Annotated in this window: 51 protein-coding genes (2 of these 51 cut by a window edge); 30 read left to right on the top strand and 21 right to left on the bottom strand. The window is 54.9% G+C overall.

Annotated features, from left to right (window positions below; genetic code table 11):
- The 3 genes in view from FHS72_RS13845 to FHS72_RS13835 are tightly spaced (each overlapping or abutting the next) and all read right to left on the bottom strand, a layout consistent with a single transcriptional unit that may run on beyond the window.
- Positions 1–62, bottom strand: partial view of a gamma-glutamylcyclotransferase family protein gene (locus tag FHS72_RS13845; protein ID WP_183530142.1) — the start only. It extends 454 nt beyond the left edge of the window; only the first 62 of its 516 coding nucleotides appear in the window; its start codon is at positions 60–62; the stop codon falls past the left edge of the window.
- The gene (locus FHS72_RS13840) at positions 59–2,566 is read right to left on the bottom strand and encodes an ABC transporter permease (RefSeq protein ID WP_183530140.1); all 2,508 of its coding nucleotides are present in this window, start codon (positions 2,564–2,566) and stop codon (positions 59–61) included. Before FHS72_RS13840 ends, FHS72_RS13845 begins: the two co-directional genes overlap by 4 nt.
- On the bottom strand, positions 2,563–3,249 hold the full coding sequence (locus FHS72_RS13835) for an ABC transporter ATP-binding protein (protein WP_183530138.1): 687 nt from the start codon (positions 3,247–3,249) through the stop codon (positions 2,563–2,565). The genes FHS72_RS13840 and FHS72_RS13835 overlap by 4 nt, the downstream gene beginning before the upstream one ends.
- Between FHS72_RS13835 and FHS72_RS13830 the strand changes: the two genes are divergently transcribed.
- Positions 3,248–3,934 (top strand): arylesterase, encoded by a 687-nt coding sequence (locus tag FHS72_RS13830; protein WP_183530136.1) that lies wholly within the window; start codon positions 3,248–3,250, stop codon positions 3,932–3,934. The two genes, FHS72_RS13835 and FHS72_RS13830, sit on opposite strands and share 2 nt — an antisense overlap.
- A gap of 47 nt (positions 3,935–3,981) precedes the next feature.
- On the opposite strand, the gene FHS72_RS13825 is transcribed toward FHS72_RS13830, so the two are convergent.
- Both FHS72_RS13825 and FHS72_RS13820 read right to left on the bottom strand, forming a co-directional pair.
- Positions 3,982–4,191 (bottom strand): cold-shock protein, encoded by a 210-nt coding sequence (locus FHS72_RS13825; protein ID WP_183530134.1) that lies wholly within the window; start codon positions 4,189–4,191, stop codon positions 3,982–3,984.
- A 250-nt stretch (positions 4,192–4,441) separates the two neighbouring features.
- The gene (locus FHS72_RS13820; protein WP_106357803.1) at positions 4,442–4,648 is read right to left on the bottom strand and encodes a cold-shock protein; all 207 of its coding nucleotides are present in this window, start codon (positions 4,646–4,648) and stop codon (positions 4,442–4,444) included.
- A gap of 224 nt (positions 4,649–4,872) precedes the next feature.
- Between FHS72_RS13820 and FHS72_RS13815 the strand changes: the two genes are divergently transcribed.
- Complete coding sequence (locus FHS72_RS13815; protein WP_183530132.1) at positions 4,873–5,391, top strand: PhnA domain-containing protein; 519 nt, start codon at positions 4,873–4,875, stop codon at positions 5,389–5,391.
- A 34-nt stretch (positions 5,392–5,425) separates the two neighbouring features.
- Here FHS72_RS13815 and ettA read toward each other — a convergent pair whose 3' ends face one another.
- Both ettA and FHS72_RS13805 read right to left on the bottom strand, forming a co-directional pair.
- Positions 5,426–7,081: an energy-dependent translational throttle protein EttA gene (gene ettA, locus FHS72_RS13810; RefSeq protein WP_183530130.1), complete on the bottom strand. Its 1,656-nt coding sequence runs from the start codon at positions 7,079–7,081 to the stop codon at positions 5,426–5,428.
- Between the two features lie 31 nt (positions 7,082–7,112).
- Positions 7,113–8,951, bottom strand: coding sequence for a putative bifunctional diguanylate cyclase/phosphodiesterase (locus tag FHS72_RS13805; protein WP_183530128.1), 1,839 nt, complete (start codon positions 8,949–8,951; stop codon positions 7,113–7,115).
- A gap of 143 nt (positions 8,952–9,094) precedes the next feature.
- On the opposite strand from FHS72_RS13805, the gene mgrA reads away from it, so the two are divergent.
- From mgrA to dacB, 3 genes are read left to right on the top strand one after another with little or no spacing between them, the layout of a single operon-like run.
- Positions 9,095–10,129, top strand: coding sequence for an L-glyceraldehyde 3-phosphate reductase (gene mgrA / locus FHS72_RS13800; RefSeq protein ID WP_183530125.1), 1,035 nt, complete (start codon positions 9,095–9,097; stop codon positions 10,127–10,129).
- A 25-nt stretch (positions 10,130–10,154) separates the two neighbouring features.
- The gene (locus tag FHS72_RS13795) at positions 10,155–10,754 is read left to right on the top strand and encodes a nicotinate-nucleotide adenylyltransferase (protein ID WP_343042696.1); all 600 of its coding nucleotides are present in this window, start codon (positions 10,155–10,157) and stop codon (positions 10,752–10,754) included.
- 51 nt (positions 10,755–10,805) lie between these two features.
- A complete protein-coding gene (gene dacB, locus FHS72_RS13790; RefSeq protein WP_183530124.1) occupies positions 10,806–12,308 on the top strand; it encodes a D-alanyl-D-alanine carboxypeptidase/D-alanyl-D-alanine endopeptidase in 1,503 nt (500 codons plus the stop codon).
- Here dacB and FHS72_RS13785 read toward each other — a convergent pair.
- On the bottom strand, positions 12,305–12,724 hold the full coding sequence (locus FHS72_RS13785) for a tellurite resistance TerB family protein (protein WP_183530122.1): 420 nt from the start codon (positions 12,722–12,724) through the stop codon (positions 12,305–12,307). The two genes, dacB and FHS72_RS13785, sit on opposite strands and share 4 nt — an antisense overlap.
- Positions 12,725–12,837: 113 nt before the next feature.
- Between FHS72_RS13785 and FHS72_RS13780 the strand changes: the two genes are divergently transcribed.
- The 4 genes from FHS72_RS13780 (at position 12,838) to FHS72_RS13765 (ending at position 17,767) form a co-directional block, all read left to right on the top strand.
- Positions 12,838–14,403, top strand: coding sequence for a lysine--tRNA ligase (locus tag FHS72_RS13780; RefSeq protein WP_183530120.1), 1,566 nt, complete (start codon positions 12,838–12,840; stop codon positions 14,401–14,403).
- A 133-nt stretch (positions 14,404–14,536) separates the two neighbouring features.
- Positions 14,537–14,941, top strand: coding sequence for a DUF4864 domain-containing protein (locus tag FHS72_RS13775; protein WP_246414699.1), 405 nt, complete (start codon positions 14,537–14,539; stop codon positions 14,939–14,941).
- Positions 14,942–15,138: 197 nt separating this feature from the next.
- Positions 15,139–17,427, top strand: a complete 2,289-nt coding sequence (locus tag FHS72_RS13770) for a glycosyl hydrolase family 28-related protein (protein WP_183530118.1) — start codon at positions 15,139–15,141, stop codon at positions 17,425–17,427.
- Positions 17,428–17,548: 121 nt separating this feature from the next.
- The gene (locus tag FHS72_RS13765; RefSeq protein WP_183530116.1) at positions 17,549–17,767 is read left to right on the top strand and encodes a hypothetical protein; all 219 of its coding nucleotides are present in this window, start codon (positions 17,549–17,551) and stop codon (positions 17,765–17,767) included.
- 1 nt (position 17,768) lies between these two features.
- Here the strand turns inward: FHS72_RS13765 and FHS72_RS13760 are convergent, their stop codons facing one another.
- Positions 17,769–18,263, bottom strand: coding sequence for an ElyC/SanA/YdcF family protein (locus FHS72_RS13760; protein WP_183530114.1), 495 nt, complete (start codon positions 18,261–18,263; stop codon positions 17,769–17,771).
- Positions 18,260–18,835, bottom strand: coding sequence for a hemerythrin domain-containing protein (locus tag FHS72_RS13755; protein ID WP_246414696.1), 576 nt, complete (start codon positions 18,833–18,835; stop codon positions 18,260–18,262). The genes FHS72_RS13760 and FHS72_RS13755 overlap by 4 nt, the downstream gene beginning before the upstream one ends.
- A 291-nt stretch (positions 18,836–19,126) precedes the next feature.
- Here FHS72_RS13755 and FHS72_RS13750 point away from each other — a divergent pair, with 291 nt between their 5' ends.
- From FHS72_RS13750 to FHS72_RS13730, 5 genes are all read left to right on the top strand, one after another.
- A complete protein-coding gene (locus FHS72_RS13750; RefSeq protein ID WP_183530112.1) occupies positions 19,127–20,761 on the top strand; it encodes a peptide ABC transporter substrate-binding protein in 1,635 nt (544 codons plus the stop codon).
- 84 nt (positions 20,762–20,845) lie between these two features.
- Positions 20,846–21,769: an oligopeptide ABC transporter permease OppB gene (gene oppB, locus FHS72_RS13745; protein ID WP_183530110.1), complete on the top strand. Its 924-nt coding sequence runs from the start codon at positions 20,846–20,848 to the stop codon at positions 21,767–21,769.
- Between the two features lie 12 nt (positions 21,770–21,781).
- A complete protein-coding gene (locus FHS72_RS13740) occupies positions 21,782–22,708 on the top strand; it encodes an ABC transporter permease subunit (RefSeq protein ID WP_183530108.1) in 927 nt (308 codons plus the stop codon).
- A gap of 2 nt (positions 22,709–22,710) precedes the next feature.
- A complete protein-coding gene (locus FHS72_RS13735) occupies positions 22,711–23,679 on the top strand; it encodes an oligopeptide/dipeptide ABC transporter ATP-binding protein (RefSeq protein ID WP_183530105.1) in 969 nt (322 codons plus the stop codon).
- Positions 23,676–24,683, top strand: coding sequence for an oligopeptide/dipeptide ABC transporter ATP-binding protein (locus FHS72_RS13730; RefSeq protein WP_183530103.1), 1,008 nt, complete (start codon positions 23,676–23,678; stop codon positions 24,681–24,683). The genes FHS72_RS13735 and FHS72_RS13730 overlap by 4 nt, the downstream gene beginning before the upstream one ends.
- Positions 24,684–24,757: 74 nt before the next feature.
- Here FHS72_RS13730 and FHS72_RS13725 read toward each other — a convergent pair whose 3' ends face one another.
- The 3 genes from FHS72_RS13725 to truA all read right to left on the bottom strand — a co-directional run bounded on the left by FHS72_RS13725 (position 24,758) and on the right by truA (position 32,224).
- On the bottom strand, positions 24,758–29,524 hold the full coding sequence (locus FHS72_RS13725; protein ID WP_183530101.1) for a translocation/assembly module TamB domain-containing protein: 4,767 nt from the start codon (positions 29,522–29,524) through the stop codon (positions 24,758–24,760).
- A complete protein-coding gene (locus tag FHS72_RS13720; protein WP_183530099.1) occupies positions 29,521–31,317 on the bottom strand; it encodes an autotransporter assembly complex protein TamA in 1,797 nt (598 codons plus the stop codon). The genes FHS72_RS13725 and FHS72_RS13720 overlap by 4 nt, the downstream gene beginning before the upstream one ends.
- 136 nt (positions 31,318–31,453) lie before the next feature.
- Positions 31,454–32,224 carry a tRNA pseudouridine(38-40) synthase TruA gene (truA, locus tag FHS72_RS13715; protein ID WP_183530097.1) on the bottom strand — a complete coding sequence of 257 codons (771 nt, stop codon included), beginning with the start codon at positions 32,222–32,224 and terminating at the stop codon, positions 31,454–31,456.
- 98 nt (positions 32,225–32,322) lie between these two features.
- Here truA and FHS72_RS13710 point away from each other — a divergent pair, with 98 nt between their 5' ends.
- From FHS72_RS13710 to FHS72_RS13700, 3 genes are read left to right on the top strand one after another with little or no spacing between them, the layout of a single operon-like run.
- A complete protein-coding gene (locus tag FHS72_RS13710; protein WP_183530095.1) occupies positions 32,323–33,735 on the top strand; it encodes a YcjX family GTP-binding protein in 1,413 nt (470 codons plus the stop codon).
- A complete protein-coding gene (locus FHS72_RS13705; RefSeq protein WP_183530093.1) occupies positions 33,732–34,163 on the top strand; it encodes a GNAT family N-acetyltransferase in 432 nt (143 codons plus the stop codon). The genes FHS72_RS13710 and FHS72_RS13705 overlap by 4 nt, the downstream gene beginning before the upstream one ends.
- Positions 34,163–35,164 carry a YcjF family protein gene (locus FHS72_RS13700; protein ID WP_183530091.1) on the top strand — a complete coding sequence of 334 codons (1,002 nt, stop codon included), beginning with the start codon at positions 34,163–34,165 and terminating at the stop codon, positions 35,162–35,164. The genes FHS72_RS13705 and FHS72_RS13700 overlap by 1 nt, the downstream gene beginning before the upstream one ends.
- Here the strand turns inward: FHS72_RS13700 and FHS72_RS13695 are convergent.
- Entirely contained in the window at positions 35,161–36,153 is a 993-nt protein-coding gene (locus FHS72_RS13695) for a DUF2125 domain-containing protein (RefSeq protein ID WP_183530089.1), read from the bottom strand. The genes FHS72_RS13700 and FHS72_RS13695 overlap by 4 nt on opposite strands.
- Positions 36,154–36,217: 64 nt before the next feature.
- Between FHS72_RS13695 and FHS72_RS13690 the strand changes: the two genes are divergently transcribed.
- The 3 genes from FHS72_RS13690 (at position 36,218) to FHS72_RS13680 (ending at position 39,877) form a co-directional block, all read left to right on the top strand.
- On the top strand, positions 36,218–36,748 hold the full coding sequence (locus FHS72_RS13690; RefSeq protein WP_183530087.1) for a gamma-glutamylcyclotransferase: 531 nt from the start codon (positions 36,218–36,220) through the stop codon (positions 36,746–36,748).
- 80 nt (positions 36,749–36,828) lie between these two features.
- Positions 36,829–37,992 (top strand): biopolymer transporter ExbB, encoded by a 1,164-nt coding sequence (locus tag FHS72_RS13685; protein ID WP_183530229.1) that lies wholly within the window; start codon positions 36,829–36,831, stop codon positions 37,990–37,992.
- 1 nt (position 37,993) lies between these two features.
- A complete protein-coding gene (locus tag FHS72_RS13680) occupies positions 37,994–39,877 on the top strand; it encodes a peptidoglycan -binding protein (protein ID WP_183530085.1) in 1,884 nt (627 codons plus the stop codon).
- On the opposite strand, the gene FHS72_RS13675 is transcribed toward FHS72_RS13680, so the two are convergent.
- From FHS72_RS13675 to gloB, 3 genes are all read right to left on the bottom strand, one after another.
- On the bottom strand, positions 39,874–40,824 hold the full coding sequence (locus FHS72_RS13675; RefSeq protein WP_246414694.1) for a M23 family metallopeptidase: 951 nt from the start codon (positions 40,822–40,824) through the stop codon (positions 39,874–39,876). The genes FHS72_RS13680 and FHS72_RS13675 overlap by 4 nt on opposite strands.
- A gap of 13 nt (positions 40,825–40,837) precedes the next feature.
- Positions 40,838–43,159, bottom strand: a complete 2,322-nt coding sequence (gene clpA / locus FHS72_RS13670; protein WP_183530081.1) for an ATP-dependent Clp protease ATP-binding subunit ClpA — start codon at positions 43,157–43,159, stop codon at positions 40,838–40,840.
- Positions 43,160–43,334: 175 nt separating this feature from the next.
- Positions 43,335–44,102 carry a hydroxyacylglutathione hydrolase gene (gene gloB, locus FHS72_RS13665; RefSeq protein WP_183530079.1) on the bottom strand — a complete coding sequence of 256 codons (768 nt, stop codon included), beginning with the start codon at positions 44,100–44,102 and terminating at the stop codon, positions 43,335–43,337.
- Positions 44,103–44,164: 62 nt separating this feature from the next.
- On the opposite strand from gloB, the gene FHS72_RS13660 reads away from it, so the two are divergent.
- Positions 44,165–44,935 (top strand): class I SAM-dependent methyltransferase, encoded by a 771-nt coding sequence (locus FHS72_RS13660; protein ID WP_183530077.1) that lies wholly within the window; start codon positions 44,165–44,167, stop codon positions 44,933–44,935.
- Here the strand turns inward: FHS72_RS13660 and FHS72_RS13655 are convergent.
- Positions 44,932–45,729, bottom strand: coding sequence for a hypothetical protein (locus FHS72_RS13655; protein ID WP_183530075.1), 798 nt, complete (start codon positions 45,727–45,729; stop codon positions 44,932–44,934). The genes FHS72_RS13660 and FHS72_RS13655 overlap by 4 nt on opposite strands.
- 562 nt (positions 45,730–46,291) lie before the next feature.
- Here FHS72_RS13655 and FHS72_RS13650 point away from each other — a divergent pair.
- The 6 genes from FHS72_RS13650 to FHS72_RS13625 all read left to right on the top strand — a co-directional run bounded on the left by FHS72_RS13650 (position 46,292) and on the right by FHS72_RS13625 (position 51,560).
- Complete coding sequence (locus FHS72_RS13650) at positions 46,292–46,852, top strand: F0F1 ATP synthase subunit delta (protein WP_183530073.1); 561 nt, start codon at positions 46,292–46,294, stop codon at positions 46,850–46,852.
- Positions 46,853–48,388, top strand: a complete 1,536-nt coding sequence (gene atpA, locus FHS72_RS13645; protein ID WP_183530071.1) for a F0F1 ATP synthase subunit alpha — start codon at positions 46,853–46,855, stop codon at positions 48,386–48,388.
- A 26-nt stretch (positions 48,389–48,414) separates the two neighbouring features.
- The gene (locus tag FHS72_RS13640) at positions 48,415–49,287 is read left to right on the top strand and encodes a F0F1 ATP synthase subunit gamma (RefSeq protein ID WP_183530069.1); all 873 of its coding nucleotides are present in this window, start codon (positions 48,415–48,417) and stop codon (positions 49,285–49,287) included.
- A gap of 110 nt (positions 49,288–49,397) precedes the next feature.
- A complete protein-coding gene (locus FHS72_RS13635; protein ID WP_183530067.1) occupies positions 49,398–49,667 on the top strand; it encodes a hypothetical protein in 270 nt (89 codons plus the stop codon).
- A gap of 17 nt (positions 49,668–49,684) precedes the next feature.
- Complete coding sequence (gene atpD / locus FHS72_RS13630) at positions 49,685–51,109, top strand: F0F1 ATP synthase subunit beta (protein WP_183530065.1); 1,425 nt, start codon at positions 49,685–49,687, stop codon at positions 51,107–51,109.
- A gap of 25 nt (positions 51,110–51,134) precedes the next feature.
- Positions 51,135–51,560, top strand: a complete 426-nt coding sequence (locus tag FHS72_RS13625) for a F0F1 ATP synthase subunit epsilon (protein ID WP_183530063.1) — start codon at positions 51,135–51,137, stop codon at positions 51,558–51,560.
- Positions 51,561–51,737: 177 nt separating this feature from the next.
- Here the strand turns inward: FHS72_RS13625 and FHS72_RS13620 are convergent, their stop codons facing one another.
- The 3 genes from FHS72_RS13620 to trpA form a co-directional block, all read right to left on the bottom strand.
- Complete coding sequence (locus FHS72_RS13620; protein WP_183530061.1) at positions 51,738–52,151, bottom strand: HIRAN domain-containing protein; 414 nt, start codon at positions 52,149–52,151, stop codon at positions 51,738–51,740.
- Between the two features lie 123 nt (positions 52,152–52,274).
- Positions 52,275–53,504, bottom strand: coding sequence for a tryptophan synthase subunit beta (gene trpB / locus FHS72_RS13615; protein ID WP_183530060.1), 1,230 nt, complete (start codon positions 53,502–53,504; stop codon positions 52,275–52,277).
- 12 nt (positions 53,505–53,516) lie between these two features.
- On the bottom strand, positions 53,517–54,305 hold the full coding sequence (gene trpA / locus FHS72_RS13610; RefSeq protein WP_183530058.1) for a tryptophan synthase subunit alpha: 789 nt from the start codon (positions 54,303–54,305) through the stop codon (positions 53,517–53,519).
- Positions 54,306–54,568: 263 nt separating this feature from the next.
- Here trpA and FHS72_RS13605 point away from each other — a divergent pair, with 263 nt between their 5' ends.
- The 3 genes in view from FHS72_RS13605 to FHS72_RS13595 are tightly spaced (each overlapping or abutting the next) and all read left to right on the top strand, a layout consistent with a single transcriptional unit that may run on beyond the window.
- A complete protein-coding gene (locus FHS72_RS13605; RefSeq protein ID WP_183530056.1) occupies positions 54,569–55,834 on the top strand; it encodes a hydroxymethylglutaryl-CoA reductase in 1,266 nt (421 codons plus the stop codon).
- Complete coding sequence (locus FHS72_RS13600; RefSeq protein ID WP_183530054.1) at positions 55,831–56,745, top strand: UbiA family prenyltransferase; 915 nt, start codon at positions 55,831–55,833, stop codon at positions 56,743–56,745. Before FHS72_RS13605 ends, FHS72_RS13600 begins: the two co-directional genes overlap by 4 nt.
- Positions 56,742–57,542: the 5' portion of a PEP/pyruvate-binding domain-containing protein gene (locus tag FHS72_RS13595; RefSeq protein ID WP_183530052.1), read on the top strand. The gene runs 1,620 nt beyond the window's last position; only the first 801 of its 2,421 coding nucleotides appear in the window; the start codon lies at positions 56,742–56,744; the stop codon falls past the right edge of the window. The genes FHS72_RS13600 and FHS72_RS13595 overlap by 4 nt, the downstream gene beginning before the upstream one ends.

Here is a 57,542-nt window from a genome sequence, read left to right as displayed (position 1 = left end):
ACATAACCGTGCGTTTTAAGGTTAACGAGGCTGCCATACCCGAAAAATTGTGGATCGTTCATTCGCGTGCCCTTAATACTTGTGCCGGTTTTGCTGCTAACGGACGGATCGCAAACACTAATCCCGCCGCGAGTGATGCCATGACACCCCCGCCGATGATCAGCAATGCGTTTGACCAAATCACCGTATAATCGGTTTCCATGATGTAAGTCGACACGGCCCAGCCACCCAAAATCCCCGCGCCGAGGGCAACGCCCCCTGCGGCCAACCCGAGCAAGGCTGCACGCAGGGCGAAACTGAACAAAATCTGCTTGCGCGACGCACCTAATGTTTTCAGCACGGCGGCCTCATACGTCCGCGCGCGTTCACCCGCAGCGGCTGCGCCGATCAGGACCAGAAATCCGGTTAACAAGGTGGCAAGCGCCCCGTATCGGGTGGCCGCTGATATGCCACTTATTAACGTAATGACTTGGGCAATCGCGTCGCGAATACGGATTGCGGTGATGTTTGGATAAGCGGTCGCGAGGTCGCGCAAAATCTGGGCTTCAGCGTTTTCTTCGGCGTAAACCGTTGAAATCCAACTATGTGGGGCGCCGGCCAGTGCGGATTGGTTCATCGCGATGACGAACCCCATGCCTGCGTTTTCAAAGCTGACCTCGCGAAAGCTAGCGATGGTCGCGGTAATATCGCGACCCAAAATGTTAACGACTAACGCGTCACCGATCGACAGGCCCATCTCGCGGGCCTCTTCGTCAGAAAAGCTGATCAGCGGCGGTCCATCGTAATTCGCGGGCCACCATTCACCTTCGGTAATCGTCGTGCCGTCAGGCATAGCGTCCGCATAAGTGACACCGCGATCGCCGCGCACGACCCAATGGCCGTCGGTAAACGTCTCGGCGTTTTGCCCGTTGATTGATGTGATCACGCCGCGCAGCATCGGCGCGGTTTCCAAGTTACTTACCGCCGGATCATCCTGCAGGCGTGTAGTAAAACCGTCTATTTGGTCTGGTTGGATATCGACGAAAAAGTAGGACGGCGCGTTCTTTGGTAGTTGGCTGCTTAGTGAATTGCGCAGGTTCGCATCGATTTGGCCGACGCTTGCCAAGACCGAAAGACCGAGGCCCAGCGACAGGACGACCGCGGTCGCTTCACCGCCCCTTGCGCCGATTGAACCGAGCGCGAGGCGTAGTGACGTGCGGCCACGCGAGGCGCGTCGTAGGCGTCGCGCTATAAAGCGGATAACGACTGAAGCGAGCACAAGTAAGAGCAGGGCGGTCATGATGCCGCCGGTTGTCCAAAGTGTCAGAAAAGCGTTCCCTGAGAATAGGATAGCGAGGCCGACGAGCAATCCGATCAGCGCAATTGTCGTCAGGATGTAGCCGATTTTCGGCAGAGACTTTGTCGCGCCGAATGCATCTCGGAATAGCGTTGCAGCGCGGATATCGTCGGTTTTGGCGAGCGGCCAGAGTGTGAAAATTAGCGCAGCAAGTAAGCCGTAAATTGCGGCTTCGCCCAAGGGGCGGGGATCAAAGGTGAACTCTGCGGGGATCGGCAGATTGGCTTCGATGAGAGGCGCGAAGATGACGGGTAACGCGCCGCCGACGATGATGCCGATTGCGACACCCATAATGGTTAATGCGCCGATCTGTAAAAAGTAGGTTAAAAAGATCGTTTTGCGTGTAGCACCAAGCGTCTTGAGCGTCGCAATGACACCGGTTTTGCCCGCCAAATATGACTGCACTGCGGCTGAAACGCCGACACCGCCGACGGCCAATCCAGCCAATCCCATGAGGATCAGAAACGACCCGATTTGTGCTACGAAACGTTCGGTGCCACCCGCGCCGCGTCTACTATCGCGCCACCGTAAGCCTGCATCGGCAAGCGTTTCTTTTGTCTCATCCTCTACTGTTTGCAGGTCTATTCCGTCTGGTAGATCAAGCCGGTATTGCGTTGAAAACAATGTCCCTTCTGCGATGAGGCCAGAATTTTTAAGCGCATCAATACGAACAATCGTGCGCGGACCTAGCCCAAACCCACCTGACGCATTGTCGGGATATTTGGTGAGGATCGCGCTGAGGTGGAACGTTTCTGTGCCAAGCCGAAACGTGTCGCCAGGCGCCAATCCAAGACGGTCAACAAGCACCTTTTCCATGACCGCGCCATTATCAGCCAAGGCGTCGAACAGGGGCATTTCGGGGGTCAGGATCACCTGTCCGATGAGCGGATAAAAATCATCGACAGCACGGATTTGGGTTAATGCACGGTCTTCGCTTTCCGTGACGGCCATAGACCTGAAATCGACGGTTTCTGATACTGTTTCGGCGATGCTGTTCAGGTAGGTCAACTCATTTTCGCGGGCGAAACGGTAGGTCAGTTCGACCTCTGCATCACCGCCAAGAAGGGCTGCACCTTCGCGGTCGAGCCCCGCTTGGATGCCTGCGCGGACGGTTCCGACGGCTGCGATAGCCGCAACACCAAGTGCGAGGCAGGCGAGAAAAATGCGAAAGCCGTGCAAACCGCCACGCAATTCCCGTCTTGCGAAACGAGCCGCTATCACAAGGCTCATGCGGCTGCCAATGCTGTATCAACGCGGCCATCGCGCAGGCGAATAATCCGGTCGCAGCGTCTGGCAAGGTCTTGCGAATGCGTGACCATGATCAGCGTTGCGCCGTGCCGATCGCGCAATGCGAACAAAAGGTCCATGATCGCTTGGCCATTGGTTTCATCAAGGTTTCCAGTGGGTTCGTCAGCAAGCAAGATGCGCGGGCGTGGCGCGGAGGCACGCGCGAGGGCAACCCGTTGCTGTTCGCCGCCGGACATTTGACTGGGGTAGTGGTTGATGCGGTTGCCCAATCCCACGGCCTCTAACTCGGCGCGCGCCTTGGCGAATGCGTCCTTGTCGCGCGCTAATTCCAACGGGGTCGCTACATTTTCCAACGCCGTCATTGTCGGGATGAGGTGGAAAGATTGGAACACCACCCCCATGTTATCCCTACGAAAGCGGGCGAGTTCGTCTTCGTTCATGGCAGTCAACTCTTGGCCCAAGGCGTGGACCTGTCCCGACGACGCCAACTCTAACCCGCCCATCACCATGAGGAGCGATGATTTGCCCGACCCGCTTGGCCCGACTAACCCGACCGTTTCACCAGAGGCCACGTTCAACACAATGTCGTGCAAGATATCGACAGGGCCAGCGTTCCCCATCAAGGTTAACGAGACGTCGGATAAAGTTAGAACGGGATCAGTCATGGCACGCGCCTTTAACAATGTTTTCACCTTTGGATATGGGGCAGTCGGGGTGGTCCGCAACCTTTGTATGGTCACAGTCCTGACAACTGGTTACGCAGCAGCCGACGAATTGGTGATCGCGGCCTTGGGCGATAGCCTGACGGCAGGATACGGGTTGTCACAAGGTGACGGATTCGTGCCGCAGATGGATGCGTGGCTGGAAGGGCAGGGGATCGAGGTCGACTTGCGCAATGCTGGCGTGTCGGGCGACACAACTGCAGGTGGTTTGTCGCGAGTCGATTGGACGCTGACACCGGATGTCGATGGGATGATTGTCGCGTTGGGTGGGAATGATTACCTGCGCGGGCTTGACCCTGCGGGTAGTCGCGCGAATCTACGTCGGATTTTAGAGGTCGCTGCGAGCAAAGATGTGGATGTGATGCTTGTCGGGCTTCGTGCTGGCAGTAACTACGGCCCGGAATATCAAACGGCGTTTAATGCAATGTATAGCGAGCTTGCGGCGGAGTTTGACGTCCCGCTTTTCCCTGGCTTTTTCCAAGGGTTACAGGCTGTCGCTGGTATGCAAGACGGCGTTTCAGAGTACATGCAACGGGACGGGATTCATCCGAATGCGGACGGCGTGAAGGTGATTGTCGCCGCAATGGGACCGGATGTTTTAACGTTTGCGAAAGGACTCGCAGATTAAAAACGGTGCAGGGCGCCACGACAGCGCACCTGCGTGATTGGCGTCGTTTAGTCAGCGACGGTCAGATTGATCGCATTTTCGCGTCCATCGCGCCCCGATTCGATATCAAAATTGACCTTCTGATCGTCGCGCAGACCAGTCAGCCCAGACCGTTCTACAGCTGAAATATGAACGAAAACGTCTTTTGCGCCGCCATCGGGCGCGATAAATCCGTAACCTTTAGTTGTATTAAACCATTTGACAGTGCCTGAAGCCATGTCGATCTTCCTCTCTTGACCCCGCTCGCGGCATTGCAGCGGACTGGCGCGTCGCGCCAAAAAACGAGGGGCCGGACGCAGAGGAACAGCGGTCGAATTGGGTAACGCGCACGTAAATGTTACGTGGGATTCGTTATAAATCAAGAATTTTAGGGAGAGTTTAGCGAGTCGATGCAATCATGAGCAGACTTCAGCCAATTAGCGATGTGGGGCGCCCGCAGACGCGCGCCCCGATGTCGTAAGCTTGCGCTTATGCGAGTGCGAGGTTGATCGCGGACTCACGGCCATCACGGCCAGCTTCGATGTCGAAAGTAACTTTCTGATCGTCGCGCAGGCCAGTCAGGCCGGAACGCTCAACAGCGGAGATGTGAACGAATACGTCCTTGGAGCCGCCATCAGGAGCGATAAAGCCGAAGCCTTTAGTTGTGTTGAACCATTTCACGGTGCCAGTAGCCATCGTGTTTTCCTTCATGTTTTCAATACCATCCGCGGAGATGCGATGGCGTGGCGTGGTCAGTGCTAGATCGAGGGACTGTAGCCGATAAGAAAACAGTGGGTCGAGATAGAATAACGTCTGCAAAGCTTACATGCGCTTTTGTCGCCCTAGTTGCAAGGAAAATCGCGGCTTGCTTTTGGGGCATTGTGGTGCGAGAGGCGGTAAAACGCCGAAGGAGCGACAATATGCGATGGGATGAATTGATGGATCGTGCTGGATCCGTATGCGAATTTTGTGGCGCTACTGAACAACTTAGCGGTGTTGAGGTCACTGCCGAAGATCACGTTTTGTTGTGCGAAACGTGTCGTTCGGATGATGCACCTTCTGTTCATTGGCGCTGCCTAGAAGGCGCTGCATGGTCCGGAATTCCGGCTGTTCAGGTCGCTGTTTGGCGCAAATTGGGTGGAATCGAAGAAGCCTGGGCTGTCGAGGCACGCGAGAACATGATGTTGGAGCCAGAGGTGATGACCCGCGCTGTTGGGCAAGCTGAAGTCGTGCACAAAGATAGCAACGGCATGGTGCTGGAACACGGCGACACTGTTGTTTTAATTAAAGATTTGCCGGTTAAAGGCGCAGGATTTACGGCGAAACGCGGCACAGCTGTACGGAATATTTCGTTGGTGCCTGACAATGCTGGGCATATCGAAGGCAAGGTCGAAGGTCAGCGAATCGTTATTTTGACCGAATTCGTAAAGCGGAAGTAACGGCGTCCGGGCGAACCCGGACACCGTGATTTGGTTAACGCACGAATTTCTTATGCTTCATACGCTTCGGTTCCGTTGCATCGGCACCGAGGCGTTTTTTCTTGTCTTCTTCGTAGTCAGAAAACGCGCCTTGGAACCATTCAACATGCGCGTCACCTTCAAAGGCGAGGATGTGCGTGCAGATCCGGTCGAGGAAGAAACGGTCGTGGGAAATAACCACGGCGCAGCCTGCAAAATCAACCAATGCGTCTTCGAGCGCACGGAGCGTTTCAACGTCCAGATCGTTTGTAGGTTCATCGAGAAGCAGGACGTTTCCGCCTGATTTCAACAGTTTAGCCATGTGGACGCGGTTGCGTTCACCACCTGAAAGCAGTCCAACTTTCTTTTGCTGATCGCCGCCCTTAAAGTTAAAGGCAGAGCAATATGCGCGCGAGTTCATAGATGCGTCGCCGAGTTCGATGATTTCTGCGCCGCCGGAAATTTCTTCCCAAACGGTGGTATCATCGGCCAAGGCATCGCGCGACTGATCAACGTAGGACAATTTCACGGTGTCGCCAAATTCAACGGTGCCTTCGTCCGGCTGATTTTGGCCTGTCAGCATTGAGAACAGTGTGGATTTACCCGCGCCGTTTGGCCCGATCACGCCGACGATGCCGCCGGGGGGCAGGTCAAAGGACAGACCTTCGACGAGCAATTTGTCACCCATCGCTTTTTTCAGGTCGGTGACTTCGATCACTTTGGACCCGAGGCGCGGGCCGTTTGGAATAATGATCTGGGCGCGACCGATTTTTTCGCGCTCTGACTGGTTCGCCATCTCATTATAGGACGCAATCCGCGCTTTGGATTTGGCCTGACGGGCCTTTGCACCTTGGCGCATCCATTCGAGTTCGCGTTCTAGCGTTCTCTGCTTGGATTTGTCGTCTTTGGCTTCGCGTTCCATCCGCTTTGCTTTGGCTTCCAACCACGAAGAATAGTTGCCTTCGTGCGGAATGCCAGAGCCACGGTCGAGTTCCAAAATCCAACCGGTGATCGCGTCAAGGAAGTAGCGATCGTGGGTGACGATCAGAATTGTGCCTTTGTAATCAATGAGGTGCTGTTGCAGCCACGCGATTGTTTCGGCGTCGAGGTGGTTGGTCGGTTCATCGAGCAGCAGCATGTCTGGTGCTTCGAGCAGGAGTTTGCACAGGGCGACGCGGCGGCGTTCACCACCGGAAAGCGTTGTGACATCGGCGTCGTCGGCAGGGCAGCGCAAGGCTTCCATGGACACGTCGATTTGTGCGTCGAGATCCCAGAGGTTCTGCGCGTCGATCTCGTCCTGAAGTTTCGCCATCTCGTCGGCGGTTTCTTCGGAATAGTTCATCGCCACTTCGTTGTAGCGGTCCAGAATGGCCTTTTTGTCAGCCACGCCGAGCATGACGTTTTCACGCACAGTTAGCGTTTCGTCTAAGTGTGGTTCTTGGGGCAGGTAGCCAACACGCGCGCCTTCGGCGGCCCATGCTTCGCCTGCGAAGTCTTTGTCTTGACCGGCCATAATCCGCATCAAGGTCGACTTACCGGTGCCGTTGACACCGACAACGCCGATTTTCACGCCGGGCAAGAAGTTTAGGCGGATGTTTTCAAACACCTTTTTGCCGCCGGGATATGTTTTGGACACGCCGTCCATGAAATAGACGAATTGATTGCTGGCCATGATGGACGCTCCGATTAGTGAAGTTTGACCCTCAATAGCGGGGTGAGGCTGCGGCGGCAATCGGTGAACTGGTGATCCGGGCCGAGACGTTAGGGCGGGTTGCCAGCCAGTTTATCACATCGGGCGCTGGCATCGCACGCGCGAGCCAATAGCCCTGTATTGCGCAGCCGCCCATATTTGCGATCGCTTGAGCCTGTTCGGTGGTTTCAATGCCTTCGGTCACGGTGGAAAGGTCGAGGTCGCGGCAAAGTTCGAACATCATCGCGATAATCTTGGCACTGGTCGAGTCGGTCAGGATATTTTGCGTCAGGGTTCTGTCGATTTTGACACCATTGACGGCTAGAGTTGCGAGATGGGTCAAGCCCGCGTGCCCCGTGCCAAAGTCGTCGAGGTGGGTCGCTATCCCCGCGTCATGAAGGCGCTGAACCGTTTGTACTAAAGGGTTATTTTTGCTGATGTCATCGAAAACGACTGTTTCCAAGACCTCGATCATCACGTCTGTCGGGGTAAGGTTCCGTGCGTTCACTTCGGATATCAGCGTATCGAAGAACGTGGGGTGGGCGAGCAATTCGGCAGAGCCGTTTATGCCGACACGGATATCCGCATGGCCGTTGGCGTTCAGCATGACCTTTAGGTCCAAGGCGGCCCTGAGTGCTGCAAAATCGATGGCGGCTAATAGACCGAGGCTTTTCGCGAGGGGCAAGAAATTTTCGGGCGAAATCAGCCCGAGACGCAGATTGTTCCACCGCGCAAGCGTTTCAAAACTGGAAATGGCGCCTGATTTGATTTGCATGATTGGCTGGAATTGGAACGCGATTTCGTCGTTTGCGACGGCGAGGCGCAATTCATCAGCAAGGTGAGATTCGGCAACCTGACGTGCGTGAAGGGTTTTGTCGTAGGGCGCTACGCGATCCCGTCCGCCGTTTTTTGCCTCGTAGAGTGCAAAGTCGGCACGTTTCAGCAAATCTTCGGGGCTTAACCTGTCTTCTTGGGCGAAGGCGGCACCGATGCTCATGCCGCATTGTAGCGCCGCGCCGTTAATCTGCATCGTTTGGTCATTCAACGTGATGATCTTGTTGCCGATATCCTCGATTTCAGAGAGCGACTTTGCATTCGGGAACAACATCAGAAATTCGTCGCCACCAATTCGTGCGGCGATGTCATCTTTGGAAATGACGCTGCGCAAGGTGTCCGCGATCTGGTTTAGCATCGCGTCGCCAGCTGAATGGCCAAAGCCGTCGTTGATCGATTTGAAGTGGTCGAGGTCAATTTCGAGCAACCCGACCCCGCGCCCTGTACGCTTGGGCGCGGCTAGTGCCTGCGCCATTTTATTCATGATATTAAGGCGGTTAGAAAGCCCTGTTAGGCTGTCGGTCGCCGCAAGGCGTGCGAGTTTTGCCGTTGTTGCGGTCAGTTCCATTTGGCGGGTGATGTGGTCTGTAATTTCGCGCGTCACAGTGATCGCGACGTCGCCATATTCGCGGATTTTGTCGAAGGACACATGAAGTTCGACCCAAAAATCCTCGCCATTGCCGCGCTGGTTTTGGTAGATGGACACGCGCGATTTTCCCCGTGCGTGCGGTTTGAATTTGAATGCGGCGATCTCAGCGTCGCTGGGTTTGTTTTCTGGGGATAAGGCAAATTCCAGCGGGTTGCGCCCGATGATTTTGTCGAGCGGCAGAACCAACATCTGCGCGTAGGTTTCGTTGGCCCATAGAATGCGGCCGTCCATCGACTGCACCAGCAAGCCGACGTCAGCGGACATGCCGATTGCACGATAGTAGCTTGCGTCTGAGATCAATGGGGACACATCTAGATCGCTTGCTGGGGTAGGGCGTTGATTTGCAAAGGCAAATCTGTGCTGTTTCATGCCTGTGAATTCCGTAGTTTCCGCGACAGTACCGCGCAATGATGGACAACGCGTTAACACGATATGTCGTGCGTAAGCTAGCAATCTGTTTGACAATCACTACGCTGTGTCGTTCCAATGTGCATCTGAAAATGGAGCCTCGCATGACCTATACACCTGCTGAAAATCGCTACGAAAAGATGACTTATCGCCGGTGCGGCAAGTCTGGATTGAAACTTCCGGCTGTATCATTGGGGCTTTGGCATAACTTTGGCCATGACACGCCGCATGACACCAAGCAGGCGATTTGCCGGACTGCGTTTGATCACGGGATCACGCATTTCGATTTGGCGAATAATTACGGCCCGCCTCCTGGCTCTGCGGAACATGCTTTTGGGTCGATCCTGAAAGAAGATTTCCAGAACCACCGAGATGAGTTGATCATCAGCTCTAAGGCTGGCTACCACATGTGGGAGGGCCCTTATGGTGAGTGGGGCAGCCGCAAGTATATGATTGCGTCTTGTGATCAATCGCTCAAGCGGATGGGTCTTGATTACGTTGATATCTTTTATTCGCACCGTTTTGATCCAGAGACACCGCTAGAGGAAACGATGGGCGCATTGGATTATATCGTGCGCTCTGGTCGTGCGTTGTATGCTGGGATTTCATCCTACAATACGGAACGCACCAAAGAAGCCGTCGCGATCTTGAACGATCTGGGGACACCCTGTGTGATCCATCAGCCGTCCTATAACATGTTGAACCGTTGGGTTGAAAAGGACGGGTTGAAGGACACGTTGCAAGACCTTGGTGTTGGTTCGATTGCGTTCACGCCACTGGCGCAGGGGATGCTGACGAAAAAGTATCTTGGTGGCATTCCAGAGGATTCACGTGCGGCACAGGGCAAATCATTGGCGACGTCGATGCTGACCGACCATGCGCTGGGCAATATCCGCAAGCTGAACGAGATCGCTGAAGGGCGCGGGCAGACGCTAGCGCAGATGGCGATTGCTTGGGTTCTGCGCGGCGGCGGTATCACGACGGCATTGATCGGTGCGTCGAAACCGAGCCAAGTTGTCGATTGCGCGGGTGCCGTTGGCAATCTGGAATTCACAGCGGACGAGTTGGCCGAAATCGACAAATACGCGGACGACGAAGCGATTAACCTTTGGGCCAAATCGTCGGAAACAGACAATTAATCTGTGACGGACGGGATGTGGTAGCGTGGGTGTGCAACAACCAGTTGCGAAACCGGGCCAAGTGATTGGTCTATTGGGGGGGTCGTTTGATCCTGCCCACGCGGGCCATGTGCATATTACGACAACTGCGTTGAAACGGTTTCAGCTCGATCAGGTCTGGTGGATGCTCAGTCCCGGAAATCCGCTGAAAGAACACGGGCCTGCGCCGCTAGCTGACCGGATCAAGGCGGCTTCTGCGGTGATGCAGCATCCGCGTGTGCGTGTGACTGATATCGAGGCGCAGCTCGGCACCCGCTATACCGCTGACACGCTCGCTGCGCTGCAGGCGCGCAATCCCGGTGTGCGATTTGTCTGGCTGATGGGGGCGGATAACTTGGCGCAGTTCCATCTTTGGCAGGACTGGCGCTGGATCATGGATAACGTGCCGATTGGAGTTCTGGCGCGGCCCGGTGACAGGATTGCCGCACGCCTGTCGAAGGCGGCAAAGGTTTATGCCCATGCGCGTATTGCGGGGCACGCGGCGCAGACCTTGGGTTATCGCGCTGCGCCTGCATGGTGCTTTATTAACATGCCGCTGTCGGCCCAATCATCAAGCGCGATCCGTGCGCGGGGCGAATGGCAATAAGTTGTACTGTACGGGCTGGTGCGGTTCTGAGAATCTTCTTAAAGGTAGTGCATGACACATCATTTCACGCGCCGCGCGCTTCTAACGTCTGCTTTATCAAGCGTTGCAACTGTTGCTTTTGCCGAAGCACCTCTGACCTCGTTACGGCCAACCGCGCGGCCTGATCTTGATCCGAAAACGTCGCCGCTGGCGCAGGTTAGCACAGCTGACATTATCGCAGAGGCCAATTTAAACGGCGTTGTTGGGTTCGTGGTGGCAGATGCCAAAACGGGACAGATGTTGGAATCGACTGACGCTGATATCGCGTTGCCGCCTGCCAGTGTGACCAAGGCTGTGACCGCATTGTTTGCGCTGGATACGCTTGGCGGTGATTTCAAATTCCGCACGCGATTGCTGGCGACTGGTCCGGTTGTTGACGGGGTTCTGCAAGGTGATCTGATCCTTGCGGGCGGCGGCGATCCGAACCTTGTGACTGATGAATTAAGCTCGTTGGTTAAGAAGTTCGTCGATACGGGCGTGACGAAGATCACAGGATCATTCCAAGTCTGGGGCGAGGCGTTGCCATACCGCGAAGAAATTGATCCGCCGCAGATGGACCACCTTGGGTATAATCCATCGGTGAGCGGCCTGAACCTGAATTTTAACCGTGTTCATTTCGAATGGCGGCGGGCGAATGGGCGCTACACCGTTGCAATGGATGCGCGAAGTGCGACGCAGCGGCCGACCGTTTATACGTCGAAGATGCGGATCGTTGACCGGAACCTGCCGATCTTCACCTACGCCAAAGCGGGTGCAATCGACGAGTGGACTGTGGCACGTGGGGCGCTGGGCGAGGCGGGGTCTCGTTGGCTGCCCGTGCGCAACCCTGCGATGTATGCCGGCGATGTATTCCAGACGATGGCGCGGGCGCTGGGCGTGCCGCTGCCTAACCCTGAAAAGATCATGGATCTATCTGAGGGCGTAGAGATTGCCGTGCAGGAAAGCGATGATCTGACGCGGATGATGCGCAGTATGCTGCGGTATAGTACGAATTTGACCGCCGAAGGCGCTGGGCTGACTGCGACGAAAAAGATCGTCGGGCAGGCCTACGACATTCCTGAATCCGCGGCTTGTATGGCGCAATGGGTCGCACAACGTGCGGATGTGCGGGCCGAGATTGCGGATCATTCGGGGTTAAGCGACGAGACACGCATTTCTGCCCAAGATATGGTCGGACTTTTGCGCGATCCGAATGCAATCGCCACGTTGCGACCGATCTTGAAGAATATTCCGATCGTGGACGAGGATCGTGACGAAATCGCGGGATTTCCTGCGGCTGTTGTCGCCAAAACGGGTACGTTGAATTTCGTGTCATCCTTGGCTGGCTATGTGCGCACGCGGGATGGCAACGACCTTGTGTTTACCATCTTTGCCGCTGATTTAGAGGCGCGGGCGCGTGGTAAAGCCGCAGGTGACGAACAACCTGCTGGGTCGATTTCATGGAATTCGCGGGCGAAACGGTTGCAGCAACGGTTGCTGCAACGCTGGGCTTTGGTCTACGCAGAGAGCGCTTAAAGCGTCAGGTGACGGGCGCGGGCGCCGCGTTCGATTGCTGCGGCGTGCAATCTGTCGAGCTGCAACTCTTCGCGGACTTCTTCGAGCATACGCGCTTCTGGGCCGTCGATGCGTCCGTCGGCTGCGGCAACATCGCAGGACAACGCATAGGCGGTTTCATAGAGCCGTTCTGGAAGTGCGTCGCGGATCAGGCCGAAAAGCGCCTCGAGCCCGTCTTCTTGTTCTAACAGGTCGAACACCATTTTGGATGTGCGGGGTGTCCGTTCGGAATCGTAACCTGCGAAAACCGGTAAGTGATTGATTGATGTGGTCATTTTCACCAATTCTGACGTGCGAATATCTTCGTCCGACGCGGAAACCGCTATCATCAGGGCGACAAGCGCGTCTTGTGCGGTCAGTGGGGCGTCTTCGAACATGGTGTAATCCTTATCACTCTATCCATAGGATTTATTGACGACCCGCGCCCCGCGCAATAGGGAGTGCGCCATTGCCGTCAATTCTGGCGGGGATTCTGATATGAGAGATCGACATGACCAATTTGCGTGACGCTGCGATGACTTCCAAGGCTTGGCCCTTTGAAGAGGCCCGTAAGCTGGTCAAACGGTATGAAAAAAAGGACCCTGAGAAGGGGTACGTTTTGTTCGAAACAGGCTACGGCCCGTCCGGTCTGCCGCATATCGGGACCTTCGGCGAAGTGTCGCGCACGACGACAGTACGCCGCGCGTTCGAGATCATTTCAGATATCCCGACGAAATTGTTGTGTTTCTCGGATGATATGGACGGGATGCGCAAGGTTCCAGGCAATGTGCCGGACCCCGAAGCGTTGACGCCGTTCATGCAGATGCCGTTGACCAAAGTGCCTGATCCGTTTGGAACGCACCCGAGTTTTGGCGACCATATGAATGCGAAGTTGAATTCGTTTCTTGATACCTTTGGGTTTGAGTATGAGTTCGCGTCGTCGTCTGACTATTACAGCACGGGCAAAATGGATGATATTTTGCTGCGCTCTGCTGAACGTTACGACGACATTATGAAGATCATGTTAAAGTCGTTGCGCGAAGAACGCCGCGAGACTTATTCGATCTTCTTGCCGATTTCACCGACATCTGGTCGCGTTTTATATGTGCCGATGAAGGACGTGACCAAAGACGGCATGATCACGTTTGAAGACGAGGACGGCACGGACGTGACGATCCCTGTGACGGGCGGGAATTGCAAATTGCAGTGGAAGCCGGATTTTGGCGCGCGTTGGGCTGCATTGGACGTTGATTTCGAGATGTACGGCAAGGATCACGCGACGAATACGCCGATCTATGACGGCATCTGTCGGGTTCTTGGCGGCAAAGCACCGGAACATTTCACCTATGAATTATTCCTTGATGCTGACGGTCACAAGATTTCCAAGACGTCGGGCAACGGCCTGACGATTGACGAATGGCTGACCTATGCAGCGACGGAATCGCTGTCTTATTTTATGTATCAAAAGCCGAAAACCGCGAAACGGATGCATTTTGACGTGATCCCGAAGGCTGTGGACGAATACCACCAGCAGTTGCGTGCTTATCCAACTCAGGATGACGCAGGCAAAATGAACAACCCTGTGTTCCACATCCACGGCCACAACGTCCCATCGTCAGATATGGTTGTGCCCTTTGCGATGTTGTTGAACCTTGCGTCGGTTTCTGGTGCCGAGGACAAAGAAACACTGTGGGGCTTTATCCAGCGGTATGCGCCTGATGCGTCGCCCGAAAAGAACCCTCAATTGGATCAGGCTGCGGGCTTTGCGGTGCGGTATTACAACGACTTTGTGAAGCCGACAAAAGTGTACCGTGCGCCAACGGATCAGGAATGCGCTGCGATGACGGATATGGTTGCGCGGCTCAAGGTTTGGGACGGTGGATTGGACGCGGGAGAGCTGCAATCAATGGTCTTTGCTGTTGGGAAAGAGCATGCGTTTGATCCGCTGCGTGGCTGGTTTACGGCATTGTACGAGGTCTTGTTGGGTGCGTCCCAAGGGCCGCGTTTCGGTGGATTTATCGCGCTGTATGGTGTGAATGAGACGGTTGCGTTGATCGAAGAAGCGCTGGCGAAATAAACGCTTTATCAATTATTGATCTGTAAGAATGGGGCGTCACATTGCGGCGTCCCTTTTTGTTTTGGCAGAGGAAAATTGAAACCTATCCGTGTTTTGCTTCGTAACTACAGGGATAACTGTAGGGAGCGAGAATATGTTAAACAGAGTTTTAGTCGCCGGTTGTACGTTTGTGTTGCTGGCCGGAATGGCGATTGGTCAAGCGCGTGAAGCGATTGAGGATGTGATCAGCGGTCAGTTGCAAGCATTCAATGACCGCGATGTTGACGAAGCGTTTTCGTACGCGAGCCCGACGATTCAAGGCATATTCGGCGCGCCTGATAACTTTGGCCTCATGGTCGAACGTGGGTTTCCGATGGTTTGGGATAACGCGGATGTGCGGTTTCTGGCCGCACAAGAGTTAAACGGTGTGACGCTGCAACGGATTATGCTGCGTGACCCACAGGATGTGCTGCACACGCTGGAGTATGAGATGATCGAGACGGCTGATGGCTGGCTGATCAATGGCGTGCAGTTGGTTGCGCCTGACGTGGCTGCCTGACGCGCTGCGGTTGTTGTGACTGCGGGACGCTTGCCAGCGGGGCGAGTTGTTTCGGCGAAATGAAGTACGGCGTTGCGTGTCCCTGCGCAACGGTGCGGTCAGATGATATTTACGCGAGGAGATTAACCCTGATCCCGACTGAAATGGCGGCGAGATTGTCCTGACGGGGCGTCTGCTGCACTCATGAGGGATATACCATGAACAAGGCAATTACTGACGGTGTGGTGTTGATGCCGCTGCCCTTTGCGGCGGGCTTGGGCGTTTGGTCGACGGAGGACGGCACGCCGGGAACGGACACATATGCGACGGATGCATCTGGTGTTTTTGTGGCCGCCGATCAGGATTTTGGCGGTTGTTTGGAGATGGTGAAAAACGCTAGTACGCAGCGCCTGCGGTATATGGGCGAGACGCCGATTTTGCCGAGCTGTTATTTGCGGGTCACGGCAAGGATAAAGGCGGTTGCTGGTCCGTTTCCAACGGTGCGGATTGCCGCGTTTCCGGGGGCTGCGGGTGGCGGCAAGGTTTCTGGTTTACCGGAAACCGGACCGGCGATCACATTAACCACGATCGGCAAGATCGTAGAGGTGTCCGCGATCATCGGTGTCGGGGATCGCACGGGCGTTGATATGGTTTGGCCGAATGCCGCGTATGGGCATTTTGGGATCGATCTGACGGGCAGCAACGGTGGTCTTGTTCGGGTTGATGATCTGGTGATCGAAGACATCACGGGCGCGTTTCTACGTGATATTATGTCGGTTGTTGATGTCCGTGACTTTGGAGCGAAAGGGGACGGGTCAACGGATGACAGCGCTGCTTTTGAGGCAGCCGACGGTTTCGCGAATGGGCGAACCGTGTTGGTGTCTGCGGGGCAGTATTACCTTGGTGACAGTGTGACCATTCAAAGTAAGATCAAGTTTGAAGGCACGGTTCTGCAAGATCCGACAGAACGTTTTATCCTGCAGAATGGATTTTGCTATCAGACCTATGTTGATGCATTTGGTGACGAAGAAGTGGCGTTTAAAAAGGCGTATCAGGCGCTTTTGAATTTTTCGGATCATGAATCGCTTGACCTGAATGGTCGACGGATCAGTCTGACTGAACCCGTGGATATGCAGGCCGCTGACCCGTCTCGGTCCGTGTTCGCCACCCGTCGTGTTATCCGCAATGGTCAGTTCCAGCCCGTTGCTGGGCCGAATTGGGACACGACGACGACCACTTCGCAAGGTACCTATGCAACGAGCAATATCCGTCGGTTGTCCAACGTCACGAACATCGCGAATATTCCGGTCGGGTCGTTGGTCGAAGGGGCAGGCGTCGGGCGCGAAGTTTACGTTACCTCGGTCAATGTCGGTGCGAAAACTTTGACCCTCAGCCAGCCGCTGTATGACGCCGAAGGCACCCAGAACTTTACGTTTAAGCGGTTCAAATACATGCTCGATTTTTCGGGTTATGCTGACCTTGCGCAGTTCATTCTCGACGACATTGATTTTCAGTGCGACGGCGAAGCGAGCGGGATCATGTTGGCGCCACAGGGGCTGATTTTCCAGTTGCGCGATTCATTCATGACCAAGCCAAAGGATCGCGGGATCACCTCGATTGGCACGGGGTGTCAGGGGATGATGGTGGATCGGTGCAATTTCACGTCGAACGAGCAACCTCTGGATGTTTCATCGCGGACGACGATTGCATTTAATGCCAATGCCAACGACGTCAAAATCCGCGATAACCGCGTTGCTTTGTTCAAACATTTTTGTGTTTTGGCGGGGTCCGGTAACCTTGTGTCTGGCAACCACTGGTTTCATGGCGATCAGACGACCGATGGTGTGCGGTTGGGGGGCATGATCTTTACGCTGCCGAATAGCAAATCCATCATCACGGGCAATTATATCGATAACAACTTTATCGAGCTCACAAATGAACACGAATCCGAGCCTGAGTTCGGGTCGCAATATTCGTTTGGTGGACTGACGATTACAGGCAACATTTTCACGGCAAATGATGTGGCGCGGTGGTTCAATTTCATCGTAATCAAGCCTTACGGGCCTAATCATTACATCCACGGATTGTCTGTTGTGTCGAATGTGTTTCGGACATTGAACGGTGCGATTGATAGGATCGAAGCGGTGGATTCCTCGTTTGATGATCTGGATTTTAGCCGTGCGCGGGGCGTCACCTTTGCGGACAACACGTTCCACGGCATCAGTGAGCCTTGCTATAATCCGGCATCGATGACGGGGACACAGGCGACGCCTTCGACGACGTGGCAGTTTGATGCAGCACCTTTGTTACCGTTTGGCGGGCAGGCACGGTTCGTGGATTCGATTGTTGCGAGTGGTCCGTTACAAAATGCGAGCAACGCTGCCGTTTTCGAGACGCCCTATGTGACGGATAATCTGGGCACGCGCAAAAGCGAAAGTCGGTTCACATTTGGCACGCCTGTGAAAGGGGCGGTGCGGTATCAGGTGCGCATGGATAATCCACTTTGATGCGGTCATAAATTGCTGCGATGCAGAATGCGCATGGCGGCATTGCAGCATTGCCAGTTGTGGGTCCATGCAAATGGGCCCATTTTGGTATCAACAAGACCGAAATTGAAGGATGCTCGCCATGTCTACTTATAACATGAACACAATGATGACGAACCGCGAGATGGCACTGGCTTTTGTGCGTGTGCCGTTTCAAGCTGTAAAAGACGTCTTCGTTGCATTCGCTCACGCTGTTTCGCGCGCCGAGCAGTTGGAAACGTTGAACGAAATGTCTGACGAAGACCTTGCTGCACGTGGCATGACACGCGCTGAAGCGGCTCAGGCTATTCTGCGCAGCTAAGTTACAAATTCCGGTCCCGCCACCGCCACCAGATCAAACGCATTGCGTAGGCGGGCAGGGCCGGAATTTCACGCAAAACCATCCGGTAATGGGTCGGTTTATGCACATCGGACGCGTCGAGCGTCCCAAGCGTTGGACGCAATCCGACGGCCCTCGCTACCATCTTTGATCTCGGGCCATGATAGCCGTTTGTGACAATAGTGATGTCACGAATGCCATGTTCGCGCAGGATCAGAGCAGCATTTCGCAAATTTTCGTAGGTCGATTTCGACTGGTCCTCTGGGTGGATCATTTTGTGCGGTACGCCCGCATCAATCAAAATCCTTTGCATAACAGCGGCTTCGGTGGGTGGGTTTTGTCCCAGTCCACCACAGGGCACGACGATATGCGTCGGGTTTTGATGCCACAGCGACGCTGCATGAAGCGTCCGTCGTTCTAACGTCGGCGACGGGCCGTCGGGCCAAACAGACGCCCCCAAAATGACAATTGCTTTCACAACTCGGACACGCCGTATTTCAGCACGACTGGCACGACGAGTTCTTCTTCATCGATCAGGTGGCGGTTTAGCAGTGTTCCTAATGTGATCAGTTGCTTGCGTAAGGCCTCGGCCGCGGGGATCAGCTTGGACAGGGTATCGCGTTGATTTAACACATCATTCGCGACCTCGATAAAGTCGTTCAGGTGGCCATCAATCGCGTGATGATCTTTGTCGAGAATACCAAAACCAGCGCTGATCCGGTTGTCGAGGTCGATCAGTTTCGGGAAATAATGCGTGTCTTCAATCGTATGATGGGCGTGCAGTTGTTCGACGAACATGCCGCCATATCGCGCCAACTGGCTGGTAAAGGCGCGTTGGTCGATGGCGTTATCAAGCATCTGTTCTGTTTCATTGGTCATCTGGGCCAAGATTTTGCGAAACATCAGGTGCCGATCGAGCCAGAACCGCAACAACCCTTCAAACCCGGGATCGTGTTCCCAGCTGGCGCGGGGAAATTCATCGAGCAGCACCCGCAGGGCGTCGGGCAATTGGGTGCGCGTTGATAGCTGTAATGTGTCCATCGTTTCCATGTAAATCATTTCGCAATGCGGCGAAACGTAAACTGCAGGGCCTTTGGCTGCGATTCGCCTTTAGGGCGAGTTGTGCCGTGACATAAAATAACAAATTGCTGCGGAATTTCGAAATTTTCATGCATAATTTGGTGCCATCAAAGCCTTTACCCGACGTCGTGCCGATAACAGAAAATGTCTCTTGCGCTTTTAGGTGCTCTCACAAATGATAGCCTATCAATGCCGCATAAAAAATGAGCGGACTGCGAAACGAATGACTTGTAAAAATGGTCAACCAAGGGAGAATTTCAAATGACACTGACATCCATGCTTAAGGCGACGACGGCCGCGACGCTAGTTTTTGCAGCAAGCGCTGCGTTTGCAGACAGCCATGCATCGCATCCAGACACTGGCGAGGCGCTGGCGACGGAACAGACATTTACTTACCGCGTAGGCGACGAAAGCCCATCTTATGATCCCGGCGTCGCCGAAGACGTCGATGGCTCTGCGGTTGTGCGCGACCTGTTTGAAGGCCTGATGAACCAAGACGCCGAAGGCAATTTGGTGCCGGGCGTGGCGACAGGTTACGAAGTGTCTGAAGACGGCAAAACCTACACATTCACACTGCGCGACAACGCGAAATGGTCCAACGGCGACCCAGTCGTTGCAGGTGATTTCGTCTACGCATGGAAGCGGGCAGCGGCGCCAGAACTTGCCTCGCCATACGCGTGGTTTTTTGAATTGATGTCGATTGAAAATGCTGCTGCTGTTGTTGCTGGCGATATGGAGCCATCCGAGTTGGGCGTGTCAGCCCCAGACGACCTGACATTGGTCGTCAGCCTGTCACAGCCGTTGCCATATTTCCCGCAAATGGTGACACACGCGACGACATTCCCTGTGCATAAAGCGACGGTTGACGCATTTGGCACGGACTGGACAACGCCTGAAAACATGGTGTCCAACGGCGCTTATGTCATGTCCGAATTTGTCCCACAGGAAAAATTGGTGCGTACGCGCAACGAGATGTACTGGGACAACGAAAACACGATCATCGAAACGGTTACAAAGCTGGTCATCACAGATGAAAACATCGCGCTGACCCGCTATTTGGCTGGTGAATTGGACCAGACAGATGTGCCTGCAGGCCAGTTCCCGCGTTTGTCGGCTGAGCGCCCAGATGAAGCTATTTCTGTGCCAAGTGCCTGTTCTTATTACTATACGATCAACATGACAGATACGACGAACCCAGCTTTGCTGGACGTGAACGTGCGTCAGGCGTTGGCTATGGCGATTGATCGCGATGTGATCGTTGAAGCGGTTCTGGCTGGCGGTCAGAAACCTGCGTACACATTCACACACTGGGCGACGGCTGGTTTCGAGACACCAGACACGCCAATGGCGTCGATGACCCAAGACGAGCGCAACGCCAAAGCGGTTGAACTGATGACTGCTGCAGGCTTTGGCGCGGATAATCCGCTGGACGTGAGCCTGATCTTTAACACATCCGAAGCGCACCGATCTGTTGCGATTGCTGTTTCGCAAATGTGGAAGCAGACATTGGGTGTGGAAACCGAACTTGGTAACCAAGAGTGGCAAACATTCTTGGAAACACGCGGCAATCAGGACTATGAAATTGCACGTGGCGCATGGTGTGCGGATTACAACGAGGCGTCCACGTTCCTAGATTTGATGCAGTCAGATTCCGGTTACAACGATGCGAAATATTCCAGCCCGCGCGTTGACGAACTGATGGCTGAAGCGAAAACGTCTGAGAACCCACAGGCGGCTTACACCGAGGTCGAGCAGATCATCGCTGAAGATATGCCGATCATTCCTGTCTACCACTACGCCGAAGTGAACATGCAATCTGCGGACCTTGGCGGTTGGCCGTTCACCAACTTTGAGCAGAACTGGTACTCAAAAGACCTATACAAGATTGCTGAATAAGCCATCTTGTAACTTTCACGCCTTTGGTATTCCACCGGAGGCGTGATCTGTTTTACGCAACTTGCCAATGCGGACACCCATCATATGTTAAGCTTCATCGCCCGACGCCTTGCCGTCGCGATCCCGACGCTATTGATCCTTGTGGTCTTGTCGTTTGTCCTGATGTACGCGGCCCCCGGCGGCCCGTTCAATTCAGAACGTCCTTTGCCGCCAGCGGTTTTGGCGAATATCGAAGCCAAATACGGGTTGGACCAACCGTTCTGGAAACAGATCGCGAACTACGTTGTTGGCGTTGTGACCCAATTCGATTTTGGGCCGTCATTCCAGTATAAAGACCGAAGCGTGAATGACATTATCGCCCAAGGTTTCCCTGTCACGCTGACCTATGGCGCATGGTCGTTTGTCGTTGCGGCGGTCGTTGGCATTTCATTGGGTGCCGCGGCTGCAATCAAGCAGAATTCGTGGCTGGACTACATGGCCGTTGGTTTCACAATTGGCGCACAAGTGCTGCCGAACTTCGTGATGGCACCGATCCTTGTGCTGATCTTTACGTTATGGCTCGGTTGGTTGCCGGGCGGTGGCTGGAACGGCGGGCAATGGGAAAACCTGATCTTGCCAGTGATTGCCTTGTCCACATCCTACATGGCGTCGATTGCGCGGATCACGCGGTCGTCGATGTTAGAGGTCTTGAACACGAACTTCATCCGTACAGCGCAAGCCAAAGGACTATCACCAAGCCGCGTCATTTTCCGCCACGCGCTGAAACCTGCGATGTTGCCAGTTCTGTCCTACCTCGGGCCGACATTTGTGTTCATGATCACCGGTTCCGTCGTTATCGACATCTTCTTTTCAACGGGGGGTATTGGCCGTTTCTTTGTCGATTCCGCGTTTAACCGCGATTATTCCGTCATTATGGGGATCACCATTCTGGTCGGTTCGATGACGATCCTATTCAACCTTCTGGTCGACGTGCTTTACGCATGGATCGACCCGAAAATCAGATACTAAGGGGGCGGCGCTATGTTACCACACGCAAAAGACGTCGAATCCGTGGGCGAAGCCATGCAACTGGCCGAAGTCCAAGGTCGGTCGCTATGGGCTGATGCGCGGACCCGGTTTTTCCGTAATAAGGCTGCTGTTTTTGGTCTGATCCTTCTTGTCTGTGTCGCGATTTTCGCCATCTTCGGCGGGTTCTTCACCCAGTATGAGCGCGATGTCGTTGATTTTTCGTTAATGGGCGCAAATGCCTATAAAGGTGTGCCGTCGTTTGAGACTGGCCACTACTTTGGCACCGACGCCTCCGGTCGTGATCTTTATGCGCGGATCGTTCAGGGGACTGCGATTTCGATCATGGTTGGCGTCGTTGGCGCGACTGTCGCTGTGATCGTCGGCACGCTTTATGGGGCGACCGCTGGCTATTTTGGTGGCCGTGTCGATGGCATCATGATGCGGACCGTGGACGTGCTGATGTCGATCCCGTTCATGTTCGTTTTGATTCTGATGTTGGTGATTTTTGGTCGCTCGATGTTCATGCTGTTCCTCGGGATCGGGCTTATTTCATGGCTCGACATGGCACGGATTGCGCGGGGGCAGACGTTAACCATCAAGAACAAAGAATTCGTCGAAGTTGCCCACGCGATTGGTGTGCATCCGCTTAAGATTATTCTGCGCCATATCGTACCAAATCTGCTTGGTATTGTGGCGGTCTATGCGACATTGTTGGTGCCGCAATTAATCATCTTTGAAAGCTTCATCAGCTTCCTTGGCCTCGGTGTTCAAGAACCAAACACATCGCTGGGCGCACTGCTATCAGAGGGCGCATCGAACATGTTCAATGGCACGATCTGGCAACTGCAATTCCCGCTCATCGCCTTTGTTTTCACCATTTTTGCATTCTTCTTCGTAGGCGATGGCCTGCGCGATGCACTCGACCCAAAGGACCGTTAAATATGGCACTTCTGGAAATTGAAGACCTCAAAGTCACGTTCAAAACTGCGGACGGTGACGTGAATGCTGTTAACGGTGTTAGCTTTGGAATTGACGCGGGCGAGACGCTTGCGATTGTCGGTGAAAGTGGGTCCGGGAAGTCGCAGACGGCTTTTGCGACCATGGGTATTCTGGCCCAAAACGGGCGTGCGACTGGCAGCGCGATGTTTGATGGGCGCGATCTGTTAACCATGAAACAGCGCGATCTCAACAAAATCCGCAGCCGCGATATTGCGATGATTTTCCAAGATCCGATGACCTCGTTGAACCCGTATCTGCGCATTTCGGACCAGATGGCCGAAGTCCTGCAAATCCACAAAGGTATGTCGAAACGAAACGCGGTGCGCGAGGCTGCGATTATGTTGGATGCCGTTAAAATTCCCGACGCAAAAAACCGGATCACGATGTATCCGCACGAGTTTTCTGGCGGGATGCGCCAGCGGATCATGATCGCGATGTCGCTGCTGTGTCAGCCGAAATTACTGATCGCGGACGAACCTACGACTGCGCTTGATGTGACTGTGCAGGCCCAGATTATGGATGTTCTCAGCGACCTGCGACGCGATCTTGGGACCGCCGTCATCTTAATTACACATGACCTTGGGGTTGTAGCAGGGTTTTGTGATCGAACGCTCGTGATGTACGGCGGGCAGGTGATGGAAGAGGCCGAAACGGGTGCATTGTTCAAGACCCCGACGCATCCCTATACTAAGGGCCTGTTGCGGGCGGTGCCGCGTTTGGACCGTGATGATGCGGCGTTGCAAACCATCGCAGGAGAGCCGCCAGACATGTCACGCTTGCCCGTGGGGTGCCCGTTTTCGCCGCGTTGTGATGTGGTGATGGACCATTGTCCGACAGTGCGGCCGCCGCTTGAAACCGAAGGTAATCGCCGCCGCGCGTGCCATCTATCCGCTGATGAGGTGACGTCATGAGTAGCCCAATTCTATCCGTCAAAGACCTGTCCGTCACGTTTGACGTGCGTCGTCAGGGCGCGTGGCCGTGGACGCCACCGCGCAAATTACATGCTGTCTCCGAGATGTCGTTCGATCTGATGCCCGGCCAATGCCTTGGTGTTGTTGGGGAAAGTGGCTCTGGCAAGTCGACGCTTGCACGAGCCATCGTAGGAACCGTGCCGTCGTCGGGCGGCCAGATCAATTTCGAAGGCGCTGATCTTGCCAGTATGGATACGCGCCAACGGCGTGTGCATCGGCGTGATGTGCAGATGATTTTCCAAGACCCGTTGGCGGCGTTGAACCCGCGCATGACAGTCGGTGAAATCATCGCTGAACCACTGATCACCCATGAACCCACGACGCCGCGTGCAGAGGTCAAAGCCCGTGTGCGCGAGTTGATGGAACGGGTCGGGCTGCTGCCAAATCTGATCAACCGTTACCCGCATGAATTCTCTGGCGGGCAATGCCAGCGCATCGGGATCGCGCGCGCGTTGATCCTGAAACCCAAGCTGGTGATTTGCGACGAACCAGTGTCCGCACTGGACGTATCTGTGCAAGCACAGGTTGTGAACTTGCTGATGGAATTGCAAAAAGACTTTAACCTTTCGATGATTTTCATCGCGCATGATTTGTCTGTCGTCAAACACATCTCGGACGAGATCATCGTGATGTATCTGGGGCGGCAAATGGAAAAAGCCGATGCTAAAACGCTGACGACAGCGCCGGAACATCCCTACAGCCAAGCCTTGATTTCGTCGGTCCCGATCCCTGATCCGGTTCTTGAAAAAGCCCGCGTGCGCCCAATCTTGGATGGTGAATTACCATCGCCCTTGGCGCCGCCATCAGGCTGTGTTTTCCGTACGCGTTGCCCCAAAGCACAAGCTTCCTGCGCAGGTGATCGGCCTGTCATGCAAAACCTCGGAAATAACCACGAAGTCGCGTGCCCGTTCCACGAACCGCTACAAGTGTTATCGATAGCCTAACATTCGGCTTCTTTGACTTTCTTTAAATCCCCGCCGGAGGCTTCAGCAGCTTCCGGCAGGTGGATCAGATGCGTTTAATAGTCCCGCTCAAAGAAGATACCGATGCTGGTTTCACCGTCCGCATCGACCGTTCCTTTGGCGGTGATTTCTGATGTGATATCAAGGTTCAAGTTGATTTCAGTATCGCCTTCAGAGTTGATCGTGACGTCGGTATAGACGTTCTCTGACAGATACGCGCCAGCGCGCACGGCGGCGTTGCCTTCGTCGTCTGTTGTGACGTCAAAGTCATCCAACCCTAGGTCTTGGCGGAAGCCGTCGATGATACCACCGCCACCGCTGCCGGCCAATGTGCCTACGGCTGCTGCCAGTTGCACGGCTTGTAGCGGGCTGATCTCTGAGAGGTTTCGGCCAAAGATCAACTGCGCCAGAACCTCGTCCTGCGGCAGTTGTGGCGTGGATTCGAATGTCACCTCGGGCGAGCCTGCAGGGCCTTCGACGATGATCCTGACCAGCGTTCCGGTGCGGGCTTCGGTTTCGGCGACGAGACGGATGTAGGGCGAGAAGTCGCCTTGCATGGTCGCGACACCTTCAGCCAGTTCGAACCGTTGTTGCAGGATATCCAAGCGCCCGCGCACCAGCGAAAACTGCCCGACTGGAATGATGTTATCCGTGGTGCCACCAATGCTGAGGCTACCACCAAGCTCGGCGTCTAAGCCGCGCCCGCGGATAAAGATACGCGACGGCGCGTTGACAGTAATATCGAGCGGGTAGGCCTGACTGCTGCTTGTGCTTGGCGCAGAGGTCTCAGTCTCGGCAGTGACGCCAGCCCTGTCCAGTGTTCGTTGCACAGCACCGCTTTGCCCGACGTGGATAACGTCAGGCAGATCGCCAAGCGATCCCACGCCGGACGATGGCACTTGCACATCTGTTTGGCCCAAGGTCAGGACGCCAGCGATCCGCGCACCGCCGGAAAGGGGGCCGCGTAGCGTGATTTGACCGTCGACGCTGGTCTCGTAAAGCTCTGGATCGCGCACAACCACACCGTCGGCAGTGATGGCGATATCGGCTTGCAGCGGTCCGGTCAGGGCGACGGGCCCCGCTACGGAAATGTTGCCGCCAGCGGGAATACTGCCGCGCAAAGATATCTGGGCGTTGCCATTCGACAGCCCGACTTGGCCAGTGATATTTTCAAGCGCTTGGGACAACGTCGGCGCTGAAAGCCGCGCGTTATTTACGGACACGTTGCCGGAAATGGACTCGAGCGCTGCTGGTCCGTTGATCGACAGGTTTAACGTCGCGGTCCCGTCGATACTACGCGGGGCGATCGCTTCGTTTGCGAGTGCGAGCAGGAGCGTGCCGTCGATATCGATATCCAAGTTGCCGTTGGGCGCGATGCCGCCGTTCGCGCGGGCGGTGATGCCACCTGGACCAGTGCCGTCGATGTTCAGGTTAATCGCGCCGTCAGCGTTAATCGCGGCGGTGCCCTTTGCGGTAACAGGTCCGCTTAGCTGGTCAGTAAAGATGCCGATATCCCGCAGTTGCGCGTCGAATTGGCCGCTGTTGGTTCCGTTGTCGCCTGCGTCCAAACTGCCATTCAGCGTGACGTTATTTGTACGCGCAGCAAGGTTGCGCACGCGAATGCCGTCAGATGTCCGCTCGGCTGTGAGATCTAGCGATCCCGCGCCGCGCAGCAGCAGATCAGCCGTCGGAATGCCGACCGCGAGGTCGCGTGTCGTGACGGCGATATCCGCTGAATAGGCGCTGAGGTCGGGCATTAGCGAACCCGTAACATTTGCGTTCACGCCACCAGAGACCGGTTGTCCAATCAAGGGGCGGTAGGATGCGAGGTTGTTGACGGCGGCTTGCACGGCCCCGCTGATTTCATTGGTTGTCGCGGCGATGGTGACGTCCGCGTCCAGCGTTGCACCGGGGGCGGTCACGTCTGCGGTCACGGCCCAATCGCCCGCTGCGTTCTGATCCGCGCGGCCAATCGCGGTCGCGGGACCAGAAATGCCGTCGGCCACCAGCCCGATGTTCGGCAAGCTTAGGTCAAACGTACCTGTGCCGCTATCTGCGCCCTGCGTGAGCGTGGCTGCGAGATCAAGGTGCGGTGTCGTGGCTCGCAATGTTGGCACAACGATACCCGCGACATCGCGGCGCGCGATGGCTTGAACACTGCCCGCACCCGCGAGCAGGGGGTCAACTTGGGCAAAGCCCGTTTCAAGATCGCGTGTTGCGAGTTCAAGAACTACATCAAATTCGGACAGATCCGGCAGCAAACGACCCGACACGTCAGCAATCACGCCGCCGCTCACAGGTTGTCCGATGATCGACTGATAGTCGGATAGGTCGTTCACACGGGCATTGATTTGGCCGGATACTGCGTTGGTTTCAGGCGCCACGGCCACGTCGGCTGTGATATTCACGCCCGGTGCGGTCGCTGAGGCGTCGATCAAGGCCACACCATCATCGCCGCGTTTCGCAGTCCCTTGCGCTGTGACGGGGCCGGAAATTTCAGGCACGACCAGTCCTGCGTCTGCAATCCGAAGGTCAAAGACCGCATCCAGTGGGCCTTGTGTGTCGATTGTCGCATCTGCATCCAACGTGATTTGCGGCATGCGCAAGGTCAGGTCATTGGCGCGATATTTCGTGTCCGAGTTGCGCTGTAACGTGACCGACACCGTCCCACGGCCACCCAACAGTGGGTCCAATTGGTCAACGCCGACGACGAGGTCATCCGTGGATGCAGACAGTTCGCCGTCGAACAGCAGCCCTTCGGTTAGCAAAACGCCGGACAATTGTGCATCGATCGCGCCATCCAGCGGACGGCCAGCGATTGTAGCATAGGTATCAAGGTCGGCGACATCAGCGGCGATGTTCGCTCTGACGCTGAACCCGCTTTCAAGCGGTTCCGCGGTGCCGTCGGCCTGAATAACAGCGTCGGGCGCGGTGCCGGACACGTCAAATGTGATCAGTTTATCGACGTTTTGATTGACTGTGCCGCTGAGGTCTACAGGACCAGACAGGCTAGGTTCGATCAGGTTTACATCGGCGATCTTCGCAGTGAACACAGCGTCACTGCCTGTCGAGGTCAGGTCAGCGCTTGCTTTGATTTGTGCGGCAGCTGTCGCGATATCAAGGTTCTCAAGGCGGGTGCCGTCGGGGTCGCGGACAAACGCAATCGCAATTTCACCAGCGCCTGCCAACAGCGGATCGGCTTGCGCGATATCGACAGCAAGATCGGAGGTCGTGCCTGCAACTTTGATGTCGTAGAGATCGTTCAGCAGGTCAATATCGCCGTCGATCACAACATTCGCAGCACCTGCGAGGTCGCGACCCGCGAGGGTGGAGAACCGTTCGAGCGCAGTAACGCGCAGGGCTGTTTGCGTGATAATACGGATCGCCTTGCTCGACGTGTCGATTTCGGCGTTTGCATCGAGTTCGATACCCGGTCCGCGCAGGGTCAATTGTTCAATATTTACAGGCTGGTCTTCGATCCGGCTGGCTTGGATCACACCTGTGATCTCGTCGCCGAAGGCTTGGGCCGTGCCGGGATCGTCGAGTTCGAGCCCACGCGCGGCGTAGGTGAAATCGGCGGTAACTTCGCCAGTTTGATCCGCGCCTTCGCCAGCGCGTAAAATACCGCCGCCGGACAGGTCAATCGTGTCGATATATAGTCCCGGTCGATCATAGCCGTCGATTGTGAAGGACGCCGTCCAATCGTCTGAAACAGCTTGATTATATTGCACATCAAGCGCCACATCGTTCACGAATGTTTTCGGCCCAGACAACGGGAGTAGCACGACATTGCCCGTCGGATCGCTGATATCGCCTGTGAGGTTAATGCGTTCTGGCCAGCCTTCGGCCCCGATTAACGCGCCGCCAGTGAGACGCAATCGTTGTGCGGTCACGTCCAGATCGCTAAGGTCAAAACGACCGTCGGGCAATTGCTGGCCAGCAGCGACCACTGCCACGTCCGTACCAAAGAAGTCTTGGTAATCACCCGCCAAAAGCGGGGTAACATCACCACCGATATTCAACTGAAACCCTTGGTTTCCATCGATGTTTTCCAACGCAAGGTTTCCGGCGATCCGGTCGGTCCCGTCAGTTGCAAGCGTGATATCCGCCGCAAAAGTGTCTAACGGGCCTTCGCCTGTCACGGTTAACGCGACGGAGGGGCGGTTCGGAATACCGAGTTTTTTGGCGGCGATACCGTCGGCAGCTTCGCTGATGTCGAGGACCAGACCGAGAATTGAGGTTTCGTTACTGTAACTGCCTTCGATCACAAATTCACCGGCTGTATCATCGAGACGGACTGCGGTGACATTTGCTGCACCTTCGCCATCGGCAAGCGATGCAGCGCCCGTCAGGCTGATGTTGACGGGTTCACCAAGGAAGCTTTCGTCGAGTTCGATCCGGTCGATTTGCAATTTACCAAGTTGGATGCTGACAGGCAGCTCCGGCAAGGAAAATGGCTGCGATTCAGCGGACGGTGTTGTCGTCTCTGAAGTGGGCGCGCGGGCTACGACGACCCGTCCAGCGCTAAGTTCTTCGACCTCGATTCGACCGCGCAAAAGCGCCGTGCGCTGCCATTGTAGAACAACGTCTTCCAAGGTCAGCCAGATGCCGTCTTCGTCCGAAATCGTCAGCATATCAATCGTCGCTTCAGAGCTTAACGCGCCTTGGAACCCAGTGATATTCACGCTGCGGCTGACACCTGACAGATTATCCTCGATCAAGGTGGTCAGATAGCCTTTGTCTTCGTCCTCTTGTGCTGTGGTCTGCGCAAACAGGGGGGCAGGGGCCGCAAGCAAGGTGCATGTGATCAGGAGATATCTCAAAACGATTGTCCAATACCGATATAAACTTCGACACGTTGGCCTGCATTATCGCCCGTTGTCGGGGTCGCGACGTCAAGCCGGATCGGGCCAATGCCAGTGTTGTAGCGCAGGCCGAGGCCCGCACCTGCATGCCAGTCACCTTCGCCGAATGGATCAGAGGTTTCGCCAACAAAACCAACATCATAGAAGCCAACAACGCCGATGCTGTCGGTCACGCCATAGCGTGCTTCGAGTTGCGCACCGCTGAACGACAGGCCGCCACGACCGATGGTTTCGCCATCAATAACGGTCTCAATGCCGAGGTCGTTGTATGGTTGGCCCCGCACCGTACCGCCGCCGCCAGAGAAAAACAGGAAGTCGGCAGGGGCGTCTTCGGCGTCTGCCCCAATGACGGTGCCAATCTGACTACGTGCCGCTAATGTTAGCTGATCATCTGCCCCAAAACTGCGATAAGCACGCGCGTCACTGAACAGACGCGCACCGTTATCGGCGCCATCAATGCTGATAAAAGGGGTCGCGTCGATGTCGAGGTAATACCCATCCTTGGCATCAGTCTCATTGTCGCGGCGATCTAGCGTTGCGCTGAGCGGGGCGGTCAGCAACGTATATTCGCGCACGCCAATATCTGTTTCTTCACGCGCGGTTAACAATCCGAACCCGCCGGACACCTCTAGATCGTCGCGGATCAGACGGCTGAGCGTCGCTTCAATGGCGGCTTGGTCAAGCACGTAGTCCGGTTCATCTTCGCGGCTGATCTCTGCAGAAATCAAGAAATCCGTGTCAGGACCATAAACGGCAGGGCGTTTCAGGCTGGTGGTCAATCGATAGTCGATCCCGCCAGTTTCGCCTGAAATCCCCGAAATGTCGCCTTCGACGCGAAACTGTTCAGCCCCGCCGAAAAAGTTGCGATGCAGCCAATAGGCGGATGTGCCGAGCCCTTCGATTGTTGAATATTCCAGGCCGAAACCAAATCTGCGCGGCTTTGCTTCGGCGATTTGTGCCGTCACAGGCAATACGTCGCCCGCTGCAATATCGTCGGATTCCACCAAGGCCACGCTGTCGAAAGCGCCTGTGTCACGCAAGCGGCGCTCTGCGCGGGTCAGGTCGTCAGGCGAGTAAACCGCACCTGTTGGCAGGCCCGCAATTTCGATGATCCGTTCCGTCCGCACCGCAGAGTTTCCGGTCACGATCAAGTCGCCGAAGGTCAGGCGCGGGCCGGTTCCGATGGTCACAATTACGTCGAGCAACCGATCGTTGTGCCGTGCGGTGATCTGCTGCGCGTCAGCCGCCGCTTTGGCGTATCCTGCATCCTGCCACGCCGAGACAACCGTGCGTACAGCGTCGCGCACGACGTCGGTGCGGGCATTCTCGCCGGTGCGAAAGTCTTCTGGTAATTCAGTACCTTGCGGGGCAGGGGCCACGACAGCCTCGCCGAATTTAAACCGTGGGCCGGGGGTGACGTCGATCTCGATGGTGTTGATCACGCTGGGTGCGTCCAATGTCGGGATATTCGCCGCCTCACGTCCATTGACGCGGATCGCGATTTCGCCGCCGTAGTAACCACTTTCATAAAGCGCAGTCAGCAGACGTCGATAATCGGCACGGGCGGCCGCAACCAAATCTTGGGCCTCTGTGCTGTCTTCGTCGTCAAGCGAGAGGACCAGCGATGCCGACCGCAATTGGCCACGTAAGCTATCGCTTGCCTCGTCAGTCAAAAGTGTGACTTCGAGAGCGGATGCGGGCAAAGCCAGCAAGCCAATAACACTAGTCGTTGTTGCAAAAGTTAATTTCATAGACGCCTCTTATACCGACGATAACATGTAACGACGCCGACTGTTTTCAAGGACTCTAGACTGTCTCGCGGTGCGGTAAATGTATCTTTTGCTATTCTGGCGATAAGTTGCGCGACTTTTAATCACTTTTTAAGGGTTAAATTGCAAAAGGATCGTCAGAATAGACAACATTCGCCAGATATAACCCGTCTGGCGGGCAAACCGGACCGCAAGCGGCGCGATCTTTCGCGGCTAATGCGGTTGCGACCCGTTCCGGGGCCCATTTTCCTGCGCCAACCCGTTCCAACGTGCCAACAAAACTGCGCACTTGGTTATGCAGAAATGAACGGGCACGCACGTCAAAGCGGTATTCGATGCCTTCGGGGTGGATAATTGGGGTTACGTCCAACCGATCAAGCGTTTTGACGGGGCTTTTGGCCTGACACATGGTGGATCGGAACGTGGTAAAATCATGGGTGCCTAACAGCAGCGCGGCAGCCGCGTGCATCGCCTCAAGATCGAGTTCTTGGTTAACGCGCCAAAACTGCCCTTGCCCAAAGGTTAGTGGCGCACGGCGGGCCATCACACGGAAAATATAGTGACGCGCGGTGGCCGAAAAGCGAGCATGAAAGTCATCATCCACGGCAGCGCAATCAACAATCGCAACTGGCTCGGGTTTGAGGTGAAAATTAATTGCTTCGGACAGCCGAAACGGGTCCCAGTCTTTTTGCAGATCGCAATGGGCCACCTGCCCCCAGCCATGCACGCCTGCATCGGTCCGGCCAGCAGCAGCAATTGAATGCACGCCGGGCTCGATCTTGGCCAAAGCTGCTTCAATTGCGCCTTGCACCGACGGCCGATCCGGTTGCCGTTGCCAGCCCGCAAACGGGGCACCATCATATTCAATTTTCAAAGCAAAACGGGGCATGTCGTCCGATTAGGGGGAACATCACCTGAAATCAATCCCTACCCAAGAGGCGATATGGACCTTATCTATGCATCTAGACTGTTAAAAAGGGGACGACATTGGGACTTGCCGCGATTGCAGATCAGATCACGCGCCGCGTTGATAGGGTGACAGAAACGTTAACCTCGCCGTTTTCTGATCCGGTGATCCGGCTTGGTGTCACTGGACTAAGTCGTGCTGGTAAAACGGTTTTTATCACATCCTTGGTCGCCAATTTAATGGACCGCGGTCGCATGTCGCAAATGCGTGCAGCGGCTGATGGCGCGATCCAGACGGCATATTTGCAACCGCAGCCCGACGACACATTACCCCGTTTCGAATTTGAAGATCACCTGCGTCGCCTGACGTCACCAACACCAAGTTGGCCGGAAGGTACGCGGCATATCTCTGAGTTGCGGTTGTCGTTGCGGATGCAGCCCACCGGATTGTTGTCCGGCCTATCAGGGCCGCGCACCGTGCATCTGGATATCATCGATTATCCGGGCGAATGGTTGCTTGATCTGGGTTTACTGGATGTCAATTTCGCAGAATGGTCGAAACAAGCGATTGCCCGTGCTGCTGGTCGTCCGGGTGGGGATGCGTTCCTCGCCACGCTAGGTTCGATTAGTGCAACTGAAAAGCTGGACGAGACCGATGCGCAAAGGCTTGCCAAATCGTTCACGGCCTACCTGAATGCATCGCGCGAGGCAGGGTTTTCAGACTGCACACCCGGGCGATTTTTGTTGCCGGGTGATTTGGCTGGGTCGCCAGTTTTGACGTTTGCGCCATTGGGCGACGATAAATTCCCACGTGGATCGCTGGGCCGCGAGCTGGAGCGTAGGTTCGAAAGTTACAAGCGGAACATCGTCAAACCGTTCTTTCGTGATCACTTTGCCAAAATTGATCGGCAGATCGTTTTACTTGATGTTTTGGGCGCAATTCACGCGGGTCCGCCTGCTGTTGCTGATTTGCGTCAAGCGATGGCGGATATTCTGGGCGCGTTCAAACCCGGCCGGAATGCGTTTCTGACGCGCATATTTCAAGGGCGTCGGGTTGAAAAAATACTATTTGCGGCAACAAAAGCGGATCACTTGCATCACACCCAACATCCGCAGCTAACATCGATCACCGAGGCGTTGTTGCGCGAGGCGCGCGATAAGGCGCGTTTTGCGGGGGCGAAGACCAGCGCGATGTCGATTGCATCTTTACGCACCACAGTCGAGGAAACTGTTGATCAGGGTGATGGCCCGTTGAATGTTGTAAAAGGTCAATTGTTAGGGACTGGCAAGCAGGCTGCGTTTTATCCGGGCGCCTTGCCAACCGACCCGTCGCATTTGCTGGCACCTGCCGCAGATGGCGCAAAAGAATGGCTTGATGTGGATTATCAGGTGATGAACTTCGCGCCCGCGCCTCTGACTTTGCGGCCCGGTGATGGTCCACCGCATATCCGTCTTGACCGTGCTGCCGAATTTTTACTGGGGGATCGGTTGTGATCCGACCCGCTGAAATTGCTGATGCGCCAGCTATGGCCGAAGTTCTGAGCGGGTGGATCGATGGCACGCCGTGGATGCCGCGCATTCACACCTACGACGAAGATTTCGCGTTTTGCCAGAAATTGATCGGCACGCGGGACGTTTGGGTGGTCGACGTCGCTGGCGGATTTGGATTTCTCGCGCGACATGGGAATAGCATTGACGCGCTGTATCTTAGCCCAGATTTAAGCCGCAAAGGGTGGGGGACAGCGCTGCTGGACACCGCCAAACTGGACCGAGATCACCTGACGCTTTGGACTTTTCAGGCCAACATCGACGCTGCGAGCTTTTATATAGCCAATGATTTTCATATTTCCGATGTGACCAACGGAATGGGCAATGCAGAAAAGCTTCCCGATTTTCACATGAATTGGTCGAGAGAGAACTGATGACACAGAAAACAAATCGCGGCCCTGTTTTGATTGATTTAGATGAAACGGGCACGTCAAATCCAGCGGACGCCGCGCCGGTGATCGATGTGCCGATGGGCGCGGAAGGGGCTGCGATGCAGCAGGTCGCGGCATTAGCTGCGCGACGTCCATCGCCGATTGCAAAGTGGTTTTGGTCGTTTTTGCTGGGTTTAATCGGGTTCATAGTATCGCTGGCGGCGTGGGATTACGTGAACACGCTCATCGCGCGCTCTCCGATTTTGGGCGGAATTGCTACGACTTTGATCGTTGGGTTTTTGCTGGTTTTGCTCGGCCTCGCGCTGCGGGAAATGGCGGCGTTCAGTCGGCTTCAACGGCTTGATGGCATCCACAAAACCGCATTTCGTGCTTTGGCGGACGGTGATTTGGCTTTGGCGCGATCCGCCATTGCGAAACTGACGCGGCTGTATGCTGGGCGCGAAGATACGGCGTGGGGACGCGAGCAGTTGGCGGAACAGCAGGGCGGTATGCTAGATGCAGACGGCCTGCTTGGCTTGGCCGAACAGACGGTTCTTGCCCCTCTTGACGCACGCGCTGCCCGCGAAATTGAAGCTGCCGCGCGTCAGGTCGCCACTGTGACAGCGCTTGTTCCATTAGCTCTGGCGGATGTTTTTACTGCTTTAACCGCAAATCTGCGCATGATCCGGCGCATTGCCGAAGTGTACGGTGGTCGGTCTGGCACGATAGGCAGTTGGCGGTTAACGAAAAGTGTTTTTGTGCATCTCGTTGCGACGGGAGCTGTGGCAATTGGCGACGACATGATCGGATCTATTGCCGGCGGTGGGGTGCTATCCAAGGTGTCCCGTCGGTTTGGCGAGGGTGTAATTAACGGCGCGTTAACTGCGCGGGTCGGCATCGCGGCGATGGAAGTCTGCCGCCCGCTGCCATTTCACGCCATATCAAAACCGTCGGTGACGACGCTTGGGCGACGCGCACTGACGGGATTGTTTGGCAACAGTTAAAATTTCGGTGCAGGACCAAGGGGTAACGGGCCGATGCTCAGGTTGCCGTTTGCGACTGTGATCGGCAAAACCAGCGTGTCATCGCCTTGCGAAAGCGTTTCACCGATGCTTTGAGCCATAAATTGATATTGCTCGGATATCACGCCGAGCGATTGCGCCGCGGCCAATATTCCCTTCCAATCGTTGGCCGTGAGCGTGATGGTGCCGTCCGGAGTGCCTGCCTCATTGATCGTGAAACTGCCATTTCCGGTGATGACAAACGGGCCCCATGTGATGCTAAGGGATCGTAAATCGACGCCACGCAAGTTGGCAGGGTCGGTTTGCCATGCGGATAACGTCAGGCGATCAATCGGTCGATCCAAAGTGATAGCGGCATCAATCGTCGCGGCATCAACCGTCTCTGGAAGGCGATTGTCAGCTGGCAATTGCCCCAATATCAACGCGGGCCATGCGATATCCGATGACGTGAAGTACGTGTCGTAAGTGTTTGGCGCAGCACTACTTTCACGCATGGCGAACAATGCGTCGTTAAGCGAACTAATGGTGCCTTGCTCTAAATTGAACTGCAGGCTTTTTGCCTCGGCGGTGACCGCATCGAGCGACAGGCTCGTGTTTGCATTCACGCCAACACTGGCGCGCAATCCGTCGCTAGCGATCTCAATTGGAAGACCATCTAAAATCAAAGACTGCTCGGGCGCGAACGCGATAATCGCATGATTAGGACGGTAAGATAAGGCGAGAACTTGAACAATGTCAGTCATATAGCTGATGGACTGATCAGGGGCGGTGATGTTGAGATCAGTTGCCGTTGTGTCAAAACGTGATGGAAAACCACGTGTGTTCAATGCGGAATAGTCGACCAACCAGCCGTTATTTTCCAACGTGGTCAATTGGTTTTGCACCGTATTTTTCAGCGCATATGACCCAACGGCCCAGTATCCACTGTAAATCAGCGCAAGGATCGCCACAAAGTATGTCAAACGCTTCATCACAGACCCTTTCAATGCCAGTCTAATCGGTGTTTACAGGCGCCGATTGAGAAGGACCAGCGGCATGGCATTTTGGGTATTTGGATACGGATCATTGTTGTGGAATCCAGGATTTGAACCGGTGGAAAAGGTCCGCGCGACCTTGCCCGGTTATCATCGGTCATTCTGCATGTTGTCGATCCATCATCGGGGCACGGACGAAGACCCGGGGTTGGTTCTGGCGTTGGACGAGGCGAATGCGACGTGTACCGGACTGGCGTTAAAGGTTCATGAAGATCAGGCTGAAACGGTGCTCGCATATTTGCGCGAACGCGAGTTGGTGTCGTCGGCGTACCTCGAAAAACATGTGACTTTACAAGCGGATGACGGGCGCGAGATCACAGCGCTCGCCTATGTTATCAATCCAGGGCATGTTCAGTATTGTCAGTTCGATCTCGAAAAACAGGCGCAGATGATCGCGGCGGCTGTTGGTGGGCGCGGTCCGAACACGGAATATCTGTTTAATACGGCCCAGTTGTTGGCCGAATTGCATATTCCTGACCCTGATATGGATTGGCTTGTCGCACGGGTGCAGCAAATCAAAGCGGCTGCATAAAATCGGTTGGTTTCCGTATGGTTCTGACTATGCTTTGCTACAAGATATAGAGCAGCAGAGGCCAAATGCCCGTGTCAGATATGACGGAACGCAAACCCACACCGCAATTTTCGCAACCAGTGGGCCAAATCACCACCATGCTCATTGTGCTTGGCCTCGTTGGGGCCGGGTTTTACGTGGGCCGTGCGCCATTGTTAGCGATCTATTGGTCGAACCCTGTTCTGAACGGAGCGATTTTCGCGGTCTTTGTGATCGGCGTCGTGCTGTGTTTTCGGCAGGTTGTTCAGTTGATGTATTCTGTGCAATGGATTGAAGGTTTTGCAGCCGAGCGGGCAGGGCACCATCTGACCACCGCCCCGTCGTTATTGGCACCCCTCGCGACATTGTTGCGGTCGCGTGGTGCGCGGTCACAATTGTCGTCATCGTCTGGTCGCTCGATCTTGGAATCCGTCGGGCAGCGCATCGACGAAGTCCGCGAGATCACGCGATACATCGGTAATACACTGATTTTCCTTGGGCTTTTGGGCACGTTTTACGGACTTGCGACGACAGTGCCCGCGCTGGTTGAAACCATCAGGTCGCTCTCGCCAGAAGAAGGTCAAAGCGGCGCAGACATTTTCAGCCGCTTGCAAGCAGGGCTGGAAAGCCAACTAGGCGGCATGGGCACGGCGTTTTCGTCTTCGCTTTTGGGTCTTGCTGGGTCGTTGATCGTCGGCTTGTTAGAGCTGTTCGCGACGCAAGGGCAGAACCGTTTTTACCAAGAACTTGAAGAGTGGTTGTCAACGATTACGCGCCTTAGTGTTTCCGCGAACGACGACGGGGACACGACGGGTAGTGGTGCGTTAGCCGGATTTATAGACAACCTCGCGGAGCAGATGGAAACGATGTCCGTCATGTTTGCGCAGTCCGATACTAATCGCACGAAGGTTGATGAACGGCTCGAAAAGCTGACCATCGCCGTTGAAACGTTGGCGTTTGGGCGCGAGGCTGAAAATGACCAATCGGCTTTGTTGCTGCGGATCGCAGAGGGTCAGGAACGTTTGATTGGAAGCCTAGAAGCAGGCGGTGTAGATGGGCTTGATGCCGAAAGTCGTATGCGGTTGCGGTCGATTGATGTGCAATTGCTGCGAATTCTCGAAGAAATGTCCGCAGGTCGACAAGAAACGATGGCAGATATCAGGTCTGACATTGCGGGCCTTTCACGGACAATAAAAGGGACGCGCGGACGTCCTGCGGCGGAATAACATGGCGTTGTCGCGACGATCTTCTGGACGGTTTCAAAACGCCATTTGGCCAGGCTTTGTCGATGCGATGACGGGTTTGTTGTTGGTTTTGATGTTCGTGTTAACCATTTTTATGGTGATCCAGTTTGTCTTACGGGAAACGATTACGGGCCAAGAAAACCAGTTGAATGACCTGTCGACTGAGGTTGCCGCACTTTCGTCTGCGCTGGGTCTCGAGGAATCCAGAAGCGCTGATTTGTCGCGGAATTTGAATGACGCGAACGCGGAGATTTCGAATCAAGCGAACCGAATTGTAACGCTTTTGACTGAGCGCGAGGCGCAGATTGCTGCGTTGGACGAGGCGCAAAACGAAATTACGTCATTCGAGGCGCAGGTCGCGGGATTACTGGCGGATCGCAGTGCCGCAAATCAGCAAATTGCGGGTCTCGAAGCTGAACAATCGCGGTTAACGACGCAGGCAGAAACGTTAAATCTTGCCTTGGCCCAAGCCCGTACAGAGGTTGATGCGCAGGCCGAAACAGCACGTTTAGCCGCCGCGCAGGCCGATGCGTTGCAGGCGTTGGTTGATGATCTTGAGACAACAGCACAGGCGGATGCGGGTCGGATTGCGGCGCTTCAGAGCGAAAATAACACGCAAACTGAACAGCTTAGCGCGTTGGAAGCCCAACAATTGTCTGAGGCTGCAGCGGCCGAAGCGTTACGCGCTAGACTTGCGAATGCAGATACTGAGTTGACGGCGATGACACTGGCGCTCGAAGAAAAGCGGCAAGAGGCGGAAGAAACGTTAACCTTGCTCGCTGCGGCAGATGCCGCCCGCGATGATCTGGATGCGGAATTGGCGGCGCTATTGCTGGCGAAACAATCTGTTGAGGCGGAACTCGCGACTATCGAAGAAACGCAGGTTTCCGGTGCGATTGCGCGTGAAACGTTACAGGATCAATTGGCAAATGCGGTTGTCGAGAACGAACGATTGGCGGCAGAGTTGGCTGCATTGAGGCAGTCAGAAGGCGCCACTGCAACGGAAAATGCGGACCTCGGGGCGCAGTTAGCGAAGGCCCTAGCTGCAGCCAGTGCCGCGGAAGTTCAGTCGGACGAGGCTGAAAAAAATGCCGCGCTGCTTGCCGTCGCAAACGACGCGTTGTCGCAAGAACAAGCGCTTTCAGCCGAAAGTCAGAGGCAGGTCGCATTGTTGAACGCGCAGATTACGCAGCTGCGTCAACAGGTTGGGACATTGCAAAGTCTATTGAACCTCGCCGAAGATCAAGACACCGAAGCGAATATCCAAATCGAGGCGCTTGGTGCGCAGCTCAATACCGCGCTTGCACGGGTTGCCGCCGAAGAGCGCCGTGCGCGTGCGTTAGAAGAAGCAGAAGCGGATCGGCTTGCGTTGGAAGCGGCGCGATTAACTGAGGAGGCTCAGAATTTGGAACGGTTCCGGTCAGATTTCTTTGGTCAACTGCGTGAAGTTTTGGAAGGCCAAGACCGCGTGCGTATCGAAGGTGATCGGTTTGTGTTCTCCTCAGAGGTTTTATTTCAGCCGGGGCAGGCGGAATTGTCAGAGTTGGGACGTGCTGAAATTGCCAATATTGCCAGTATCTTGCGCGATATTGCGGATGACATTCCTGACGGGATCGATTGGGTTATTCGCGTTGATGGTCACACGGACGACATCCCGCTTGGCGGTAGCGGGCGCTACCGCGACAATTGGGAGTTGAGCCAAGCACGTGCGCTGTCGGTTGTGCGCTATATGACCGACTTCCTTGGCATTGCGCCGGAAAGACTGGCCGCGAATGGTTTTGGACAATTTCAGCCGATCAATACAGCCAACACTGCCGAAGCACGGGCGCAAAACCGTCGGATCGAGCTCAAGCTGACAGAGCGTTAATGTAGTGAGACCGCCGCAGTCGCAGTGTCGAGGATGTCATCGCCTCGAATGAACGCGATTGATCCGGTGTAAGCACCGGAAGGCCAGCCAGTTCGCGGCGCCTTGCGTCCTGTTGCGCGGAAAAGTTGTGACTGGTTGCGGTCTAAAAGGACGGTTTGATCAATGACTTCGCCATCTGGACCGTTGATCGTCAACGTGATTTCGTCGCCGATTTGGCCGCCAAAGATGTAGCCCCAGACGACTAGATTGTCTGATCGTCTAAGGGTTCCAGCGTTGGCAGTGCCTGCTTTCACGTCCGCATATTCAGGGATTGCGGGCGCGAAACCTGCAGTGATTATGCCGCCGGCGGGCACGTCGATTGCGTCGCTCCAGAGGGTATTATCAGAGGGTGCGTCACATGTGATCGCGCCATCTGGGTCAAATGGGTCGACGACGTTTCCATTGTGTCGGACGGACAGGTGCAGGTGCGGGAATTGGGTTTGTCCGGACAGCCCAACTTGCCCCAAAACTGTGCCGATTGCTACGGTGTCGCCCGTTTCCACTGCGACAGATCCGTTTGCGAGGTGGCAATATTGCGTTTCCCAGCCGTTGCCGTGGCTGACAACAACGCCGTTTCCGCATTCTTTTTCGGTGACATCCGGCGCGTTGGGGCTGATCTGCAAGATGTCGGCCATACCATCCCGTACACCGTGTACTGTTCCGGGGGCAGCTGCGACGACATTCACGCCCGCGGCTTGTGCAGCGAGCGACGGTAGCGCGAAGTCGGTTCCTTTGTGCCCATCATAAGTTAACAAACCGCAAGAAAAGTCCGACGCGCCGGACGTCGGATCATGATCAACAGTTTGTTGGATATGGCAGGTGTCGCCAAGCGTGCAGTCAATCGGTAACGCCAAAGGAATATCCCCCGCCGCAGAAGTTGCAGCGAGGGATGTTAGTAGTGTCGCCAAATGGCCCCGCATATTAATCAGCGGTTAACAATGGCGGACGATCACCGGAGCCTGCGATTTTGCCCTGTTCCGGTTCCATGTATTTCAGGTCCAGTTTGCCGTTTTTCACGCCAACCTTGACCAAACCACCTTTTGTCAGCTTGCCGAAAAGCAATTCTTCGGCGAGCGGCTTCTTGATGTGCTCTTGGATCACACGCGATAGCGGGCGTGCGCCCATTTTCGGGTCATAACCTTTGTCAGCAAGCCAATCAGCGGCAGCGTTGGTCAGTTCGATATGCACGTTCCGGTCGATCAATTGCGCCTCAAGCTGAAGCACAAATTTCTCGACGACACGCAAGATCACAGGTTTCGGCAGAGCGCCGAAGCTGATGATCGCGTCGAGACGGTTCCGGAATTCCGGCGTGAATGTCCGTTCAATCGCGGCGGTATCTTCACCTTCGCGGCTTTCACGGCCAAAGCCCATCGCGTTTTTCGACATTTCGGATGCGCCAGCATTGGACGTCATGATCAGGATCACGTTGCGGAAATCTGTGGTCCGGCCGTTATGGTCGGTCAGTTTCCCGTGGTCCATCACCTGCAACAAAATGTTGTAGACGTCGGGGTGTGCTTTTTCCATCTCGTCGAGCAGCAAAACGCAGTGTGGATTTTGATCCACGCCATCGGTCAGCATGCCGCCTTGGTCAAACCCAACATAGCCCGGAGGCGCACCGATTAGCCGCGAAACAGCGTGTTTTTCCATGTATTCGGACATGTCAAAACGTAGCAATTCTACACCAAGTGTATCGGCAAGCTGTTTGGCGACCTCGGTTTTACCCACACCCGTTGGCCCTGCGAACAGGTAGTTGCCGATTGGTTTTTCAGGCTCGCGCAGACCCGCACGCGCCAGTTTGATTGCGGATGCGAGGGCGGAAATTGCCTCGTCCTGACCAAATACAACACGCTTGAGCGACTTTTCGAGGTCTTTCAGAACCTCTGCGTCGTCTTTTGTGACGTTCTTTGGCGGAATGCGGGCAATCTTAGCGACAACCGCTTCGATTTCCTTGACGCCAATCGTTTTGCGCCGTTTCGATTCCGCGACCAAGTGTTGCGCAGCGCCTGCTTCGTCAATGACGTCGATTGCCTTGTCGGGCAGTTTACGGTCGTTGATATAACGTGCGGCCAGTTCTACGGCGGACCGGATCGCATCGGCGGTGTATTTGATCGAGTGGTGCTCTTCAAAGTGCGGTTTCAGACCACGTAGGATTTTGACCGTGTCTTCCACAGAAGGCTCGTTGACGTCGATCTTTTGGAACCGACGCGCAAGCGCGCGGTCTTTTTCAAAGTGCTGACGGAACTCTTTGTAAGTCGTCGAGCCCATGCAGCGCAGTTTGCCGCCCTGTAAGGCAGGTTTCAGCAAATTCGATGCGTCCATAGCACCGCCGGACGTGGCACCAGCCCCAATGACAGTGTGGATTTCGTCAATGAAAAGAACGGCATCGGGATGGTCTTCCATTTCGGTCATCACGGCTTTGAGCCGTTCTTCGAAATCACCACGGTAGCGTGTGCCTGCCAGCAGAGCGCCCATATCAAGCGAGTAGATTGTCGCTTTGGACAGTACTTCTGGCGTGTCGTTATTGACGATTTTGAATGCAAGACCTTCGGCAATCGCTGTTTTACCAACGCCTGGATCGCCCACCAAAAGTGGGTTGTTTTTGCGGCGACGGCATAGCACTTGGATGCAGCGTTCTACCTCTTGCGAGCGACCGATCAGCGGATCTACGTCACCTTTGGCAGCTTTTGCATTCAAATCGACGCAATATTTGGCCAATGCTGATTTTTCGTCCTCAGCCTCGCCTGCGTCAACGGTTTCCGCGTCAGGCGATCCTGAAATCGGGCGGCTTTCGCCAAATGCAGGGTCTTTTGCGACGCCATGCGCGATAAAGTTTACCGCATCGTAACGTGTCATGTCCTGTTCTTGCAGGAAGTACGCAGCATTGCTTTCGCGTTCAGCAAAGATCGCGACGAGAACATTCGCACCGGTCACTTCGGTACGGCCAGACGATTGCACATGGATCGCGGCACGTTGAATAACGCGTTGGAACGCAGCTGTTGGCACTGCTTCAGACCCATCAACATCAGTGATCAGGTTCGACAGATCATCGTCGATGAAATCTTCGAGGTCTTTCTTCAGCTCATCGAGGTTGACCGCACAAGCCTGCATCACGCGGGCCGCGTCTGGTTCATCAATCAAGGCCAATAAAAGATGTTCAAGCGTCGCCAATTCATGCTTTCGGGCGTTGGCAAGCGCCAAGGCACCGTGAATGGACTGCTCAAGTGTAGTTGAAAAAGATGGCACGTTTGGTGCTCCTTTTAATCGGGGGTCAATCTCGGGTTAGATCAACCGTGGCCTCTTATCCTTAAGGTCTGGTGTCGAAGCCAAACCTTCAAGGTATTTTTTTCGAATATCGCTCACTTTTTGGTATTAAGTGGGATGTTCGTTTCGATTTCGGGGGCAGCTGCCCGGTTTTCGGTCAGAACTTATCTTTGCGCGAACGAATTTCGGCAAAGACGGCGCTGTCGGATGCGGATTGCATCCCGATGGTTGCTTTGAGTGCCGGATCATCAGCACGCAGAAAGGGATTGGTTTGTTTTTCGAGCCCGAGTGTGGACGGGACGGTTGGCTGGTTGGCGGCACGGGCGGTCGTGATCGCCTTGATACGAGACATAAGGTGCGGATTGTCTGGTTCAATAGTGGCTGCGAATTTTGCGTTGCTGGCGGTGTATTCGTGGCCGGAACAAATCACAGTGTCGTCGGGCAGGGCGCGTAGTTTCAGCATGCTTTCCCACATTTGTTCTGGCGTGCCTTCGAACAAGCGTCCGCATCCGAGCGCCATTAGGCTGTCTGCGGTGAACGCATGGCCAAGCGTTGGCATATAGGCTGCGATGTGACCGTTTGTGTGGCCCGACACGTCGATTATCTGCGCTGGTTCGCCACATAATGTAATTGTTTCGCCTTCACTGACAGCTTGGGTCAGGGGCGGTAGACGGTGTTGATCCGCGGCAGCACCAATGATCTGCGCATCATCCGCCAGATCAAGTGCGCTTAGTCCCATGACGTGATCGTCGTGATGGTGCGTTAAAAATACGGTTTTGATCGTCCAACCACGGTCCCGCACAAGTGCATTTATCGGTGCGGCCTCTGGCACATCAACGACAGCAGCCTCACCTGTGTCCGAATTTCCGATCACAAAGGCGTAGTTATCGGACAGGCAAGGCACGGTGATGACGTCGATGGGCATGGTAAAATGCGCTTTCATAGTTATGGTTGCGTTCAGAGTGACCCAAACGACTGGCCCCTGCAATGCATCTCGACGTTCTTGATCTGCGAAACTTTTATTACCGCAGCGCGCTTGGCCGTGGTGCGCAAAAGGTGATCCGCGATCAACTGGTTGCGTGGTGGCCGAACGTAAAGGGGCATACGGTTGCGGGCTTTGGCTTTGCCGTGCCGTTGCTGCGGCCGTTTTTGCCGCAAGCGAGGCGCGTGATTGGATTGATGCCAGGGCCGCAGGGCGTGATGCCTTGGCCTGCGGGTCATCCGAATGTCTCGGTTCTGTGCCACGATACGTTGTGGCCGATTGAAACGGGGGTCGTTGATCGCTTGGTTTTGATGCACGGGCTGGAAACATCCGAAAACCCGACCGCATTGCTAGATGAATGCTGGCGGGTGCTGGGGCCGGGGGGCAGGGCGGTTTTTGTCGTGCCTAACCGTGCAGGTATCTGGTCGCGGTCGGATAATACGCCGTTTGGTTACGGGCGACCTTATTCGATGAGCCAGCTCGAAGCGCAATTGCGCAAGCATCGGTTTGTGACGGAACGGTCGCTGTCGACGCTGTATCAACCGCCATCGTCGAAACGGGTTTGGCGCAAGTTTGCGGGATCGTTCGAGAAGATCGGCCACCATATCCCGATTTTCTCAACAGGTGGTGTGCTGATTATCGAGGTGTCCAAGCAAGTCGCGACACCAACACGACCGGGAATCTCGGATGCGGTGCGGCGCCCGTTGAAAGTTCTCGAAGGGATGACGGCCCCGAAACCAAAGCCCGAGACCGCCAGAACCCGCGAAAGTAGTTAACGAAGCTGGCGTGCCAAGACTAAAACCTCGGCGGCTGACATGCTTTCTTTACCGACTTTATAATTTCGGCCCATCGGGCCGATCCCGATTGTCAGGGTGCAAAGCGTTTTGTTCAGTTTGGCCTCTTTACGAACGCCGTGTGCGTCCATTCCCATCTGAACAGCTGGGATAACGTGGTCCTCGATCGCGCCTTTGATTTCGCTGATGGTGTCGAGAACTTTGTTCCCAAGGCTTTCAGGTCCCGCTGCCCCTGCGATTGCGGTGATTTTGCTGCCGACCAAGTTTACGATCTCACCGGGGGCGTTCAGTACAACCTGACCTTCGTCGTCGGTTTTCGAGAAAAGCGCGCCGTCGTTGAGCGTGACATAGATTGGCATCGCGGAAATCTTTTCGTACCAATTAGAGGATTCGCCTTTGGGCGGGCCGTACATGCGGTCGTGTTCCACATTCACGTCGCCATCGTACATATCGCCGAATTTGGTTGTGAAGCGTGCGCTGCTCGCGCCTAACATTTTACTAATATCGGCCCACGGACCCATGATATGTAGATCGCCGGCGTCTGAGGTCGTCCACATGCGTTCACCGCGTAAGGGCGAGCGCAGCGACATTCCCATCGGGTTTAACTGGTAATATTGGCCAAGTGGTGCGGCTTTGATACCGCCGCGGCTGTTATTCAGACGCATCTGCATCCGGTAAATCTGTGGCCAAGATTCAGGATCAAGATGTGGGACACGTGTGCCAGCCAGTGTGGTTCGCGCCTTTTGCTTCAGCTTGGTTAAAATCGGTGACGTCATACTGGACCCCGTGCCGCTGGGCAGTAGGCCGATCAGTTTTGTGAGCCCCTCGGGGCCAAGTGAGTTCAGGTCGCGGTTCCCATTCTTTGGGTTCAGCTTCGCAATTGCAAAAGTAAGCTCGAGACCGACTTTGCTTCGGCCTTTTGATTTAACAAGGCTTTCAAGTGAATCGTATTGTCTTTGTGAAATGCGCACGACAAAATCCTTCCTAGGGTAATGCGCGAAGCATGCTTTACCTAAGGGCAGTTTGGCAATGGTCATGTCCAAGAATCACAAAACCAATCATTCGAATGCGACGTAGGGTAGGGTGCGACATTTGTGCACAAAATGCCGCATGTTCCTAAACCGTTCCGCATATTGGCGCAAACAAGGGGGAAAGTTTATGGAACAAAGTCGCACTTCGCGATTTTTGTAGCCGCCTGCGCTTGCGACGACATATACCCTCTGCTACATCGCACGAGATTTTGAAGCCTCCGGATCATAGGGGGCCCAACAAGATGCTTATATGTTAACCGCGTTTTTTGTGGTTAGGGTGTAAGCGACAGACATCGGAAGGGTGGACGTGTCCGAAACAGCTGGTATCTCCACAAGCATCGCCGCGCGTTATGCGACGGCTGTGTTTGACCTCGCCAAAGAGGAAAAAGCGCTGAAAGCGCTGGAAGCCGACGTGGCTGCACTGGACGGCGCAATCGCCGACAGCGCAGATTTTCGTACTTTGCTGACCTCCCCGCTTTACAGCCGGGACCAGCAAGAGACGGCAATCACTGCCATCGCCGCAAAAATGAAATTGTCCAAGACAACCAGCAATGTGCTGACACTACTGGCGTCCAAGCGGCGTTTGTTTGTGTTGCCACAATTGACAACTGTCTTGCGCGACCGTTTGGCCGAAGAGCGTGGCGAGGTGACTGCTGAAGTCACGACTGCCAAAGCTCTGTCAAAGGCCCAGATGGAAAAGCTTTCTGCGACTTTGAAAGCACAAGTCGGCAAAGCCGTCACCATTCAAGAGACTGTGGATGAAACAATCATCGGCGGTCTTATTGTTAAAGTGGGCTCGAAAATGATCGATACGTCGATCAAATCCAAGCTCAGCGCACTCCAGAACACTATGAAAGAGGTCGGATAAATGGCGATCCAAGCGTCTGAAATCTCTGCGATCCTTAAGGACCAGATCAAAAACTTCGGTCAGGAAGCCGAAGTGGCCGAAGTGGGCCGCGTACTTTCCGTCGGTGACGGTATTGCGCGTATCTACGGCCTCGACAATGTGCAGGCTGGTGAAATGGTCGAATTCCCCGGTGGTATCCGCGGAATGGCATTGAACCTCGAAGCGGACAACGTTGGTGTTGTTATCTTCGGGTCTGACCGTGACATTAAAGAAGGCGACACAGTCAAGCGTACAAACGCGATTGTGGATGTTCCTGTTGGTGACGAACTGCTCGGTCGCGTTGTTGACGGCCTTGGCAACCCACTGGACGGCAAAGGTCCAATCGCGACAACCAAACGCGCGATTGCAGACTCGAAAGCGCCGGGCATTATCCCACGTAAATCTGTTCACGAACCAATGGCGACTGGCCTGAAGTCCGTTGACTCCATGATCCCAGTTGGCCGTGGTCAGCGCGAATTGATCATTGGTGACCGTCAGACTGGCAAAACAGCGATCGCGCTCGACACGATCCTGAACCAGAAGTCTTACAACGATGCAGCAGCCGACGATTCTGGCAAGCTGTACTGTATCTACGTTGCTATCGGCCAAAAACGGTCCACAGTTGCGCAGTTGGTTAAGAAACTCGAAGAGTCCGGCGCGATTGAATATTCAATCGTTGTTGCGGCGACAGCGTCCGATCCAGCACCGATGCAGTTCCTTGCACCATATGCTGCGACAGCCATGGCAGAGCACTTCCGCGATGCAGGCCGTCACGCTTTGATCATCTATGATGACCTTTCCAAGCAAGCTGTGTCTTACCGTCAAATGTCCTTGCTTCTGCGTCGCCCACCAGGCCGTGAAGCGTACCCAGGCGACGTTTTCTACCTTCACTCCCGTCTGCTTGAGCGTTCATGCAAATTGAACGAAGACAACGGGTCCGGTTCTTTGACGGCGCTGCCGATCATCGAAACCCAAGGTGGCGACGTTTCTGCGTTTATTCCGACAAACGTGATTTCGATCACTGACGGTCAGATCTTCTTGGAAACAGAATTGTTCTACCAAGGTATCCGTCCAGCTGTGAACACAGGTCTGTCCGTTTCCCGTGTTGGTTCGTCCGCACAGACAAAAGCGATGGCATCTGTTGCTGGTCCGGTTAAGCTTTCTTTGGCTCAGTATCGTGAAATGGCTGCATTCGCGCAGTTCGGTTCCGATCTTGATGCGGCCACTCAGCAGTTGCTGGCCCGTGGTGCGCGTTTGACTGAGATCATGAAGCAGCCACAGTATTCCCCACTGACAAACGCAGAAATCGTCTGTGTCATCTTTGCGGGTACAAACGGCTACCTCGATAAAGTTGACGTGAAGCAAGTGGGTCGTTTTGAGGCAGAAATGCTCAAGCACCTGCGCGCAAACAATGCTGATTTGTTGAAAGACATCACCGAAAATGACCGTAAGGTTAAAGGTGAGCTGGCTGACAAAATCAAAGCAGCGCTGGACGCATTCGCAAAAGACTTCGCTTAATCGTCTTAGGATAAGGAGAACTAGCTTTGCCTAATCTCAAGGACCTTAAAAATCGGATCGCGTCGGTCAAATCGACCCGCAAGATCACCAAGGCGATGCAATTGGTCGCGGCTGCAAAATTGCGCCGCGCCCAAGACGCAGCTGAGGCGTCCCGCCCCTACACAGAGCGTTTCAACGCTGTGATGGCAGGGTTGGCGTCTGGTGCAGCAGGGTCCCCCTCTGCGCCAAAGCTGTTGTCGGGCACCGGTTCGGACAACGTACATCTGTTGGTCGTGATGACCGCAGAACGTGGTTTGTGCGGTGGCTTTAACGGCAACATCGCGAAACTCGCTAAAACGCACGCCGCCAAACTGCTGGCAGCGGGCAAAACAGTCAAAATCGTGACTGTTGGTAAAAAAGGCCGTGATGCGATGAAACGTGATCTGGGCGATCACTTTGTTGGGCACGTTGACCTGACCGAAGTGAAACGCGTGGGTTACGTGGATGCGCAGAACATCGCAAAAGACGTGTTGGCGCGTTTCGACGGCGGCGAATTCGACGTTGCGACGATCTTCTTTGCACGCTTTGAAAACGTTGTGACACAGCACCCGACAGCTTTGCAGGTTATCCCCGCACAGTTCGAAGCGGACGAAAGCGCAGAAGCGCCTTTGTACGATTATGAACCGTCCGAGGAAGAAATTCTGGCTGATCTGTTGCCACGCGGTGTTGCGACGCAGATCTTTGCAGCGCTTCTCGAAAATGCCGCCTCTGAGCAGGGTGCGCGTATGTCCGCAATGGACAACGCCACACGCAACGCTGGCGAAATGATCGATGACCTGACTATCGTCTATAACCGGTCGCGTCAGGCTGTGATTACCAACGAGCTGATCGAAATCATTTCGGGGGCTGAAGCACTATAATACTTTGGGCAATCTTATCGGTCCTCATTCTTTGGGGACTTTGGCTGTATCTTAAGCCATCGAGAAGAGCGCGAGAGATTGAAGAAACAAAAGGCGCGGCGCCGCGCAATGTGACTGACAGAGACAAGGCCTATGTCCTCGAACTGTTTGAACGCTTTGGCACCGACCCTTTCTTTCTCTGGCAGTTCAAAGAGGTCAGTCTGGCCAAACGAATAGCAGACCGGTTTGAAGTTAAATCGGATCGCTTGGACAACGCAGACATGATCGGCAACAGACTAAGACGGCACGGGTTCCTTGCGGCCCTCAGGCCCGGAAAATATCAACTCACCGCGCAAGCGGCGATTTTAGCAAAAGACCTTGCGGGCCCGCCTCGCACTTGAAGAACCGGAGAAACGATATGGCAAACGCAAAAGGCAAAATCACCCAGGTGATTGGCGCCGTTGTAGACGTTAAGTTCGAAGATCACCTGCCGGAGATCTTGAACGCGATTAAAACCGACAATAACGGTAAGGAACTGGTTCTGGAAGTAGCCCAGCACCTTGGCGAAAACACTGTTCGCGCAATTGCGATGGACTCCACCGAAGGCCTCGTTCGTGGGCAAGACGTGACTGACACTGACGGCCCGATCACGGTGCCAGTTGGTGAAGCCACACTTGGTCGCATCATGAACGTGATCGGTGAACCGATCGACGAACGTGGCCCGATTGGCGAAAAAGAGCGTCGCTCTATCCACGCTGATGCGCCGCCTTTCGAAGCGCAGTCCACAGCATCCGAAGTGCTGGTAACAGGAATCAAAGTGATCGACCTTTTGGCACCATACGCCAAAGGTGGTAAAATTGGTCTGTTCGGTGGTGCCGGTGTTGGTAAAACAGTTCTTATCCAAGAATTGATCAACAACATTGCGAAAGTGCACTCTGGTTATTCCGTTTTTGCGGGTGTGGGCGAGCGGACTCGTGAAGGTAACGACCTTTACTACGAATTCATCGAATCCGATGTTATCAACCTTGAAGACCTCACAAAGTCCAAAGTGGCCTTGGTTTACGGTCAGATGAACGAGCCTCCAGGTGCGCGTATGCGTGTTGCTTTGTCAGGTCTGACAATGGCTGAAGCATTCCGCGACCAATCCGGGACTGACGTTCTGTTCTTCGTGGACAACATCTTCCGGTTTACACAGGCTGGTTCCGAGGTGTCCGCGCTTTTGGGTCGTATCCCGTCCGCTGTTGGCTACCAGCCAACTCTGGCGACAGATATGGGCCAGATGCAGGAACGCATTACATCCACTAAGAACGGCTCTATTACATCCGTTCAGGCGATCTACGTGCCTGCGGATGACTTGACCGACCCTGCGCCTGCGACATCCTTTGCTCACCTTGATGCGACAACGGTTCTGAACCGTGCGATCTCTGAAAAAGGTATCTATCCTGCGGTTGACCCGCTCGACTCCACATCCCGTCTGCTTGACCCACAAATCGTTGGCGAAGAGCACTACGCAGTGGCAGCCGATGTGCAGCAGATGTTGCAGCGGTATAAATCGCTTCAGGATATCATCGCGATTTTGGGCATGGACGAATTGTCAGAAGAAGACAAATTGACCGTTTCCCGTGCGCGTAAAGTAGAGCGTTTCTTGTCCCAACCATTTGACGTTGCCAAAGTCTTTACAGGCTCTGACGGTGTTCAGGTTCCACTGGAAGACACAATCGCGTCGTTCAAAGCGGTTGTTGCTGGTGAATACGATCACCTGCCAGAAGGTGCGTTCTATATGGTTGGTGGCATCGAAGAAGTGAAAGCCAAAGCCGAGAAAATGGCCGCAGACGCGGCTTAAGTCGAAGCAAAAGGAGGCCTGACAAATGGCAAACCTACAATTCGATCTTGTCTCACCAGAGCGCCGTTTGGCGTCCCTTGAAGCATCCGCGGTGCAAATCCCGGGCGCTGACGGCGACCTGACGGCAATGGCTGACCACGCGCCCACAATCACGACACTGCGCCCTGGCGTTTTGTCGGTGACACACAGCGGCGGCGTTGATGACTATATCGTCATCGGCGGTTTTGCTGAGATCACACAGACAGGCGTGTCTGTTTTGGCAGAGCGTGCTTTGCCAAAAGCAGAGGTCACACAAGAGATGTACGACGGCCTGATGGCAGAGGCAAAAGAAGCCCATGCCACGGCGCAAGAGATCTTTAAAAACGAGCCAGGCCCCGTCGACGACGCGGCCAAGTTGATCTCAGACATGGTTGCAATCGGGGGCCACATCGGCCTGACAGCTAGCAACTAAGTGAGCGGTTATTGGAATTAAGAAAGGCCTCGCAGTGATGCGGGGCCTTTTTAAATTGATCAGGAATGGTGGGGCTCAATAATACCTTGGAGTTGAGCGGCCAGTGCTAAGTTTGAGTTGCTGATCGGATTGCACTTTTAGTAGTCGCATCTGCCAATTGGTAAATCTCCTAGTGCTCTATTTCTGCCAGCCGTTGGCTTTACGCTCCGGAGCGCTAGGCATTTGTGGAAGGATATCAATCGATATCGCTCCGGATTCGCCTACGTATCCGTCTTTGAATAGCGCTCGGATTGGCATGTCAGCTTCAAATTTTTCATTCAATGCGAGTGCAGTCTCACGAGCAATGTAGCCGACGAGGTTTCTGCCATGTAGAACTTCGATTGCATTTGAGTCATGGGCGTTGGTTGGATCTCGCCGTAATGTAAGCACTACGTCTTTCTTACATTGCAGTGCTGTACGTTCTGCATGAGTCCGATAGGATGTCACGCCGACTACGCGCGTATAGCCGCAGACATTCCAGCCAACCCATTTCTCAGCGGCGAAATCATTGCTTTTCTTAGATTTAAGCTTCGAAAAAAATCTTCCAAACATATGTATCGCACCTTACCAATTGAAATGTTCGCAAATGCGGTAAATTTGCCGTTTTTAAGTGGTGTTGTAAATAAAAAGGCCCCGCTTTCGCAGGGCCTTACGGTAATTCAAGAATGAATTGGTTTAAGCGAAATCGCCCATCTCAAACCCAAGCGCCTTCGCCACCGTAAAGATATCCTTATCCCCACGCCCACACATGTTCATGATGATCAGGTGATCCTTTGGCAAGGTCGGCGCGATTTTGATGACATGCGCCAGCGCGTGGGATGGTTCTAGCGCGGGGATGATGCCTTCCATGTCGCAGCACAGTTGGAACGCTTCTAGCGCCTCAACGTCCGTGATCGACACGTATTGCGCGCGGCCAATCTCGTGCAGCCAAGCGTGTTCCGGCCCGATGCCCGGATAGTCGAGACCCGCCGAGATCGAGAACCCTTCTAGGATCTGTCCATCGTCGTCTTGCAACAAATACGTCCGGTTCCCGTGCAGCACGCCGGGGCGGCCGCCAGTCAGGGACGCGCAATGTTCCATCTTGGCGTTCACGCCTTTACCGCCAGCCTCAACGCCGATGATGTTCACGTCTTTGTCGTCAAGGAACGGGAAAAACAGGCCCATCGCGTTTGATCCGCCACCAATCGCAGCGATCAGCGTGTCGGGCAGGCGGCCTTCTGCAGCCATCATTTGCTCTTTAGCTTCCTTGCCGATGATCGACTGGAAATCGCGAACCATGGCGGGGTAGGGGTGCGGCCCCGCGACCGTGCCGATGCAATAGAACGTGTCGTCCACATTGGTCACCCAGTCACGCAGCGCATCGTTCATCGCATCTTTCAACGTACCTCGACCAGAGGTCACAGGGATGACTTCAGCGCCCAGCAGTTTCATGCGGAACACGTTAGGGGCCTGACGTTCAACGTCATGCGCACCCATGTAAACCACGCATTTTAAACCGAATTTCGCGCAAACAGTGGCCGTCGCAACACCGTGCTGACCAGCGCCAGTTTCCGCAATAATGCGGGTCTTGCCCATGCGCCGTGCGAGAATAATCTGGCCGAGCACGTTGTTAATCTTGTGGGCACCGGTGTGGTTCAACTCGTCGCGTTTCAGATAAATCTTGGCACCGCCAAGTTTCTCGGTCAGCCGTTCCGCATGATACAGCGGCGACGGGCGGCCCACATAATGGGTCCACAGATCGTGCATTTCGGCCCAGAACGTTTCGTCCGTTTTGGCGTGTTCGTATTGTTCCTCCAGCGCGAGGATCAGCGGCATCAGTGTTTCCGACACAAACCGACCACCAAAATCGCCAAAGCGGCCATTTTCGTCAGGGCCAGTCATGAAGCTGTTGAAAAGATCATTCATTGTAGCAATCCTTTAGCTATGGGCCGCGTCAGCGAGGGTTTTCACGAAAGCGAGAACGTCAGCAGGCGCATCGCCACGCCCAATCCGTTCAACGATAGCAGAGCCAACCACGACGCCGTCACCCAGATCCGCAAATGTCTTGGCCGCCTCTGGTGTCTTGACGCCAAAGCCGATGACGACAGGTAAATCAGTGGCTTGCTTGATGCGGGTGACCTCGGGCGCGACTGCGTTGACCTGTGCCGTCGCGGTCCCTGTGATGCCGTTCATCGACACGTAATAGATGAAACCAGAGGTGTTTTCGATCACCTTTGGCAGGCGTTTTGCATCCGTCGTTGGGGTCGCGAGACGGATAAAGTTAATACCGACTTCTTTGGCCGGAAGGCACAATTCTGCGTCCTCCTCGGGCGGTAAATCAACGATGATCAACCCGTCAACGCCTGCATCGACAGCGGCGGTTAGGAATTTATCAACACCCATTGAGTAGATCGGGTTGTAATAGCCCATGATGACGATGGGCGTCGTGGTATCATCTTCGCGGAAGGTCTTCGCCATTGCGAGCGTTTTCTTGAGCGTTTGACCTGCGTCCAGCGCGCGTTGCCCAGCGAGTTGGATCGTTTGGCCGTCGGCGACGGGATCGGTAAAGGGCAAGCCCAACTCGATCACGTCCACGCCAGCGGCGGGCAGGCCACGCATGACCTCAAGCGAGGTGTCATAATCGGTGTCGCCTGCCATGATGTAAGTCACAAAGGCTTTTTTTCCAGCGGCTTGCAGCGTCGCGAATTTGTCATCAATACGGGTCATCATGCCCTCCCTGTCAGTGCGATCGTTTGGCAGAGACCGTTCAATGGCCTGTCTGCCGTCACTGTTGTCGCGGATGTCCATAACCACTTGAAGCGGGGCCAGCGCATTGTCAAGAAAATGGCGGGCATGAACATACAACTGGGCCTCAGGTTCACATTGGGTGCACAGAAACACAGCCGCGCCGCCATGATGGTCGATAATGAAACTATGCTTAGACATCAGGCGCTAAGTCACTAAACTGTCTCGAAAATATGGAGTCTGCGGTGACAATTCCAAAACACGTCAGAACAATGCTGCAGTCGATCCGTGACAAGTTCGCATTGGAACCGCTGCAGGACCGGATGCTGCCGAACGATAGCGATTTCACGACGCTACGACCGGTTCGCAAAGCCAGCGCGGGTTCGATCGCAAAATATTGGGCGCGGTTAATGTCCGCCAGCACGGCCTCTGAAGAAGATCGCGTGGCGTTGACCGATGACGTCACCAATCCAGAGGTGTTCAATGGCAACATCGAAAACTTCATCGGGACGGTTAAAGTTCCGGTTGGGATCATCGGTCCATTGCGGATCAACGGATTACACGCCCATGGCGACTATCACGTGCCAATGGCGACGACCGAAGCGGCCCTCGTCGCGTCCTATGCGCGGGGCGCTTATGCGGCGAGCAAAGCAGGCGGTATCAGCACGGCGATGCTTTACGAAGGCGTTATTCGCACCCCTGCGTTTGTCCTCGAATCCTTGCTGGACGCGGGACGGTTTGTGGAGTGGATCGTGTCGCATGTTGATCGTTTGGAAAAAGCAGCAGAGGCGACTACCGGATATGGTAAGTTGATTTCTGTTGAGCCTATGATCGACAACAATGTGGTATTTTTAGTCTGCCGCTATACGACAGGTGACGCAGCTGGCCAGAATATGGTCACGATTGCCACAGATGCGCTGTGCCGTGAAATAGCCGGGGAATGCACGGTCCCGATCCAAAATTGGTACATCGAAGGCAACTTTTCCGGCGATAAAAAGGCGTCGTTCCTCGGGCTTGTCACAGGGCGCGGACGTAAGGTTAGCGCGTCCGTCACATTACCCGCCGCTGTGGTCGAACGCACGCTGGGCACGACGGTTTCTGACATGTTGGCTTACGGCCAAGTCGCCAACCTTGGGTCGCATTTATCGGGTCAATTGGGCGCGCAGGCCCATTTCGCCAACGGGCTTGCCGCTGTTTACATCGCGACCGGACAGGATGCGGCTTGCGTCGCGGAAAGCGCGATGGGCATCACGCGGATGGAAGCGCGAGGCGAAGATTTGTTTTGTAGCGTCACGATGCCGAACATATTGGTCGGCTCCGTTGGTGGCGGTACCGGTTTACCTAGCCAATCGGCTGGCCTGAATATTTTGGGCCTGAAGGGCGAAGGAAAGGCCGCGGCACTTGCCGAAGTCGTCGCAGCGACGTGTCTGTGTGGCGAAATCTCGATTGTTGCGGCCATCGCAGCAGGTGATTTCACGCGGGCGCACGAAAAATTGGCGCGTCATCGATGACTGTATCACGCGCATCTCGAATCTGGACGTATCAATCTGAACGTTTTCCACTGAAAAAGACCGCCCCGCTATTGGCTGTCTTTTCGGCGGCCAGCATTTGCGCGTCTGCCACATTAAGCGGCCGAGATATTCCCAGTATCGATGCGTTTATCACCGGATTTATCGTGGCCATGGCATTGTTTTTCCAGGTGCGGGTGTGTGACGAAATTAAAGACTACGACGACGATCTCAATTTTCGACCGGAACGACCAATTCCGCGTGGGCTGGTGTCGCTGCAGGGCGTCGTGCGTTTTGGACTACTGACGATACCGCCTGCGATCATCGCCGTCTGGGCATGGCATGCACCCGTCTTGTGGCTGCTTTTTCTTGTCTGGCTATGGTTAACGGCGATGACGTTTGAGTTCGGTGTACCCGCACTCCTTAAGGCCCGTCCGGTGCTGTACTTAGCAAGCCACATGGCGATCATGCCATTGATTGACTTGCTGCTGACGGGGATCGAATGGGTGCCAGGCGGTGGCGCATCGCCACATCTCTGGATGTTCATTGCGCTATCATTCGTCAACGGGTGCGTATTGGAAATCGGCCGAAAGTTATGGGCACCAGAGAATGAAATCACGGGCGTCGAAACCTATTCGGGGCTTTGGGGGGTACGCAAAGCCAGCCTGATTTGGATGCTGTGTTTAGTGGTGTCATTCGGCCTATTGTGTGGGATCGGCGCTGTGACGCGGACGCTTTGGATTGTAGGACCGCTTGGGTTGATCGCAGGAGCGGTCTGCATCCTACGTGTGCTGCATTACCGCAGCCACCCTACACCAAAGGCACAAGCCGACATGGATACGATTGCCGGACTTTGGGTATTTGTATGTTACGCTATCGCAGGTTTTGTGCCTGTTGTTTTGAGGGCTTTATGAGTTATATTATTTCACAAGATCAATGTGTTGATGCCGATATGGTGGGCGGAAAAGCGGCGTCACTTAACGCGCTATCTCGCGGCGGGTTTGAGCCGCCAGCGTTTTTCGTGATTACCTCGAATGCGTTCCAAGACGGGACGCCAGTTCCGGAATTAGAGGCGGAGCTCAGTGCGGCTTTGGCAGCGCTTGGTGCTGGTCCTTTCGCTGTACGTAGTTCCGGCAGGGCTGAAGACGGCAATGCGCATAGCCACGCGGGGCAATTCGACACTGTGCTAAATGTGGCCGCAGCAGACGTGATCGTCGCCGCGCAACAGGTTTGGAAATCGGGTTTCTCCAACACAATCACAACGTATCTCGCGGCCACATCAGGCGAAGCACCTGAGGCGCCAGCGATCATCGTTCAGCGGATGATTGACGCGGTTGCGGCAGGGGTCGCATTCTCTGCCGATCCTGTAAGTGGGTTGCGGGAACGTGTCGTGATCTCTGCGGTTGCAGGGCTGGGCGAGGCTCTTGTTGCGGGCGAAGTTGATGGCGAAGATTGGTTAATTGATGGGGGTAATAACGTTGTGAACCGCCCAACATCAAAGGTCTTGACCGAGGTCCAAGCACAAGCGATTGCCACACTTGCCCGTCGTGCTGAAGTTGCGTTTGAACACCCGCAGGACATCGAGTGGGCGATAGATGAGGCGGGTTTGCACATCCTACAATCTCGGCCGATCACGACCGCATTGTTGCCGAAACCCATGCCCGACACGGCGCTGACGATCTTTGACAATTCAAATATCGTCGAAAGCTAT

Origin of the sequence: Yoonia ponticola, from assembly GCF_014199395.1 — a bacterium.
GTDB lineage: Bacteria > Pseudomonadota > Alphaproteobacteria > Rhodobacterales > Rhodobacteraceae > Yoonia > Yoonia ponticola.
This window is presented reverse-complemented; position numbering and strand designations above follow the sequence as displayed.

What these genes read in the sequence shown, in the direction of transcription:
- FHS72_RS13840 (WP_183530140.1), bottom strand. Translation starts at nt 2,566, where the DNA reads ATGAGCCTTGTGATAGCGGCTCGTTTCGCAAGACGGGAATTGCGTGGC.
- FHS72_RS13830 (WP_183530136.1), top strand. Translation starts at nt 3,248, where the DNA reads ATGGCACGCGCCTTTAACAATGTTTTCACCTTTGGATATGGGGCAGTC.
- FHS72_RS13835 (WP_183530138.1), bottom strand. Translation starts at nt 3,249, where the DNA reads ATGACTGATCCCGTTCTAACTTTATCCGACGTCTCGTTAACCTTGATG.
- FHS72_RS13825 (WP_183530134.1), bottom strand. Translation starts at nt 4,191, where the DNA reads ATGGCTTCAGGCACTGTCAAATGGTTTAATACAACTAAAGGTTACGGA.
- FHS72_RS13820 (WP_106357803.1), bottom strand. Translation starts at nt 4,648, where the DNA reads ATGGCTACTGGCACCGTGAAATGGTTCAACACAACTAAAGGCTTCGGC.
- FHS72_RS13815 (WP_183530132.1), top strand. Translation starts at nt 4,873, where the DNA reads ATGCGATGGGATGAATTGATGGATCGTGCTGGATCCGTATGCGAATTT.
- ettA (WP_183530130.1), bottom strand. Translation starts at nt 7,081, where the DNA reads ATGGCCAGCAATCAATTCGTCTATTTCATGGACGGCGTGTCCAAAACA.
- FHS72_RS13805 (WP_183530128.1), bottom strand. Translation starts at nt 8,951, where the DNA reads ATGAAACAGCACAGATTTGCCTTTGCAAATCAACGCCCTACCCCAGCA.
- mgrA (WP_183530125.1), top strand. Translation starts at nt 9,095, where the DNA reads ATGACCTATACACCTGCTGAAAATCGCTACGAAAAGATGACTTATCGC.
- dacB (WP_183530124.1), top strand. Translation starts at nt 10,806, where the DNA reads ATGACACATCATTTCACGCGCCGCGCGCTTCTAACGTCTGCTTTATCA.
- FHS72_RS13785 (WP_183530122.1), bottom strand. Translation starts at nt 12,724, where the DNA reads ATGTTCGAAGACGCCCCACTGACCGCACAAGACGCGCTTGTCGCCCTG.
- FHS72_RS13780 (WP_183530120.1), top strand. Translation starts at nt 12,838, where the DNA reads ATGACCAATTTGCGTGACGCTGCGATGACTTCCAAGGCTTGGCCCTTT.
- FHS72_RS13775 (WP_246414699.1), top strand. Translation starts at nt 14,537, where the DNA reads ATGTTAAACAGAGTTTTAGTCGCCGGTTGTACGTTTGTGTTGCTGGCC.
- FHS72_RS13770 (WP_183530118.1), top strand. Translation starts at nt 15,139, where the DNA reads ATGAACAAGGCAATTACTGACGGTGTGGTGTTGATGCCGCTGCCCTTT.
- FHS72_RS13765 (WP_183530116.1), top strand. Translation starts at nt 17,549, where the DNA reads ATGTCTACTTATAACATGAACACAATGATGACGAACCGCGAGATGGCA.
- FHS72_RS13755 (WP_246414696.1), bottom strand. Translation starts at nt 18,835, where the DNA reads ATGGAAACGATGGACACATTACAGCTATCAACGCGCACCCAATTGCCC.
- FHS72_RS13750 (WP_183530112.1), top strand. Translation starts at nt 19,127, where the DNA reads ATGACACTGACATCCATGCTTAAGGCGACGACGGCCGCGACGCTAGTT.
- oppB (WP_183530110.1), top strand. Translation starts at nt 20,846, where the DNA reads ATGTTAAGCTTCATCGCCCGACGCCTTGCCGTCGCGATCCCGACGCTA.
- FHS72_RS13740 (WP_183530108.1), top strand. Translation starts at nt 21,782, where the DNA reads ATGTTACCACACGCAAAAGACGTCGAATCCGTGGGCGAAGCCATGCAA.
- FHS72_RS13735 (WP_183530105.1), top strand. Translation starts at nt 22,711, where the DNA reads ATGGCACTTCTGGAAATTGAAGACCTCAAAGTCACGTTCAAAACTGCG.
- FHS72_RS13730 (WP_183530103.1), top strand. Translation starts at nt 23,676, where the DNA reads ATGAGTAGCCCAATTCTATCCGTCAAAGACCTGTCCGTCACGTTTGAC.
- FHS72_RS13720 (WP_183530099.1), bottom strand. Translation starts at nt 31,317, where the DNA reads ATGAAATTAACTTTTGCAACAACGACTAGTGTTATTGGCTTGCTGGCT.
- truA (WP_183530097.1), bottom strand. Translation starts at nt 32,224, where the DNA reads ATGCCCCGTTTTGCTTTGAAAATTGAATATGATGGTGCCCCGTTTGCG.
- FHS72_RS13700 (WP_183530091.1), top strand. Translation starts at nt 34,163, where the DNA reads ATGACACAGAAAACAAATCGCGGCCCTGTTTTGATTGATTTAGATGAA.
- FHS72_RS13695 (WP_183530089.1), bottom strand. Translation starts at nt 36,153, where the DNA reads ATGAAGCGTTTGACATACTTTGTGGCGATCCTTGCGCTGATTTACAGT.
- FHS72_RS13690 (WP_183530087.1), top strand. Translation starts at nt 36,218, where the DNA reads ATGGCATTTTGGGTATTTGGATACGGATCATTGTTGTGGAATCCAGGA.
- FHS72_RS13685 (WP_183530229.1), top strand. Translation starts at nt 36,829, where the DNA reads ATGACGGAACGCAAACCCACACCGCAATTTTCGCAACCAGTGGGCCAA.
- FHS72_RS13680 (WP_183530085.1), top strand. Translation starts at nt 37,994, where the DNA reads ATGGCGTTGTCGCGACGATCTTCTGGACGGTTTCAAAACGCCATTTGG.
- gloB (WP_183530079.1), bottom strand. Translation starts at nt 44,102, where the DNA reads ATGCCCATCGACGTCATCACCGTGCCTTGCCTGTCCGATAACTACGCC.
- FHS72_RS13660 (WP_183530077.1), top strand. Translation starts at nt 44,165, where the DNA reads ATGCATCTCGACGTTCTTGATCTGCGAAACTTTTATTACCGCAGCGCG.
- FHS72_RS13655 (WP_183530075.1), bottom strand. Translation starts at nt 45,729, where the DNA reads ATGACGTCACCGATTTTAACCAAGCTGAAGCAAAAGGCGCGAACCACA.
- atpA (WP_183530071.1), top strand. Translation starts at nt 46,853, where the DNA reads ATGGCGATCCAAGCGTCTGAAATCTCTGCGATCCTTAAGGACCAGATC.
- atpD (WP_183530065.1), top strand. Translation starts at nt 49,685, where the DNA reads ATGGCAAACGCAAAAGGCAAAATCACCCAGGTGATTGGCGCCGTTGTA.
- FHS72_RS13625 (WP_183530063.1), top strand. Translation starts at nt 51,135, where the DNA reads ATGGCAAACCTACAATTCGATCTTGTCTCACCAGAGCGCCGTTTGGCG.
- FHS72_RS13620 (WP_183530061.1), bottom strand. Translation starts at nt 52,151, where the DNA reads ATGTTTGGAAGATTTTTTTCGAAGCTTAAATCTAAGAAAAGCAATGAT.
- trpB (WP_183530060.1), bottom strand. Translation starts at nt 53,504, where the DNA reads ATGAATGATCTTTTCAACAGCTTCATGACTGGCCCTGACGAAAATGGC.
- trpA (WP_183530058.1), bottom strand. Translation starts at nt 54,305, where the DNA reads ATGACCCGTATTGATGACAAATTCGCGACGCTGCAAGCCGCTGGAAAA.
- FHS72_RS13600 (WP_183530054.1), top strand. Translation starts at nt 55,831, where the DNA reads ATGACTGTATCACGCGCATCTCGAATCTGGACGTATCAATCTGAACGT.